At 46.0% G+C, this 57671-nt stretch carries 50 protein-coding genes (2 of these 50 cut by a window edge); 22 read left to right on the plus strand and 28 right to left on the minus strand.

From position 1 onward, the window contains the following. From ACO0KY_RS12140 to ACO0KY_RS12205, 14 genes are all read right to left on the minus strand, one after another. Window positions 1-29, minus strand: the 5' end (the start) of a protein-coding gene (locus tag ACO0KY_RS12140) for a disulfide bond formation protein B (RefSeq protein WP_423046357.1). The gene continues 472 nt to the left of window position 1, outside the view; 29 of the gene's 501 nt are visible here — the first part of the coding sequence; its start codon is at window positions 27-29; the stop codon falls past the left edge of the window. A gap of 110 nt (window positions 30-139) precedes the next feature. Continuing rightward, entirely contained in the window at window positions 140-1219 is a 1080-nt protein-coding gene (gene prfA, locus ACO0KY_RS12145; RefSeq protein WP_422998909.1) for a peptide chain release factor 1, read from the minus strand. Window positions 1220-1309: 90 nt separating this feature from the next. After that, window positions 1310-2596, minus strand: coding sequence for a glutamyl-tRNA reductase (hemA, locus tag ACO0KY_RS12150; RefSeq protein WP_423046359.1), 1287 nt, complete (start codon window positions 2594-2596; stop codon window positions 1310-1312). 89 nt (window positions 2597-2685) lie between these two features. Beyond that, on the minus strand, window positions 2686-5079 hold the full coding sequence (locus ACO0KY_RS12155; RefSeq protein WP_423046361.1) for a CHASE2 domain-containing protein: 2394 nt from the start codon (window positions 5077-5079) through the stop codon (window positions 2686-2688). 10 nt (window positions 5080-5089) lie between these two features. Then, window positions 5090-6793 carry a FecR domain-containing protein gene (locus tag ACO0KY_RS12160; RefSeq protein WP_423046363.1) on the minus strand — a complete coding sequence of 568 codons (1704 nt, stop codon included), beginning with the start codon at window positions 6791-6793 and terminating at the stop codon, window positions 5090-5092. A 57-nt stretch (window positions 6794-6850) separates the two neighbouring features. Continuing rightward, window positions 6851-7543 carry a response regulator transcription factor gene (locus ACO0KY_RS12165; protein WP_186913090.1) on the minus strand — a complete coding sequence of 231 codons (693 nt, stop codon included), beginning with the start codon at window positions 7541-7543 and terminating at the stop codon, window positions 6851-6853. Between the two features lie 302 nt (window positions 7544-7845). After that, complete coding sequence (gene minE, locus ACO0KY_RS12170) at window positions 7846-8109, minus strand: cell division topological specificity factor MinE (protein ID WP_186913091.1); 264 nt, start codon at window positions 8107-8109, stop codon at window positions 7846-7848. A gap of 1 nt (window position 8110) precedes the next feature. Next, on the minus strand, window positions 8111-8926 hold the full coding sequence (minD, locus tag ACO0KY_RS12175) for a septum site-determining protein MinD (protein ID WP_186913092.1): 816 nt from the start codon (window positions 8924-8926) through the stop codon (window positions 8111-8113). A 65-nt stretch (window positions 8927-8991) separates the two neighbouring features. Beyond that, window positions 8992-9747 carry a septum site-determining protein MinC gene (minC, locus tag ACO0KY_RS12180; protein WP_423046367.1) on the minus strand — a complete coding sequence of 252 codons (756 nt, stop codon included), beginning with the start codon at window positions 9745-9747 and terminating at the stop codon, window positions 8992-8994. A 278-nt stretch (window positions 9748-10025) separates the two neighbouring features. Beyond that, on the minus strand, window positions 10026-11420 hold the full coding sequence (locus tag ACO0KY_RS12185) for an LLM class flavin-dependent oxidoreductase (protein ID WP_423046369.1): 1395 nt from the start codon (window positions 11418-11420) through the stop codon (window positions 10026-10028). A gap of 3 nt (window positions 11421-11423) precedes the next feature. Further along, window positions 11424-12251 (minus strand): MetQ/NlpA family ABC transporter substrate-binding protein, encoded by an 828-nt coding sequence (locus ACO0KY_RS12190; RefSeq protein WP_186913095.1) that lies wholly within the window; start codon window positions 12249-12251, stop codon window positions 11424-11426. A 28-nt stretch (window positions 12252-12279) separates the two neighbouring features. Continuing rightward, window positions 12280-12942 (minus strand): methionine ABC transporter permease, encoded by a 663-nt coding sequence (locus ACO0KY_RS12195; RefSeq protein WP_186913096.1) that lies wholly within the window; start codon window positions 12940-12942, stop codon window positions 12280-12282. Then, a complete protein-coding gene (locus ACO0KY_RS12200) occupies window positions 12935-13732 on the minus strand; it encodes a methionine ABC transporter ATP-binding protein (protein ID WP_423046372.1) in 798 nt (265 codons plus the stop codon). Before ACO0KY_RS12200 ends, ACO0KY_RS12195 begins: the two co-directional genes overlap by 8 nt. A gap of 15 nt (window positions 13733-13747) precedes the next feature. Beyond that, a complete protein-coding gene (locus ACO0KY_RS12205; protein WP_423046374.1) occupies window positions 13748-14971 on the minus strand; it encodes an acyl-CoA dehydrogenase family protein in 1224 nt (407 codons plus the stop codon). A gap of 223 nt (window positions 14972-15194) precedes the next feature. Between ACO0KY_RS12205 and ACO0KY_RS12210 the strand changes: the two genes are divergently transcribed. The 5 genes from ACO0KY_RS12210 to ACO0KY_RS12230 all read left to right on the plus strand — a co-directional run bounded on the left by ACO0KY_RS12210 (window position 15195) and on the right by ACO0KY_RS12230 (window position 22049). Then, window positions 15195-16466, plus strand: a complete 1272-nt coding sequence (locus ACO0KY_RS12210; RefSeq protein ID WP_423046376.1) for an O-acetylhomoserine aminocarboxypropyltransferase/cysteine synthase family protein — start codon at window positions 15195-15197, stop codon at window positions 16464-16466. A 413-nt stretch (window positions 16467-16879) separates the two neighbouring features. Then, entirely contained in the window at window positions 16880-18715 is a 1836-nt protein-coding gene (locus tag ACO0KY_RS12215) for an AMP-dependent synthetase/ligase (protein WP_423046378.1), read from the plus strand. Window positions 18716-19083: 368 nt separating this feature from the next. Beyond that, window positions 19084-20094: a glycosyl hydrolase gene (locus tag ACO0KY_RS12220; RefSeq protein WP_423046380.1), complete on the plus strand. Its 1011-nt coding sequence runs from the start codon at window positions 19084-19086 to the stop codon at window positions 20092-20094. A gap of 126 nt (window positions 20095-20220) precedes the next feature. Beyond that, on the plus strand, window positions 20221-20586 hold the full coding sequence (locus ACO0KY_RS12225) for a hypothetical protein (RefSeq protein ID WP_186913101.1): 366 nt from the start codon (window positions 20221-20223) through the stop codon (window positions 20584-20586). A 65-nt stretch (window positions 20587-20651) separates the two neighbouring features. Next, window positions 20652-22049 carry an MFS transporter gene (locus tag ACO0KY_RS12230; protein ID WP_423046382.1) on the plus strand — a complete coding sequence of 466 codons (1398 nt, stop codon included), beginning with the start codon at window positions 20652-20654 and terminating at the stop codon, window positions 22047-22049. A 91-nt stretch (window positions 22050-22140) separates the two neighbouring features. Here ACO0KY_RS12230 and ACO0KY_RS12235 read toward each other — a convergent pair whose 3' ends face one another. Beyond that, entirely contained in the window at window positions 22141-22986 is an 846-nt protein-coding gene (locus ACO0KY_RS12235) for an undecaprenyl-diphosphate phosphatase (protein WP_423046384.1), read from the minus strand. A 704-nt stretch (window positions 22987-23690) separates the two neighbouring features. Between ACO0KY_RS12235 and ACO0KY_RS12240 the strand changes: the two genes are divergently transcribed. Next, entirely contained in the window at window positions 23691-26153 is a 2463-nt protein-coding gene (locus ACO0KY_RS12240; RefSeq protein WP_423046386.1) for a TonB-dependent receptor, read from the plus strand. 64 nt (window positions 26154-26217) lie between these two features. On the opposite strand, the gene ACO0KY_RS12245 is transcribed toward ACO0KY_RS12240, so the two are convergent. After that, a complete protein-coding gene (locus ACO0KY_RS12245; RefSeq protein ID WP_423046388.1) occupies window positions 26218-27564 on the minus strand; it encodes a nitrate/sulfonate/bicarbonate ABC transporter ATP-binding protein in 1347 nt (448 codons plus the stop codon). 2 nt (window positions 27565-27566) lie between these two features. Next, window positions 27567-29303 (minus strand): ABC transporter permease, encoded by a 1737-nt coding sequence (locus tag ACO0KY_RS12250; RefSeq protein WP_423046390.1) that lies wholly within the window; start codon window positions 29301-29303, stop codon window positions 27567-27569. A 369-nt stretch (window positions 29304-29672) separates the two neighbouring features. On the opposite strand from ACO0KY_RS12250, the gene ACO0KY_RS12255 reads away from it, so the two are divergent. The 6 genes from ACO0KY_RS12255 to ACO0KY_RS12280 all read left to right on the plus strand — a co-directional run bounded on the left by ACO0KY_RS12255 (window position 29673) and on the right by ACO0KY_RS12280 (window position 34089). Continuing rightward, entirely contained in the window at window positions 29673-30251 is a 579-nt protein-coding gene (locus tag ACO0KY_RS12255) for an RNA polymerase sigma factor (RefSeq protein ID WP_423046392.1), read from the plus strand. Window positions 30252-30261: 10 nt separating this feature from the next. Beyond that, window positions 30262-30585: a hypothetical protein gene (locus ACO0KY_RS12260; protein WP_423046394.1), complete on the plus strand. Its 324-nt coding sequence runs from the start codon at window positions 30262-30264 to the stop codon at window positions 30583-30585. A 2-nt stretch (window positions 30586-30587) separates the two neighbouring features. Further along, window positions 30588-30896: an ATP-binding protein gene (locus ACO0KY_RS12265; protein ID WP_423046396.1), complete on the plus strand. Its 309-nt coding sequence runs from the start codon at window positions 30588-30590 to the stop codon at window positions 30894-30896. A gap of 2 nt (window positions 30897-30898) precedes the next feature. Continuing rightward, window positions 30899-32158, plus strand: coding sequence for an MFS transporter (locus tag ACO0KY_RS12270; RefSeq protein ID WP_423046398.1), 1260 nt, complete (start codon window positions 30899-30901; stop codon window positions 32156-32158). A gap of 53 nt (window positions 32159-32211) precedes the next feature. Continuing rightward, entirely contained in the window at window positions 32212-33528 is a 1317-nt protein-coding gene (locus ACO0KY_RS12275; protein ID WP_423046400.1) for an Nramp family divalent metal transporter, read from the plus strand. Window positions 33529-33642: 114 nt separating this feature from the next. Further along, complete coding sequence (locus ACO0KY_RS12280) at window positions 33643-34089, plus strand: hypothetical protein (RefSeq protein ID WP_222613110.1); 447 nt, start codon at window positions 33643-33645, stop codon at window positions 34087-34089. Between the two features lie 152 nt (window positions 34090-34241). On the opposite strand, the gene ACO0KY_RS12285 is transcribed toward ACO0KY_RS12280, so the two are convergent. From ACO0KY_RS12285 to ACO0KY_RS12305, 5 genes are all read right to left on the minus strand, one after another. Beyond that, a complete protein-coding gene (locus tag ACO0KY_RS12285; RefSeq protein WP_423046402.1) occupies window positions 34242-35045 on the minus strand; it encodes a LytR/AlgR family response regulator transcription factor in 804 nt (267 codons plus the stop codon). Between the two features lie 3 nt (window positions 35046-35048). After that, a complete protein-coding gene (locus tag ACO0KY_RS12290; RefSeq protein WP_423046404.1) occupies window positions 35049-36209 on the minus strand; it encodes a sensor histidine kinase in 1161 nt (386 codons plus the stop codon). Window positions 36210-36348: 139 nt separating this feature from the next. Beyond that, window positions 36349-36789, minus strand: a complete 441-nt coding sequence (locus ACO0KY_RS12295; RefSeq protein WP_423046406.1) for a DoxX family protein — start codon at window positions 36787-36789, stop codon at window positions 36349-36351. Between the two features lie 235 nt (window positions 36790-37024). Continuing rightward, window positions 37025-37408, minus strand: a complete 384-nt coding sequence (locus ACO0KY_RS12300) for a thiol-disulfide oxidoreductase DCC family protein (RefSeq protein WP_423046408.1) — start codon at window positions 37406-37408, stop codon at window positions 37025-37027. Window positions 37409-37599: 191 nt separating this feature from the next. Further along, window positions 37600-40167 carry a TonB-dependent receptor domain-containing protein gene (locus ACO0KY_RS12305; protein WP_423046410.1) on the minus strand — a complete coding sequence of 856 codons (2568 nt, stop codon included), beginning with the start codon at window positions 40165-40167 and terminating at the stop codon, window positions 37600-37602. A gap of 1072 nt (window positions 40168-41239) precedes the next feature. On the opposite strand from ACO0KY_RS12305, the gene ACO0KY_RS12310 reads away from it, so the two are divergent. Together ACO0KY_RS12310 and ACO0KY_RS12315 are read left to right on the plus strand one after the other, a co-directional pair. Then, the gene (locus tag ACO0KY_RS12310; RefSeq protein ID WP_422990766.1) at window positions 41240-41434 is read left to right on the plus strand and encodes a hypothetical protein; all 195 of its coding nucleotides are present in this window, start codon (window positions 41240-41242) and stop codon (window positions 41432-41434) included. A 147-nt stretch (window positions 41435-41581) separates the two neighbouring features. Further along, complete coding sequence (locus ACO0KY_RS12315) at window positions 41582-42340, plus strand: phosphodiester glycosidase family protein (protein ID WP_423046412.1); 759 nt, start codon at window positions 41582-41584, stop codon at window positions 42338-42340. Window positions 42341-42437: 97 nt separating this feature from the next. Here ACO0KY_RS12315 and ACO0KY_RS12320 read toward each other — a convergent pair whose 3' ends face one another. Then, entirely contained in the window at window positions 42438-43115 is a 678-nt protein-coding gene (locus tag ACO0KY_RS12320; protein WP_423046414.1) for a hypothetical protein, read from the minus strand. Further along, complete coding sequence (locus ACO0KY_RS12325) at window positions 43115-45268, minus strand: alkaline phosphatase family protein (protein ID WP_423046416.1); 2154 nt, start codon at window positions 45266-45268, stop codon at window positions 43115-43117. Before ACO0KY_RS12325 ends, ACO0KY_RS12320 begins: the two co-directional genes overlap by 1 nt. 368 nt (window positions 45269-45636) lie before the next feature. Here ACO0KY_RS12325 and ACO0KY_RS12330 point away from each other — a divergent pair, with 368 nt between their 5' ends. After that, complete coding sequence (locus tag ACO0KY_RS12330; RefSeq protein WP_423046418.1) at window positions 45637-46956, plus strand: M48 family metalloprotease; 1320 nt, start codon at window positions 45637-45639, stop codon at window positions 46954-46956. Window positions 46957-47038: 82 nt separating this feature from the next. Here ACO0KY_RS12330 and ACO0KY_RS12335 read toward each other — a convergent pair whose 3' ends face one another. Both ACO0KY_RS12335 and ACO0KY_RS12340 read right to left on the minus strand, forming a co-directional pair. Further along, window positions 47039-47884 (minus strand): DMT family transporter, encoded by an 846-nt coding sequence (locus tag ACO0KY_RS12335; RefSeq protein ID WP_423046420.1) that lies wholly within the window; start codon window positions 47882-47884, stop codon window positions 47039-47041. Between the two features lie 32 nt (window positions 47885-47916). Beyond that, window positions 47917-48642, minus strand: coding sequence for a GntR family transcriptional regulator (locus ACO0KY_RS12340; protein ID WP_423046422.1), 726 nt, complete (start codon window positions 48640-48642; stop codon window positions 47917-47919). A gap of 168 nt (window positions 48643-48810) precedes the next feature. Between ACO0KY_RS12340 and ACO0KY_RS12345 the strand changes: the two genes are divergently transcribed. The 3 genes from ACO0KY_RS12345 to ACO0KY_RS12355 all read left to right on the plus strand — a co-directional run bounded on the left by ACO0KY_RS12345 (window position 48811) and on the right by ACO0KY_RS12355 (window position 51694). Continuing rightward, window positions 48811-50031, plus strand: a complete 1221-nt coding sequence (locus ACO0KY_RS12345) for an MFS transporter (protein WP_423046424.1) — start codon at window positions 48811-48813, stop codon at window positions 50029-50031. 143 nt (window positions 50032-50174) lie between these two features. Then, window positions 50175-51056: an amidohydrolase family protein gene (locus ACO0KY_RS12350; RefSeq protein WP_423046426.1), complete on the plus strand. Its 882-nt coding sequence runs from the start codon at window positions 50175-50177 to the stop codon at window positions 51054-51056. A 413-nt stretch (window positions 51057-51469) separates the two neighbouring features. Continuing rightward, window positions 51470-51694, plus strand: coding sequence for a hypothetical protein (locus tag ACO0KY_RS12355; protein ID WP_423046459.1), 225 nt, complete (start codon window positions 51470-51472; stop codon window positions 51692-51694). A 552-nt stretch (window positions 51695-52246) separates the two neighbouring features. Here ACO0KY_RS12355 and ACO0KY_RS12360 read toward each other — a convergent pair. Beyond that, window positions 52247-53110 carry a hypothetical protein gene (locus ACO0KY_RS12360; RefSeq protein ID WP_423046428.1) on the minus strand — a complete coding sequence of 288 codons (864 nt, stop codon included), beginning with the start codon at window positions 53108-53110 and terminating at the stop codon, window positions 52247-52249. A gap of 562 nt (window positions 53111-53672) precedes the next feature. Here ACO0KY_RS12360 and ACO0KY_RS12365 point away from each other — a divergent pair. The 4 genes from ACO0KY_RS12365 to ACO0KY_RS12380 all read left to right on the plus strand — a co-directional run bounded on the left by ACO0KY_RS12365 (window position 53673) and on the right by ACO0KY_RS12380 (window position 56706). Next, a complete protein-coding gene (locus tag ACO0KY_RS12365; RefSeq protein ID WP_423046430.1) occupies window positions 53673-54068 on the plus strand; it encodes a hypothetical protein in 396 nt (131 codons plus the stop codon). Window positions 54069-54164: 96 nt separating this feature from the next. Continuing rightward, window positions 54165-54455 (plus strand): hypothetical protein, encoded by a 291-nt coding sequence (locus ACO0KY_RS12370; protein ID WP_423046432.1) that lies wholly within the window; start codon window positions 54165-54167, stop codon window positions 54453-54455. 226 nt (window positions 54456-54681) lie between these two features. Next, window positions 54682-55008, plus strand: coding sequence for a hypothetical protein (locus ACO0KY_RS12375; protein ID WP_423046434.1), 327 nt, complete (start codon window positions 54682-54684; stop codon window positions 55006-55008). Between the two features lie 138 nt (window positions 55009-55146). After that, complete coding sequence (locus ACO0KY_RS12380) at window positions 55147-56706, plus strand: primase-helicase family protein (protein ID WP_423046436.1); 1560 nt, start codon at window positions 55147-55149, stop codon at window positions 56704-56706. 421 nt (window positions 56707-57127) lie between these two features. Here ACO0KY_RS12380 and ACO0KY_RS12385 read toward each other — a convergent pair whose 3' ends face one another. Continuing rightward, a protein-coding gene (locus ACO0KY_RS12385; protein ID WP_423046438.1) for a hypothetical protein crosses the window boundary here: on the minus strand, window positions 57128-57671 show its 3' portion. It continues 1040 nt past the right edge of the window; 544 of the gene's 1584 nt are visible here — the last part of the coding sequence; its start codon lies beyond the right edge, outside the window — the gene reads right to left on this strand; its stop codon occupies window positions 57128-57130.

Raw genomic sequence — 57671 nt, forward strand, 5'->3', positions numbered from 1 at the left:
CCAAGTAATACGGGTTTCGAAGAACGCATGAATTTCATCCGGAAAATGAGAGCGGTTGCCAGCTTACACGGTTTTAATCGCTGATGCGCAAAAGCTGTGTCGACAAACTGGCGTAAATCATAATTACTACTTGGACGACTTAATCGTCGCCAAGTTCCGCCAATAATTCGGCTTGATGTTCGGCGATCAGCGCATTGCTGAGTTCGGTCAGATCGCCATCCATAATAAAGTCGAGTTTATATAAAGTCAGATTGATACGGTGATCGGTCATCCGGCCTTGGGGGTAGTTGTAAGTACGTATACGTTCACTACGGTCGCCAGAGCCGATCAAACTCTTACGGGTCGCTGCTTCTTTGGCTTGTTTTTCGCGTAACTGACCGTCCATGATGCGGGTTGCTAACACGCGCATTGCCTGGGCTTTATTCTGATGCTGGCTACGACCATCTTGGCACTCGACCACGATTCCGGTCGGGATGTGGGTCAGACGCACCGCAGAATCCGTTTTATTGATATGTTGACCACCCGCTCCACTGGCGCGGAAAGTATCAATACGCAAATCTGCATTGTTGATCACCACGTCGGCCAGTTCATCGGCTTCTGGCATCACCGCCACGGTACATGCTGAAGTATGAATACGACCTTGCGTTTCTGTTGCTGGCACGCGTTGTACGCGGTGACCACCGGATTCAAATTTGAGCTTGGAATAGGCACCCAACCCGGCGATGCGAACGATCACCTCTTTGTAACCGCCTAACTCTGATGCTGATTCGGACATCATTTCGACCTGCCAGCGATTCCGTTCAGCAAAACGGGTGTACATACGCAATAAATCCCCAGCGAATAATGCTGCTTCGTCACCGCCAGTACCGGCACGAATTTCCAGCAAAATATTGCGTTCGTCGTTGGGATCTTTCGGCAATAACATTTTTTGCAAATCCGCTTCCAGATTTTGCATATTGGCTTTTGCTGTTTCGATTTCGTCCTGAGCAAAGGCTTTCATTTCAGGATCATTCAACATTTCTTGCGCTTCATCGATATCGGCTTGCGCTTGCTGGAAATTTTTATACAGCGCTACTAAAGGATCTAATTCCGCATGCTCACGGTTGAGTTTGCGGTAATTGTCCATGTCGTTGGTGGCCCCTTCTTGCATCAGCAAATGACCGACTTCGTCGAGGCGTTCAGCTAGTTGATCTAGCTTGGAAAGCATTGATGGTTTCATACTTGAATTGAGTGAGAGTGGAGGAGGGCATGTGCCCAAAAACATGCGCACCGTATGCGCAATCGCAAAGCGCAGTAAAGACCGGCGTCGCTAACGCTTAGTGCGGAATAATTGTGGGAGTAAGCTAGCCAGACGCGCACGTTCGTCGCCGCTGGCCTGATGCAAGGCCTGTTGTGGGCCATGCAAGAATTTTGCAGTAATACCTTTAGATAAGGCTTCCAATACGGCATTGATATCGTCGCCGCGTGCCAGCATTTTGCGGGCGCGGTCGAGTTCCATCATTCGGACTTGTTCACTGCTTTCGTGCAAGTCCTGAATCACAGGAACGATGGCGCGGCCATCAATCCAGTGCATAAATGATTGCACGCGGGTTTCAATAATCGCTTCGGCTTGTGCAACTGCTGCCTGACGATTTTCTATACCAGACTGAACTACGGTGCCAAGATCATCGACGGTGTACAAAAACACGTCATCAAGCTTGGCCACTTCTGGCTCGATATCGCGTGGTACCGCCAGATCGACCATAAACACAGGGCGGTGTTTGCGCGCTTTGACTACGCGCTCTACCAGGCCTAAACCAATGATAGGCAGGGAGGACGCGGTACATGAAACGATAATGTCAAACTGTGCCAATTGCAGTGGTAAATCGGCCAGTCGTATCGCTTTGGCATTAAAACGATGAGCGAGTGCTTCACCACGCTCCAATGTCCGGTTGGCGATGGTGATTGACTTAGGATTTTGTGCGGCAAAATGCGTTGCACAAAGTTCTATCATTTCACCCGCACCGATAAACAAAACATGCTGGTCAGCAATTTTGTCAAAAATACGTTGTGAAAGTCGCACTGCAGCGGCTGCCATAGAAACGCTATGTGCACCGATTTCTGTGGTACTGCGTACCTCTTTGGCAACGGCAAACGTGCGTTGGAACATTTGATGCAGATATGTGCCAAGACCACCAGCCGCTTCAGCCTGTCTTACGGCATCTTTCATCTGACCGAGAATTTGCGGTTCACCCAATACCATCGAATCCAGACCGGACGCGACGCGGAACGCATGTCTTACGGCATTGTCTTGTGGCAGTGTGTACAGATGTGGCCGTAAATCGGCGTAAGGCAGATGATGATAATCAGCCAGAAAGTGTGCAGTGGCGTCGATAGGGTTCGCTGCCGGACACGCTGCATACAATTCTGTGCGATTACACGTAGACAAAATGGCAGCTTCCGTCACACTATTGCGCTGTGCCGTTGCAGCATTGTTACCAAACCATGCACGCGCAGCCGCCACCGCATGAGCGATTTGCTCAGGCGAGAAGGCGACTTTTTCCCGCAATGAGAGCGGAGCAGTCGTGTGGTTGAGTCCAACAGCAGTTAGTTGCATGCCAAAGTGTGCGTGGGGTTAAGTCGTCATTATAGCGCGTAGCGGACAATATTTTTTGTGTCCGCCACTTTGATCTCTCTTGATCTATCTCAAACTAAGCTAGCGGGGAAACGCAGGTTGAACGTCGATCCCTCATTCGGAGCGCTGGTAAAGTCGATTTTGGCGTGGTGACGGTCCAAAACCGCTTTCACAAACACCATGCCAAGGCCAACGCCGTCGTTCTTAGGCTGCTCGTTGGTTTTAAAGCGTTGAAAGCGTTGAAACAGCTTATTTTGCTCGGCACGTGGAATCCCATAACCTTGATCGATGATGCTGCAAACGATTTCAGCATCGGCTAAATGTTGCTCCAAGGATAGCCTGCAAGTAATTGTGGTATCGCGTGGGCTGTATTTGATTGCGTTTGACAACAAATTGGTCAAAACTCGTGTGACCAGAGAGCGGTCAATCCGCGCCGGAAATTCAGCGTCAGGAATATCGGTTTTGATACGGATATTTTTGCTTTTTGCTAAAGACCACATTTCTTCTGTGGCATCCATTAGCACGTTTTGGAAATCAACCTCATCAAAGCGATAGTCTTGTGATTCGGCACGTGCTAACTGGACAAAATTATCAGCCAGACCCAAAGTAATGCGTGACGCCTTTTCGATTCGTGCCATGAACTCGTCGGTTGGTAATGCGGTTGCTGTTTCTTTTTGCATTTCCAATAATGCAAGAATCGACGCTTGTGGTGCCCGCATGTCGTGAGAAATGAAATGCAAGGTCTCATCACGGCTACGTTCCGCAGCGCGGATCGCGGTGATGTTGATGATGCTGACGATCCAACCTACAAGGACTTTATCCGCGTTGTAACACGGCGCGCTTTTGATTAAAACGTCTTGCAATTTGGGGTCGCGAACTTCTATCCCCAGTTTCATGTTTGCTGTATGTTTCAGGTCGAGAATGTCCCACCAGCTAAAGCTCGTTTGATCATTCGCTTGCGGGGGCGACATCTGAGCAAATAAATACGGCAATAAGGCGTCATTCACTTTAGGCATGCCGAGACCGGCAAAGTAAGCGCGGGCCGCCTGATTGGAGAGCAACACATTGCCATCGGTGGTCGTGACTAGCGTCGCATCTGGCAAACTGGCCAGGCTGTCACTAATAAATTGGCGCAGATCGCGTACCCGGTTTGCCGCCATGCGCATGGCATTGATACTGTTTTCTAAGGTGTCGGTAAGAGCGGCATCCTGTTTTTGTTCATCGTCGACAAATTCTGGCAGTAAGTGCGGTTCTTTTTCCAGCAAGCTAAATTCTTCACCCAGATATTGGATGGCGGCTTCGAGTCTGCGCCAGCTCCAGATCGGGTAGGCAATGAGCAAAGATACCAATGCTGACGAGGATGGCAACCATACTCCGAGATAACGCATAAATAAAAGGCTACCGGTAATCGCAAGCAAAAACAGCACACCTGTGGTGATCAGTGCTTTTCTTGGTGAAAGCATTTGATACGCCATCAAGGCCAGGCTCAGTATGGCCACATTGTAAAAGGCGACTTGCCATAGCGGTGCAAAGTGAATGCTACGTTCATCGAGCAAACTGGCAAGAATATTCGCATTGATTTCTACGCCGGGAATGCTGCCTTCAGTATCGGAAACTGGAGTGGGAAAAGAATCCGCCATTCCCACCGCGGTAGTGCCAACCAGAACATATTTTCCTTTGAAATAATCAGCAGGGACTTCGCCGCGTAAGACCGAGACATAAGGGATCGTTCGAAAATGCCCTTTGTCGCCATAAAACGGAATGTGCATCTGATAATCACGTTGCCAGATACCGGGCTGGGGAGTGTTATGCAACCCTGCTGGACGACGTTCACCTGGGAGATATTTCTCCGTCCCCGCGGCAGAGTTTTGCCCAACGTCTTTGAGCGCCAGAGCAAAATGTGGCCACCATTCTCCCTTGATTCCTTCGCGCAAAAAGACACTACGGAGTACACCATCTGGATCTAGTTCGATACTAATATGACCAATTTGTCGCGCAGAAGCCGCCAACAAAGGTAATGGCAAAGTCGCTGTTAAACCTTTGCCAGCACTTGCGGAAACCACCGGCAAAACGACGCGGTTACTTTGCGCTATGGCGTTCGCCAATGCCTGATCACCACTTGGGCTACCATCGGTATTATTGCCCTCTTCTTCCGGTAGCACCATGTCAAGCCCGATAGCCAGAGGTTGGGCAGCATTGATTTTGTTGAGCAGTTCAGCATGGCGTTGTCTCGGCCACGGCCATTTGCCCAATTCGCTAAGGCTAAAGTCATCGATCGCAACAATCAGGATGTCATCACGCGCTTCATGCGAATTAATCTGCATAAAATGGTCATACAGCACCATATCGAACCGACTCAGAACATTGGAGAAACTCAGTGCGGCCGTTAATGCCAGTAATAAGCAACTAAGTATCAGCCACTCGCGAAAAGCAATATGTTTAACCTGAATCGTTGCGTTCGCCATTATTTACCAATCAAAAGCCAGTACCAAGTGTTCCGTTGCCAGTAGAAATGGCGTTACCTTCGCTATCGACCCAACGTGCTTTGATGGTGATTTTTTGCGTAGAGGAAAACGCTCCTACGTAGCCATCCGGATCGGTCGCTTGAACGCGAATATAGTATTGTCCGGCATCAGGTCGCTGAATTTTCAATTCAGCAGCACTGGTGTCACGTGCCAGGTATATGGTTTTGAACTCAGGATCTTTAGCAATCTGAATCAGAAATTTTTGGCCTGGTTCTGCTGCCCAATTGAAGGAAATCTCTTTTCCTTCTGAATCTGCAAATGCGGCACCAGTTTGTGCAGGTAAGCGGGCAAATGCTTGCGGGTCGCTGAAGGGACCCTGATCAGATTTACCATCTTTTTGAATCACGACCGTGGCAATACGCCAGAAATAATTGCCTGCTTTGATGGCATCGCTGCTGAACTGCACGTCTTTCAGATTACTCTGATCAAGTACGATATCTTTGAACTGGTCATCTTTGGCGACTTGCAAGTGATAAGACTCAGCGTTACTGGCTTCAGTCCAGACAAAGTCAGTTTTATCGTTGCGGATTTTGTTTTTTGGCTGTACGGTAAATGGTGGTTCCGGACGCGCTTTGAGGGTAAAAGCTTTTGTCAGCGGAATACCTTCCAACCCATATTGATCAATCGCAGCTATTCGAACAAAGTAAGCGCCATCTGCAACGCCATCGAACTTAAAGCGTGTGTCTTTGAATGTGTTCTCAGTCAATACGTCCAGTGCTTGCGCATCTCTGGAGATTTGTACATGGTAGCCAGTCGCTGCTTCCGATTTATCAATCAGAAATTGGATAGTAGGACGAACTTGCATTAAGTATTGCTCGCTAAGTTTTGGCGCAGGCAATAAATCGACTGCTTTACCCACATTGCTGGCGCTGATGATATTGCCTTTACCCGCTGGCAAAATAATACCAGTTGATTTTTTCAATGAAGGGTTGTTGACGGCAACTCCGCCTTCCAGCACTTCATTCGCAGTTCCTGCCGTAGTCACACCAACGCGGAAATGGGTTCCGCGCACACCTGCCACTGCCAATGGCGAGCGAACTTCAAAGCGGCCTTTGTTGGATGTCAGACTCGATACATGTGATTCAACTTTGCCTTCAAGTAATGAAATTTCAGTTCTTGGGCTTGCTGTATATTTGGTCTTACGTAATTTGGCGAAGCTGATCTGGCTATTCGATGGAATTGAAACACGTGAATTGTCCGGGAATGACAACGTGATAAAACCATTCTTACCGGTGAAAATTTGCGCACCTTCCTTCACCACCGTACCAATCGCTAATGGTGTATCGGCCCCGTTGACGGGTTTGTAGGTCGGGTTGCCAGCAAATGCCAGCACCTTTGCTTCACTCTCTTCTTCCGGTAGTAGCTCTAAGGGAATCAATATTGCTGTGCCGATGGGGATGGCGCGGTCATCTGCGATGTGATTGCGCTTACCGAGTATTGTCCAGTTAAGTGCTTTATCGGTGAATCGCTTAGCAATACTGGATAAAGTGTCGCCTTGCTGCGCGAAATACGTCATATCGGGTGGTGTGGCAAGCACACTGCCAGGTTCGCTACGCGGCGTCTGCGCAAAACTTAGTGGGGAAAATGAGAGACAAATTGCTGCCAGTAAGCTGGTCTGACATTGTCGCAGGAGTGTTGTTCTCGAAATGCTCATGCGCGAAAATCCTAAAGTTGAAATGCAATCCGGGTCAGATTTACTGACCCGGATAATTTATTCTGGAGTGACTTGTTCTAGTCGGTAGCCATAGCTATAAACAGGAGCGAGACGATAACCATTTTCTGGTCTCAATTCCAGTTTGCTACGTACCCTTGAGATGTGGGTGTCCATGGTTCTGGATGGGATATCGACATCACGCGACCAAACCGCTTCCAGAATGTAAGCACGTGACAGTGGGCGGCCAAGATTGCGGAACAGCAATAAGGCGAGGTCGAATTCTTTCTGTGTCATTTCCACCGGCACATCATTGATACTGACGCGACCCGCGCGGGTTTCAAACTTATAGACACCAAATTGCAGGTGTTCAGATGCAGTTTGTGTTGGATATGCTCGGCGTAACAAAGCTTGTACGCGCGCCACCAGTTCACTACGGCGAATAGGCTTGATCATGTAGTCGTCGGCACCAGCAGCCAGACCGGCGACGATGTCGTCTTCTCCGGAGCGGCTGGTCATAAACAACACCGGCAGTGTCGGAGAGAGTTTTTCTCTGACCCAATGCAAAATTTCTGTGCCGTTCAGGTCAGGAACCTGCCAGTCCAGAATCAGCATGTCATAGCTTTCGCGGCGTAATTGGTGCAGCATTTCTTTGCCACTCAAGAAAGGATGGCAGGTATGACCTGCTGCATTCAGAATGGTACAGACCAATTCCAGCAGGTTGTTGTCGTCGTCTAGTACAGCGATTCTCATGGGTAGCTACCGTTAATGTCCGGCAATTAAAATATCATGCTTATCATTATATCGAAAGCAAGTGAAAAATTTGAAAATTGTGAAAATATGTGACCGATAAAATGTGTCTTAGCAACGATCAGTAGTGTTTCTATGATTCGCAAAAATGTAGTTGGTGGCTAGTACTTACTTGATTGCAGGTACCACAACATCAATAAAACTGCACAAAAACTTGGAATATTTAATTTTCAAAAATGAGGACAATATGCAACAAATTTGCCGCCAAATCATCACTTTTCAATTGATCTGACGGCATATTTCTTTTAACTTCGCATTTCCAGGTCTGGCAAAACCACGTTGACATCCAGTACTTCGAGGTTACCTTGTTTATCTAGGGAAACTTTAATGTCTTCCGCATTGACCTTGGTGTACTTGGAGATGACAGCGATCAATTCTTCACGCAATGCCGGTAAAAAATCGTAACCATCACGGCCTGTGCGTTCGCGTGCAATGATGATTTGCAAGCGTTCTTTCGCCATATTGGCGGTTTTAGGTTTACTGTTAAATAAAAAAGAAAGCAGAGCCATTTTATTTACCTCCGAAAATGCGCTGCAGCAATCCCGGTTTTTCATAGTTAATGAAACGCAATGGGGTATCCTGGCCTAAGAAGCGTGACACCACGTCTTCGTAAGCATCGGAAACATCGCTACCCTTCATATGAATTGCAGGATTACCTTGGTTGGAAGCGTGCAATACTGCTTCTGATTCAGGAATAACACCAATTAATGGGATACGCAAGATTTCTTGCACGTCGGTATGCGATAACATTTCGCCCGCTTCTACGCGTTTGGGAGAGTAACGGGTGATTAATAAGTGTTCTTTAACAGGCTCGCCACCAGCTTGTGCACGTTTGGATTTGGCCTGGATAATGCCAAGGATACGGTCAGAATCGCGCACCGATGATACTTCTGGGTTGGTGACAACGATGGCTTCGTCGGCGAACGTGAGCGCCATGACTGCACCACGCTCGATACCTGCCGGAGAGTCACAGACGATGTATTCAAAATCCATCTTGATCAGATCATTGAGAACTTTTTCTACGCCTTCTTCAGTCAACGCGTCTTTATCGCGGGTTTGTGAGGCAGGCAGGATGAATAAGTTGTCGCAATGCTTGTCTTTGATTAGTGCCTGATTCAATGTCGCTTCGCCACTGATGACATTGACCAGGTCATAGACTACGCGGCGTTCGCAACCCATGATCAGATCAAGGTTACGCAGACCAACGTCAAAATCCAATACGGCAGTCTTGTGTCCACGCATAGCGAGGCCAGAAGCGAAGCTTGCACTGGAAGTCGTTTTTCCAACTCCGCCCTTGCCGGATGTTACAACGATGATTCTTGCCACAAAAAACTCCTTTTTCTATCCGAAATAACTGCAATTATTTGCTTCATTTGCTTGTTTAAAGGGCGTCAGCCGACTAATTTTACTGATGATACTTCAATACTATCCCCATTGAGCTTCACTTGTACTGGATGATTTGCTTGCAATGGTGGAAAACCGTTTTCAAATGTTCTGTAAATTCCTGCGATGGATACCAATTCGGGTTCCATGGTCAGGGCAAAAATACGTGCTTCGGTGTTGCCAGTGGCGCCCGCCAGCGCGCGACCGCGCAAAGGTGCATAAATGTGTATGCTGCCATCGGCAATGACTTCAGCGCCATTATTTACGGAGGCGGTGATAATCAGATCTGCACCACGCGCATAAATGCGTTGTCCGGCGCGTACTGGCGTATCAATCACCATCGCTGGGTTATTGCGAACAATGATCTGCGGTTCGACAGGCGCCGTTGCTGGTACTTGCACAACGACGGGCGCAGGTGCCGCGACTTGTTCGGTTTCTAATCTTGGTTTGCTAACGACATCGATGCTCAGACCATGTGACCGTATGGTGTCGTAATCTTCTTCGCGTGCATTGCGGACCGCTACTGGATTTAAGCCATGGGCTTTAAATAAAGGAATTAAGGCATTCCAATCGACCTCAGCATCGGCGATCGCTTCGACATCAATCACGGCAAACTCATCGTCAAAAAAATCTGGTGAGCCCGCAGTCATTTCTTGCAGTGCTGCCTCGAGTACGGAGGTGGACGCATCGTGCAACAAAATTGCGACAGCGACAACGGTGGAAATCTTTATTTCTATAGGCTTGCGCGTCAGACTGTTTTGCATAGGTCCAAAGGAAAAGAGGAAAAACTGTCACCTGCACATACTGCATCTCCGTGGATTTTATTGCCATGGAGAAGCAAAATGCTCGTACGAACTTGTAAGTTCGCCCTAAAAGGAGCCATCCTACCAATTGATGAGCAGGATTGCAAAAATATGCCTGTTTTGTTGGAAACAGCACAGCAAATTCACCTTTATGCGCTCTTATAATGAAATAAATATTTCTTTTTTATTAATTTAACAGATTCTTGCGTCGATAGGTGCACACATTTTCGTTATTTCTTTTATGCCGCAAGTTCCGTTTGCACTGTAGCGGCGGTGATTTTCGTTTGTCGGCCGATGTGATTGAGGGGGAGGTGGTTACCGCGCCCAAACAATTGATGGCGCAGAGTACCATCGGTGTAATGGGTTTTATAGCGGTGTCTGCGCTGCAATTCGGGAACGATTAATTTCACCACGTCGCTGATGGTTTCATGTGACAGCGCAAAAGCCAGATTGAAGCCATCGATACCAGTTTCATCAACCCAGGCTTCCAGTTGATCGGCAATTTCTTGTGGATTTCCAACCAAAACCGGGCCACGCCCACCAAGGCCGATAAATTGTGCGGCTTCACGTACGGTCCAGACTTTGTCAGGATCTGCCGTGCTAAACGAGGCCAGTGCTGAACGTCCGGCATCCGAATCAATGTAATCGATGGTTGCATCGAGCGGGAATTGTGAGAAATCAACGCCAGTCCAACCTGATAACAAGGTCAGGGATGCTTCGATATCGATGTATTGCAGATAATCCTGATATTTTTCGTGGGCGGCCGCTGATGTTTCGGCCGTAATAATTAAGGCTTGCGCATAAATTAAAATCTGCTCCGCTTGGCGACCTGCAGCGAGAACGGCAGCACGGGTTTCGTCTACATAGCGCTTGACCACTTTTTTACTCGGACCGCTGACAAAGCTGCATTCAGCATGTCTGGCTGCAAAAGCAGTGCCGCGTTTTGAGGTGCCCGCCTGAAACAGCAAAGGCGTGCGCTGAGGTGAAGGTTCGCATAAATGAATACCAGGTACGTTAAAAAAGCGACCTTGATGGCGGATAGGATGGACATGCGCGGGATCGGTGTAGACACCATTTTTCTTGTCATGCCGAACCGCCTGATCGTCCCAACTTTGCTCCCAGAGTTTATAGACTACATCCAGATATTCATCGGCAAGATCGTAACGTTCATCATGACTCAATTGCTGATGCAATCCCAGATTCCGTGCGGCGCTATCCAGATAGCCCGTGACGATATTCCAGCCTACGCGCCCTTTGGTCAGGTGATCGAGGGTAGACATGCGACGCGCAAATGGATACGGATGTTCATAACTGAGCGCGCACGTCACGCCAAAACCCAGATGCCGTGTGACATTCGCCATCAATGGTACGAGTGCGAGCGGATCATTCAAGGGTAGTTGTATGCCATGTTTTAAAGCAGCATCAATATTGCCTTGATAAACATCATAGACACCTAAGACGTCAGCCAGAAATATCGCATCAAACAAGCCGTATTCCAGCAAACGCGCTAATTCGGTCCAATGTTGAGCACTGGTATATTGATGGCTGTTATCGCGTGGATGTCGCCACAAACCCGGAGACTGATGCCCCGGTGTATTCATTTGAAATGCATTAAAACGGATGAGTTTGCTCATGATTTATTTTTTTGTCGCTTCTAGTGCTTGCTGATAATCTGGTTTCGCAAAGCCAGAAAAATATTGATTAGTGACAGCTAAAAATTCACGCGAACGATATGCGGCTTCGAGATCTTTTACCCACGGTTTGTCTTTATCCGCAGTACGTATCGCAACCAGATTTTGATAGCGTGTCGAGATTTTTTCTTGTGCTAAGGCTTCGGTAAGCTTAAGGCCAGAAGCGAGCGCATAATTGCCGTTCACGAATGAATAATCTGTGTCTTCGAGTGAACGCGGTAATTGCGCAGCCTCCAATGGGATCAATTTGATTTTTTTGAGATTCACAGCGACATCGTTTTCTGAAGCACGCACCGGATCGACCTTGGCTTTGAGCTTAAGCCAACCTAACTGCTCCAGCAATACCAGGGCACGTGCCTGATTGGTTGGATCATTTGGAAGGGCAACCGTCGTGCCTTCTTTAACCTCGGTTAAAGACCGATGCTTTTTACTGTAAATCGCAATTGGTGCGGTGGGCACTTTGATTAATTCGCTTAAGGCTAATTTATTGTCGGTAGAAAACTTCGTCAGATACACTATATGCTGAAACGCATTTGCATCCAGCGATCCTTCTGCCAAGGCAAAGTTAGGTTGAATGTAGTCATTGAATTCAATCACTTTAACTTTGTAGCCTTGTTTTTCCAAAATCGGTTTGATGCCGAGTTTGACCTGATCTGCATACGGACCCGCGCTGGTGCCGATGACTAATTCTTTCGCATCTTTTGCAATGGCGGATGTAGATACCAAGCTCAATACACTGGTAGTGATTGACGCGATTAGAAGACGTTTTAACATACAACTCCTTTGAAATAATGACCGTTAATTAACGTTTATCGAGTTTGTGTGCAAGATGATTGCCAGAGTATTGAATCACTTGCACTAAGGTGATTAAGATGGCGACCGTGACAACCATCACATCTGTTTGAAAGCGGTAGTAACCGTAACGTATCGCCAGATCACCAATCCCACCACCACCGACGACGCCCGCAATGGCAGAGTAGGAAAGAAAGCTGATCGCTAATACTGTGAGCGCTAACACCAGACCTGCTCGCGCCTCGACCAGCAATACCCGCCACACAATCTGCCATTCAGAAGCACCCATCGCATGCGCCGCTTCAATCACGCCACGCGGGACTTCTTTGCAACTTTTTTCTACCAGGCGCGCGAAGTAAGGAATAGCAGCAATCGACAATGGCACCGATGCCGCCACTGGTCCTATCGATGTCCCAATAAGCCATCGCGTAAATGGTACTAATGCCACCAAAAGAATAATGAATGGAAAGGAGCGTATGGTATTGACCAGCCAACTCAAGACAATAGAAATAGGACGGTGCTGTAATGATTGACCTTCATCGACCAGAAACAACAAAATGCCTAAGGGGCCACCGAGCACGATGGCAGTGGATAAACCGATTGCCATCATGGTCAGTGTTTGCCCTATCGCTATTCCTAGTTCCGGCAGAATCGCGATGATATTGTCAAACATGAGCGGCATCCTTGTGGTGAGTGTTGCTGTGCTCCTCGTGCCAATGGCAAGACAATTCACGTCCTAAAGCTGTGACACGTAATTGACTCGTGTCAGCAATGGCAAAAGATTCAGCAATTTCGCCATCGGCGATCACGGCGACGTGTTTGCACAAACTACTGAGTACAGATAATTCATGGCTGACAATCACAATAGTGACTCCTAAACGTTGGTTGATATCGTGTAAGGTATTGAGTACTTCGCGGGTGGTTTCGGCATCCAATGCCGAGGTTGGTTCATCGCAGAGCAAGACCTGCGGACGAGAGGCCAGCGCACGTGCAATCGCGACGCGTTGCTTTTGCCCGCCAGATAATTGTGCGGGGTAGCTGAAGGTTTTATTCTCTAATCCCACAATTGCCAGACATTGCTTCACGCGCTCAGCTATTTCTTGCTTACTCAAGGCGCCATGAATTTTTAACGGGAATGCGACGTTATCGAACACATTGGCGTTTTGCAGTAAATTAAACTGCTGGAAAATCATACCAATCTGCTGGCGAGCTGAACGCAAGGATTTTTTGTTCAATTGCGTTAATTCTTGTCCGGCGACGACGATGCTGCCGCTATCTGGCTGCTCCAGCAGATTGATCAGTCGAAGCAGGCTGGATTTGCCAGCACCGCTTTTTCCGATCAATCCAAAAATATCTCCTTGAGCAATTTCCAGGCTGACACTGTTGACGGCATGAAAAGTGCTGCCATCGTGAACAGGAAAAGATTTGCTAACCGCTGACAGTCGGATCACGGGTTGCGACATGGACATTCCTTTTTTTTATGAGTACGGTGTCGGCTCAGGCACTGTGCCGTCCAATAAATAGCGCCCCAGGTCACGCAATTTGTAATCGATAGGATCATGCAGCGTGTGTACCCGGACGTTACGCCAGAAGCGGTCAAATCCAAATTTTTCTGAAGTCGAACGTGCACCAGTGATGTCGAACAATTGTGTGCTCACTTCTATTCCTGCACGATGCGCGAGGCATTTGGCTTCAGCGACAGAAATCGCCAGATTCCCCCGGTCTTCAGCAGTAATCAAAGCGCCTTTTTCGAAGACTTGTTGGAGTACCCGTCCAGCTTGATCAGCAAGGGCGATTGCCGGTTTGAGCAGCAACCAAAGTTCTGCATAGCGACGTTGAATAAATAGATCATCCGAGGAACGTTCTACGCCAGAAGAAAACCACGGTTTGGCTTGCTCTTTTGTGTATGTGCGTGCTGCTTCAAACGCACCAAGACCGATGCCGAGATACAGATTGGTCATGATCAGTTGAGCGATTTGCGAACGCACTGTGGCTTGCGCAGTTGGCTTTTTAGCGGGTGCTTGCAAGACCAGATCGTCGGGTAAAAATACCTGATTGAAATGCACATTGCCGCTATCCGTTTGCTTTTGACCAAAGGCATCCCAATCGGACTGAATTTGTATTCCTGGTTGTTTGCTTGGTATGACGGCAATCAGCGGACTTTGCGTCACTTCATCCCATGCGGAAATAGTGAGCCAGTCAGAACCAACCGAACCCGAAGAAAAGCTTTTCACGCCATTTAAAACATAACCATCTTCCAATCGCGCTGCAACCGTGCGTTTGTCTAAGGGATTGAGGGCATTGCCCCAGAATAGTTGTTTTTCTACCGTGGCGGTCAGCAAGCGTCTTTGCTGCTGCGCGTTGCCATACAATGACAAACCTGCGACCTGCAAATGATGAAAGCCAAATACATGGGCGAGTGAACTATCGACTTGCGCCAGAATACGCACAACGTGATTGATGGTTTCCCAACTCGCGCCCTGACCGCCGAACTCTTCAGGCACTGACAATGTCAGCAAACCTGAACTGCGTATCCATTCCCTTTCCGTTGCAGCGTGGCCGCCTGCATGATCTCGCTCTACCGCTGTTTGCGCCAGTCGTTGTGCTAAGGCACGTGCAATCACCAATATGTCATCGTGCGCCTGATGTTGATCTGAAAGGGGGTGGCCGATGCTTTCAATTTTTTGTAAAGAAGGAGACATGAAATACCTGATATGGATGCTTGAATACATTCCAGTATTGCACTCAGGTCATGATTTCGTACACGAAGATATTTCACGCAGCTTATGCGTAAAACTCCTATGTCAAAAAATGACGTTAGATAGTTGAAAATCTTCCTTGTCTCTAGTGACTTTGCTTTTTATGATCGATCTGACTTATTTAGCAATGTATTTCAAAATAAATCTTATCTAAGGAAAAATATCAATGAAACTGGAGACAATTGCGGTACATGGTGGCTATACACCGGATCCGACGACCCGCGCTGTTGCAGTACCTATCTATCAAACGGTGGCGTATGCGTTTGATAGCACGCAGCATGGTGCAGATTTGTTTGATTTAAAAGTACAGGGCAATATTTATTCACGCATCATGAATCCGACCAATGATGTGCTTGAAAAACGCGTTGCCGAATTAGAGGGCGGGATCGCCGCGTTAGCGCTGGCCTCCGGGCAGGCCGCGATTACCTATGCGATACAAACGATTGCCGAAGCCGGTGATAATATTGTTTCCGCGTCGACCTTGTACGGTGGTACCTATAATTTATTTGCGCATACGTTTCCGCAGTTTGGCATTACGACGCGATTTGCGGACTATCGCGATCCGGATTCATTCGCCAAATTGATCGATGAAAAAACTAAAGCCATCTATGTCGAATCGATAGGCAATCCTTTAGGAAATATTACTGATATCGAAGCGATTGCTAAGATCGCGCATCAGCACGGCGTGCCGCTGATTGTCGATAACACCGTACCTTCGCCTTACTTGTTGCGTCCTATTGAATTCGGTGCCGACATCGTGGTGCACTCATTGACCAAGTATTTGGGCGGACATGGTAATTCTATCGGCGGGATTATTGTTGATTCTGGCAAGTTCCCGTGGGCGGAACATAAGCAAAGATTCAAACGATTAAATGAACCCGATGTCTCTTACCACGGAGTGGTGTATACCGAGGCATTAGGCGCCGCTGCTTACATTGGACGGGCACGTGTCGTTCCACTGCGTAATACTGGTGCGGCCTTGTCCCCGTTCAATGCATTTTTGATTCTACAAGGCATAGAAACGCTGGCATTGCGACTCGACAGAATAACCGATAATACCCGTAAGATTGCTGAATACCTGAGCCGTCATCCTAAAGTTAAATGGGTCAATTATGCTGGCTTGCCTGATCATAAAGATCATGCTTTGGCATTGAAATATCTCGGTGGAAAACCATCGGGTATTCTGACTTTTGGATTGGCTGGCGGGCGTGAATCTGGTGCTCGCTTTCAGGATGCGCTAAAACTATTTACGCGCCTGGTCAATATTGGCGACGCCAAGTCACTTGCCTGCCACCCGGCGACCACCACACATAGACAACTCAATCCCGAAGAGTTGCTCAAGGCAGGTGTGACAGAAGATACAGTGCGCTTGTCGGTTGGCATTGAGCATATCGATGATTTACTGGCGGATCTGGAACAGGCAATACAAGCGTCCTGATCTTCTTGTATCCCTTCCTGTTCGTCTACCGGGGTGATCAGGAAGGGAGTTTTCTACTTGTAAGAAATACCCCGTTTTCAGCTTCCTCCCCATCATCAGGCTTGCCGCCCGTTTTGTTATAAATCAAAAAATCACACTTTTGCATTGCTTGTCAATGATGTGGATCATTGTCGCATGCTTGTTGCCCCATATAATTCGCGTGATTTTCTATGGTTTCACACAGCGATGCCGCAGGCATTTTTCATATTGCATTGCAATTTTTGCCCGACGTTGCATAACTGTTTGATTGACAGCATGATAGTGCGGTGTATGAGTCTTAGTAGTATCATCTTATATAATAATTAATTAAGAGACTCCTTGCCGCCAGATACCGTGCCGCTTATCCACGACTTACCACTTACCCACATACGCTCATGTCGACCACCAACTTATCCGCGCAGGTAAATGAATTGAACTCTTTGCAAACGCTGGCGGAGTTATTTAGCTGGCGTGTAGCTCAGACGCCTGATGTAGAAGCATATCGCCAGTTTGACGAAGGCAGCCAACAATGGATGAGTTATACCTGGCAGCAAACTCATAAAAAAGTACAGCAATTTGCGCAAGCCTTAGCAACGCTGCAACCTGAGCGTGGGGCACGAGTCGCAATTCTGCTGCCGAATGGATTGCATGCGGTGTGTATGGATCAGGCGGCAATGCAATTGGCATGTGTTCCGGTTCCTATGCATGCGTTGGATAATCCCGCCAGTATCGGCTACATCGTCGGTGATAGCGATGCCACGTTGTTGATTGCGGCGACGGATCAACAATGGAAAGATATTTCTGAAACAGGCATCGCTATGCCTGCTTTGCGTCAGGTGGTGGTGTTAGAAAAAACCATTCAAGACGCGCAATTTACTAGTCCGGTTCCTATGCTTATGTTGCAAGATTGGCTGGAAAAAGGCGCTCAGACTACACTGCCAGCACAAGCTCCAACTCAGGATGATCTGGCAGCTTTGGTCTATACCTCCGGCACAACAGGCAAGCCTAAAGGCGTTATGCTGACCCACCTGAATGTACTGTCAAATGTAAAAGCCGTGGTACAACGTGTGGCTCCGGTCACCAGTGATGTGTTTTTGTCATTCCTACCTTTGTCACATACGTTTGAAAGAACCGCCGGTTACTACTTGCCAGTGGCTGCCGGTGCTTGCGTTGCCTTTTCTCGCTCGACGAAGCAATTGCCTGAAGATTTGACCATCGTCAAACCAACGATATTGATTTCAGTACCGCGTATTTATGAACGTGTGTATAGCGTGATTCAAACTAAGTTGGCGACGTCTAAATTTGCAGCGACCTTATTCAATGCGGCCATTGCCGTTGGCTGGCGTCGTTTTTTACGTGCACAAAAAAATCTGTCGGATGGCGTATTCAACGCCACTGTGGATGACATCGCCTGGAGCATTCTTGACCCGCTGGTTGCAACTAAATTAAAGCAGCAATTTGGTGGACGTTTGCGCGTTGCAGTGAGTGGTGGCGCTGCTTTATCGACGGTGATTTCACGTTGCTTCCTGGGCTTGGGTATTCCTATCGTACAAGGTTACGGTATGACCGAAACCTCGCCAGTTGTTGCATTTAACTCGCCGGATGATAATGATCCTAACACGGTAGGACGTACGATGGCTGGCGTTGAGGTCCGTATTGGCGAGAACAAAGAATTGCAAGTCCGTGGCCCCAACGTGATGCGTGGCTATTGGAAACGTGACGAAGACACCGCCAAAGCTTTCGTTGATGGCTGGTTGCGTACCGGTGACCAGGCTTCTGTTACTGATGGTCGTGTACGTATCCTCGGACGTGTCAAAGAAATTATCGTGACTTCTACCGGTGAAAAAATCGCGCCAGTCGATCTTGAATTGGCAATTCTCACTGATTCGTCGTTTGAACAAGCCTATGCGTTCGGTGAAAACTCACCGTTTATCGGCTGTGCTGTCGTGTTGAGTCAGCGTTATTGGCAAGAATTGAGTACGTCCTTAGGATTGGATCCTCACGATCCTAAGAGCCTCAAAGATGCAGCGGCTGTCGATGTCGTCGTAAAACGGGTGCGTGAATTGACAAATAGTTTGCCGTTTTATGCCCAGCCTAAGGCAGCGATTTTGTCCCTGGAACCATGGACGATAGAAAATACCCTGATTACGCCAACGCTGAAATTGAAACGCAATAATCTGGCCAACCACTTTGCGGATGATATCGTACGTCTCTATGCACCACGTCATTGATGTTCATTGTTGAGCGTAACGGTTGATAAATGAAACAGGCATGCAAATTGATTTGATGCCTGTTTTTTTTCGTACTGATATTACTGGTATTAGATAAGCTTAGATTTTCTTTCTTTTCTCTTTTTTTTTCTTCCGATTAATGTCAGTAATAGCGGAAATTTATTTTTGTTAAGCGAAAAATTATTTGTTTGCGTGATTTATCTTATTTTTTTCAATCTGATTAAAATCGTCTGAATTACCTCGAATTTTCTTCAAAAAATTCCTGAATCAGCATTTTTTAATTGACGTCAGCTGCTTCTTCCAATCTCATATCTCTACAAATCAAAAATCCTCAGTCTATGCCAAGGATTTACAAGGAGATATACGTAATGAAAATTGCCTCAAAGAGAATCACCGCATTCATGTTAGCAACTGGTATGCTCACCGCCTGTTCCAGTATCGATGGGGTTGGTCACAATTCTGCATCATCCAGACAGATATTTAGCCCCTACAAATATGTCAGAAATAACATGGCCTCGAATCAAAACCAACTGATCATCGGGGTAACGGGCAAGAGCACGCCACTGTTAGATGTGATCCCTAAGCAATTAAAAACAATTACTTTGGCATTTGCAACTGGTGAATGCGGCGAAGAAAATTGGGATGGATTGTCAGGCGCAGTCTTTGCTGAGGCCAATATGCCATTGTTAGCGAGAAAAGAAATCAACTACATCATTTCGACCGGAGGCCAGGCGGGCTCTTTTACTTGCAGTAGTGATGCTGGATTTAAAAAATTTATTGAGCGCTATCATAGTGCGCAGCTGTCAGGCTTTGATTTTGATATTGAAGCCAGTCAAACAGAGGAACAAATCAATCAACTGATGGAGAGAATTAAGCAGGCACAAAAAATTTATCCAAATTTGCGGTTCTCTTTTACTTTGCCAACCTTAGCTATCGTCGATAAGCCTGCTCTTGGCACGATTGGTTTGACCGTCATGCAAGCGATTAAAAATGCAGAGTTAGACGATTACTACATCAATCTGATGGTCATGGATTACGGCGTTTCATCCACTGATGCTTGTGTGCTGGGTGCCGATGCACGATGCGATATGGGGGTATCGGCAATACAAGCGGCGATGAATCTCAATCGCTATTTTGGCGTCCCATTCGATCACATCGAATTGACTCCAATGATAGGAGGGAATGATACGGAAGATGAAGTATTCACTTTAAGCGATGTCGCAACCATCAAGTTGTTTGCGAAAAAAAATCGTTTGGCAGGCTTACATTTTTGGTCATTGGATCGCGATACGGATTGTGCACCGGGACCAGCGTCTCCTGATTGCAATACCTATGGGCAAGCAGGTCTTCTTGGTTTTACCAAAGCATTTCTTTATTGATGTAGAGAGTGAGAATGTCAAATTAATTGAAACGGCGAACTCCCTTTGTTTCCGATGTTTTTGAGGCTCTGTTTCAATCAAGTCTATAATTCGATATTGATTAAGAGATTCATAGCAAAGATAACGATGACTAAAATTGAAGCAATGCAAAGAATTAATGGTCGCCTTGGCGCGGTGACCTTGTACGACAATAATACCTTTTGGTCGGCCTGCGGGCGCTACGGCGGTGATGAAGGTTGGTGGTTGAAAATACCGTTGGCAAGCTTTAAGAGCGATATTCACATCATTTTGAACCGTGAAAGCAGCAAGGTTTTTTTGCATTTGAAAATCAGGGCACGTGAAATACTGAGCCCGGCAATGAAGTTTCGCTGTACTGAACAAATGGCGGAAATGTTTATTCCTGCTGCCAATATGCGAAGACTCGGTGATATTTTGCCGGGTGGAAGCAAACATGGTTTGAGTAAAAATATCGTTGCTGAATATCGCTTTTAATTTACCTCTATGCGGTCAGTTAATGAAAACAGTATTTAAAATCTTCTTCCATTCCTGAGCAAATAATGCCGACGCGAGCAAGCGCAGATGAAAGACTGAGTGTCGTAGATCGTGATGGTTTGCCTACACGGGAGCGCAATTTTGCAATGTTGTCACTTGCAATTGGCGTTGGCATGGCCTCATTAGATACGGCGATTGCGAACACTGCTTTACCCGGAATCGCTAGTCAGTTGCATACAACACCAGCAGCGTCGGTCTGGATTATCAATGTGTATCAATTGGCGATGGTGGCAACACTGTTACCATTTGCTGCGCTGGGAGAAATCATAGGATACCGGCGCGTCTCAATTGCTGGTCTGGCTTTGTTTACTCTGGCGTCTTTAGCTTGCGCTTGTTCGTGGTCATTGTCATCGCTGGTCGTTGCCCGTTTGTTTCAAGGGGTAGGAGCGAGCGCGATTATGGGTGTAAACGTGGCGATGGTCAGATCCATTTTTCCAGCCAGTTTGCAGGGGCGGGGTTTCGGTTTGAATTCACTGGTGGTCGCTGTGGCATTTGCAATCGGACCCACCACAGCTTCATTAATTTTATCGGCATGGAGCTGGCCATGGTTGTTTGCCATTAATGTCCCGCTTGGGGTGTTTGCAGTTTTTCTGGGGAAAAAGGTTTTGCCGATTACCCATCGTTCCACGCACAGAATTGATAGTTTGACCGCGTTATACAACGTCGGTGCGTTCAGCATGTTGGTTTTGTTATTTGGCGACGCAGCGCATCTCACTGATGTAAAGACACTGTTGTTAGAATTGGTCGTGACAGTCATCTTTTTTGTCTTACTGCTGCGCCGCCAGACGGGACATCAGGCACCGATGTTACCCGTAGATTTGTTTCGTCATCCTGTTTTCTTTCTATCAGTTATTACTTCAATTTGCACTTTCGCGACCCAGAGTCTGGCCTTCGTTTCTTTACCATTTTATTTTGAAACTGTACTTGGTCGTTCACCTGTTGAAACAGGATTTTTAATGACACCATGGGCGGTTTTGGTGGCGGTAATGGCACCCATTGCGGGTCGTTTGAGTGATCATTATTCTCCCGGTGTCCTGGGTGGTATTGGACTAGTGATTTTATCTTTCGGGATGTGGTCTTTGCTTGGCATACCAGCGCATCCAGCAGTAATCGATATTGTCTGGAGAATGGCAATTTGCGGTATTGGATTTGGTTTTTTTCAGACACCAAATCTTAAAGCAATGATGGGAGCCGCACCTCTGGCACGGGCGGGCAGTGCTAGTGGCGTGGTTGGTACTTCACGTCTGATCGGGCAAGCATCAGGTGCAGCCTTGGTAGCACTGTGCTTTAGCTTATTTGCAGATAAAGCAACACATTATGCTTTAGGCATGGGCGCGGTATTCGCCGCTGTCGCCAGCGTCGCGAGCTTTTCGCGTTTGTTTGTGGGGAAGAACAGAGTTTGAGGCACTGAGCTCTATCAGATAACGCTCAGTGTATGTCCGTATGGATGTCTTGATTTGTGGTGACACTTTCGTATCACCACAAAAGGATATCTTAGCCGACCCAGAGAACGACTAACGCGGCGAATAAGCAATACGCGCCGAAGAAGTGCCAACGGCCTTGTTCCAACCAGCGTGACAACCAACGCAACGCAACCAGACCGGTCAGAAAACTTAATACCATGCCTAACAAGCCAGGTACCAAAGCATGTAATAACACAGCAATGTCGCTGCCTGCAGAAGCGGCTTCTACCTGGTACAGACGATACGCTTCTTTAACGATCACAGCTGGCGTCAATACCACGGCCAGCGCAAAGCTGAATTGTTCTGCGCGACGACGATTGACGCCTAATGCCAGACCAGTAGAAATGGTTGCGCCAGAGCGCGAAAAGCCGCGGAAAGGCAAACATAAACCTTGTACTGCACCAATGATCAAAGCACTCCGTGTATTGACTTCATTGTCGCCGCGGTCTTTCATACGTGATGAAACGATGATCAACACACCAGCCGACGCCAGAGCCGTTGCCATCAGTTTGGCATTGCCAAATAAATGTTCTATTTCAAACGTGCTTGGATTGGCGACGAAAAAATGCTTGATGATGTGCATTAATCCGAATCCAACGACACCTGTGGCGATCGTCGCAATCACCAGATTGGCACCGTTAGTGCGAAATTGTTGTGCTGAAGCGAAATATGTTTCGCGCCAGGATTTCCAGAAATAAGCAATCACGGCGAACATCGTGCCAGTGTGCAACATTACCAAAATCATCGTCATTTGAGGTGACGTTGGGTCAAGGCCCATTAATTTTTCAGCCACGATGACGTGCGCTGAACTGGAGACGGGCAAAAGTTCAGCGATGCCCTGAACCATAGCAAGAATGAGGATGTAGAAAAATTCCATGCAGCTCTTTCGGGAAAAAGCGCAAGCATCGCCTATTCTGATGCGTTTGTCATCCCATGCTTGCCCAAATGATTGATTTTTTTACCTGTTTTTTTTGAGGTTTCGGTAGTAACGTGAATGGAAGTTGTCTTGAATGCATTTATTCATGTTTTTATTATTAAATTTTTGCTTGTTTTTTCGCGGATATTTACCGAACTGATCCCGATTATGTGGACTTTGTACAACGCTATCCGTGCTTGGTTTCCTACTTTTTTCTATCTTGCTGAGTAAAAAACATTGTCCTTTTACGCTTCTTTCTGAGAGTGAAAATCGACTTCTGAATTGCCTTATATTGAGGTGATTGGACGCGAGCATCTGATAAAACAATCAATAGGTTTTAACGATTTACTTTGTTTTTGCTTCTTGCGATTATATGTAGTGCCTTTTTGCAGGTGGTGCCAGCGAGATAGGCCTTCAATACGATTCTGAAGGATGTGTGTTTTTGGTGCATAGCAACAGGCATCAAACTTGCTTGCTCGTGAGTGAGACACACTGGCATATCGATTGAAATTCGGCGCGATTCAAAATTTAAATTGGTAAAAGCCAGTTTACACTTTTTTATTGTCAGGATTTTCGACTTGCCTGGCCTTAATTGGGGGAGAACTGATGCGTGATTTATCTGTGTCAGGTGTAAATAAGAAATGCAACATACACAAAGGATCAACATGAATCTCAGAAGAACAAAATTAAATCTTTCACTGGCGTCACTGTATTCCAACTATCAGGGAGCACGGCAAAATACAGGTACGGTTGTTTGCGCGTTGGCAACCAGCTCTTTGATGCTGGCCAATCCTGCCTGGGCACAACAGGCTGCTGAAACGACTACACCCGCGGCATCAACAGCACCGGTGGCGAAGTCTGGTGCTTTAACTGACCAGATTCAGTCCATTAATATTACCGCGACTAAACGTAAAGAAGATGCCAGCAAGGTGCCTTTGAGTGTCTCTGTTATTGGCGGCGATGAATTAAATGCGCAACATATTACTGACTTTGTCGATGCAACACGCTCGATACCAAATATCTCTTTCTCTGGTGGCGGTGGCGGTGGAAATGCCGGTAACGGTCCTGGACTATCTAACGTGGAAATGCGCGGTATTAGCTCTGCGGCAGGTTCCGCAACCGTCGGTATCTACCTTGATGATGTGTCGATGACTTCAGGTAATTTGTACAGTATGGGTAGTGCAGAGCCGAAATTTTTCGATTTGGATCACATTGAGGTACTGCGTGGGCCGCAAGGAACGCTGTACGGTGCGAGTTCCATGGGGGGAACGATTAAATTTATTTCGAACCAGCCAAATACCAAGATCAATTCTACTGACATCTATACAGAAGTTTCTTCGACTAAAGGTGGTGGCACTAATTACCTCGGCAATGTCGTATTTAACAAGGTATTGAAAACTGACGAGCTGGCATTGCGCGTCGGCATTCAGACTGCACATAATAGTGGTTTTATCAATCAGGTTGATCCAAATACGACGGCGACGATTGCCAATGGCATCAATACCGAAGATGATGCTGTCGTCAGAATGGCGTTAAAATGGAATGTGACTAAAGCATTGACTATCACTCCATCCATTTTCTATCAGCGAGTGAAGACAGGTGACATTGATGTCGCTTATACGAAGACGCTCAGCGGCGTGCCACTGCCTGACAATACGACAAGTAAAACAGTACGTGAACCAGGTAAAGACGTCTTGACCGTTCCGTCGTTGACCTTGAATTATGACACTGGCTTTGGCGATCTGACTTCGGTTACGAGTTACTTTAAGCGTAATTTTGACCGTACCCAGGATGGTACGACAGTCAATAGCTCTTATCTTGGCAGCCAGATCAATAGCAATTATCCAAATTTGGCAAGTGTCGTTGGTGGTTTGCCTTCGACCATTTTTTTGAATAATCAAGTGACGCAATTCTCACAAGAAGTGCGACTGCTCTCTAAGCCTTACGATCCTAACGTTTCTCCATACACTTGGTTGGTTGGTGCTTATGCGTCGAATCAACATACAACCTTGTTTGATAACGAGCCTGTGATCGGTATTAATGCCGCATTTAAAACTGCTGGCGTGAGCATTACTGATCCGAATGTGATTGCCAATCCGGTCAGCGGCGGTTTTCCGAATGATAATTCGTATTACACCGGACGTTTCTACCATGATACGCAGCAAGCAGTATTTGGCGAAGGTAATTACTATTTCAGCCCCGAACTTCACGCAACGTTGGGTGCACGTTATTTGAAAGCCAGCCAGACCTTCACTCGTGATGCGCTCGGTTATTTTGCCAACGATACGACGAATGATGGTGTTGCCCATTCTACGTCTTCTTCCAGCGGCAACAAGCTGACACCTAAGCTCTCTTTGACCTGGGAAGTGGATAAGAGCAATACTTTGTACGCGTCGGCCACCGAAGGCTTCCGTGTTGGTGGATCCAATTTCCCATTGCCACTGGGTTACTGTGGACTGACAGCGGCGAATCCAGTTAGTTATGGTCCGGATAGTTTGTGGAGTTACGAAGTCGGTAACAAATCGCGCTTCCTGAATAACACGCTGTCGGTCAATGCTGACTTGTTCTACATTAACTGGAAAAATCTGCAACAGGCGATTAACATCCCCGCCTGCGGCTACGCCTACAACACCAATGTGGGCAATGCGACAAGTTCTGGTGCAGAAATTGAAATCAAATTCAAACCAACTAAGAGCATCGTTCTGGATCTGGCTGCTGGTTATACCGATGCCACCTTGTCCGATAGTGCTGGTGCGAATGCGGGTGTGGTCGGTGCGGTAAAAGGTGCGAGAGTACCGGGCGTGCCTAAGTACAATATGGCATTGACGGCACAGTACAATTTCTTCGTCAATGACGATGTATATGGTTTTGCCCGTGCAGCGGGTCATTGGACAGGTTCAAGCTACGGCGCACTTGATCCTGCTAATCCTGATTATCAACGTCCATCCTATTCAACCTATGATGCAAGCATTGGTTTGAGTCGTGATATCTGGGAAGTGACTTTGTACGTTAAAAATCTGACTAACAATCAAAACGTGATTCAGCGTCCGCAAGTTCAAGGGACTGCGAATGAAGTGTATCGTATTAACCCAAGAACGATAGGCATGAGTTTGTCAGCCAAGTTCTGATTCTGGTAGCGAAAAAAAAGCCCCGCGTTGTTAAACAAACGCGGGGCTTTTTTATGCAAGCGAATTATGATCTGATCGCATCAATAGAAAATCTCAACGTCTTCGCATCATATTCAAACAATTCTGCATAGCGCCCCCAGTCTGTGACTGTACGTAAGGTGCGATTCGCCTCCGCAGAATTGAGATGGTCTTCCAGTTCGGACATAAAACGGAGACGAGGTGCCTGATGTTCTTCTCTGTCGTCCAGTACATGCCGTATATGTGCCGCCAGCGGGACGTAATGCAGCAGGTGTTCACGAAACATACGTTTGCGCTCTTCCATGCCGGCTTGGGAAAAAATTTTCCCAGACGCGGTCAGGCGTATTGTTCCTTCTTTTAGTTCAGCAAATTCAAGCAAATGCAGTGCCTCTGCAATCGGTAATAACATATCTACACCAAGTACAAAAGGTCGGGACAATTTTGCCAGATCAGCTTCACCGTTAAAATAATTTGATCCCAAGGTTTCTACCAAACCGCAAATACGAATACTTGAAGCACCAGGCAGAATTTGCGTAAAGCTGCCGCTTAGTTGGTGTTGTGCATCGCTCGATGCTATCGCGCGTGAAGTCAGTATCGAATAGACTTGATCAACAATTGCATGAAAATCCGGCGCGAGTCGGTTACGTGGATGCGCTAAAGATACTTCAATCTCGGCGGCAATGCGCCCTGGATTGGAGGCGAGTATCAAAATGCGATCACACATTAGTACCGCTTCTTCTATATTGTGCGTCACCATTAAAATCGACTTCATTGGCAATTGATGACCATGCCAGAGATCAAGCAAATCGCTGCGCAGAATTTCAGAAGTCAACACATCTAATGCGGAAAAAGGTTCGTCCATGAGCAAGATGGTTGGCTGTACGACCAAGGCTCGTGCAAATCCCACTCGTTGTCGCATGCCGCCAGAGAGTTCGCGCGGATACGCAGATTCAAAACCATCCAGACCAATTACATCAATCGCAGCCAATGCCCGTTGACGCGTTACATCGGCTGCTAAGCCCAGCGCATCAAGACCAGCTTCAACATTTTCTAATACCGTAAGCCACGGGAACAAAGCAAAGGTCTGAAACACCACGGCGATCCCTTCTGCGGGGCCATTGAGCGGTTTGCCGTTGTACAGAACATCGCCTTTGCTGGCTTGTATCAAACCAGCGGCGATGCGCAATAAGGTCGATTTGCCGGAACCAGAGCGCCCTAACAAACCCAAAATTTCACCAGAACGTGCTGTGACATTGATGTCTTCTAACACCGGCAAATTCCCACCTTCGGGTTTAGAGAAAGTTTTGCCTACATGTCGTAAATCGATAATCGCTTCTTTGTTGACATCGTCAACATTCGTCTTCATCACGCTTGATGTCATTATGTTTTTCATTCTCAATCCAGTTTAGTGCGGCGTTCTGCAAATGCGTACAGAGGACGCCAAAGCAAACGGTTCATTGCAATAACAAACAACGACATCAAGGTGATGCCTAAGGCGATGTGTGGGTAATCGGCAGTTTCGGTCATGTTCGCGATATAGGCACCAAGGCCTGATCCATTTAATCTGGTCGGACCCCAATTGACGACTTCCGAGACAATACTGGCATTCCACGCGCCGCCTGAGGCCGTAATTGCACCCGTGACGTAGTAAGGCAAAATTCCGGGCAACATCACATCACGCCACCACCGCCAACCTTTAATCCGGAAGCTACGTGCGGACTCTAACAAATCATTCGGAAAGGTCGATACGCCGGCGATCACATTAAACAGGATGTACCATTGCGTTCCAAGTATCATCAATGGCGATAACCATATTCGTGGATTGGCGTCGTAATGCAGGATTAAAAAGACAGCGATCGGGAACATCAGATTCGCTGGAAACGCCGCCAGAAATTGTGCAAACGGCTGCACGATCTGTGCCCAGCGTGGCCTTAATCCGACCGCGACACCAATCGGTACCCAGATCAGGCTGGCAATGATCATAAGGATTATGACCCGAGTTAAAGTCAATAAACCCGCCTGAAATACAACGAGAAGATCGTTCATTGATACTTCATTTTTAAAATAATGCAGTAATAGCCATAAGCCGTAAGCCAAACCCAGTAGCACCGAAGTAAGCCAAAGACGGTCGACAATGTGACGCGAACCCGTGGGTCGTGTCAGAGCAGGAATGTTATCTATCCAGGATAAACGTGCGCGTCCCACACGTTGCAGAGCATGGGTGAAATGCGCAGCGAGAGGACGTAAAAAACGTGTACTTCGGATCAGTGAAATCAACCAACTTTTAGCATTAACCTGTGCGGAGGTTTGCTCAAAGCGGAATTTTTCCGCCCATGCCACTAAGGGTCGAAACAGCAATTGATCGTACATCAGAATCGTGATGCTCATCGCCACAATCGCCCAGCCTATCGCTTGCAGATCGCGATGCGCTATCGCTGTCGCTACGTAGGAACCTATGCCCGGTAACGTGACTTGTAGTGTACCCACAGTAATTGCTTCTGAGGCGACAACAAAGAACCAACCGCCTGACATCGACATCATCATATTCCAGATCAAACCCGGCATCGCAAACGGTACTTCCAGCCGCCAGAAACGCTGCCAGCCAGAGAAGCGAAAACTACGACTTGCTTCATCTAGATCATTCGGGATCATGCGCAAGGACTCATAAAAGCTGAAAGTCATATTCCATGCCTGGCTAGTAAAAATAGCAAAGATTGCCGCCAGCTCAGGCCCCATCACATTGCCTGGAAATAGCGCAATAAAAAACACCGTAGTAAATGACAAATAACCTAAAACTGGCACCGATTGCAACACGTCTAAGATAGGAATAAGCACCATCTCAGCACGACGGCTCTTAGCGGCTAAGGTCGCATAGACGAACGTAAATAATAAGGAAGCCAGCAAAGCTGCTAACATCCGCATAATGGTGCGCAATGCATAATTAGGTAAAGCAGAGATCGATAATGAAATCTCAGGCTGATGCGCAACGGCAAACGGTTGCAACATCTGCCGTGCACCTGAACCGAGTAAGATCACCACCGTCAAAACCAAAAGGATAGCGAATAAGTCACGCCATCCGGGCACACGCTGATTCCAGCCATCTCTCACTATCAAGGTGAGGTTTTGATGCATACGATACCTCGATGAATTTGCACGACAATTCGGTATGTTGAAAAACGGAAATCTGATGCTGATACGGCTTGTTGAGATTAAGTTGACGCAATGATCTCTCACTTCGGTGTCCGCACTTACTCGTCTGTGTAAATATAAACACATAAAGTTAGTGGGAACTGTGCCATACCAAACGTACAGCAAAGGGTAAGAGCGAAACGAGCTTAGGCGTAGATTGTGGCAAGTTGATGACAAGGAGATGACTCTTTGATATTGAGCAAATTGCTGACATGTCGTCGACAAGTCCATAGCCAGTCCTGAAACTTCACGAAATTAAAAAATATTCTGTTTTGCATACAATATTTTCAAATCTCAAACGTCTTCATAGGTATGACATCACGAAATAAGCCAGACAACACACATCAACAGCACAGTGCCATCACTGAAGCAGTCGTTCGTTTCCGCAAGAAACTAGCGGGCTTCATTGTGCGCCGTGTTGGTGATACTAGTGAGGCTGAAGATATTTTGCAGGATGTTTTTTATGAATTAGTTGAGGCATATCAGTTTCCGGACACCGTAGAGCAGGTCAGTGCCTGGTTATATCAGGTCGCGCGTTTTCGGATTATTGATCGGTTTCGCAAGAAAAAAGAACTATCCCTGCCAGAGTCAAGTGATGATCTGGGTGAAGAAGATGAGTATAGCCTCGATGGATTGTTGCCATCGCCGGATGAGGGGCCAGAAGCAGCCTTCGCCCGGACGATGATGCTACAAGAATTGCAGCTTGCCATCGATGAATTGCCAGACAAGCAGCGCGAAGTTTTTATTGCACACGAATTGGACGGCCAGAGTTTTAAAGATATGGCTTTGCAAACCGGCATTGCAATAAATACCTTGTTGGCGCGCAAACGCTATGCAGTGCTGGCGCTACGTAGCCGTTTGCAAGAAATTTATGATGCATTGGAAAATTAAGGAGAACGACATGAAATACGCATGGATGAGATGGATGAAAGGTTTAATGTTAGTCCTATTCGCAGCACTCGCTGCGGTGGTGATGTGGTTGTGGAACTGGGTCATGCCTGCCTTGTTTCAAGGAGTGCAGATAATTGATTACTGGCATGCACTCGGTTTGTTAGTGTTATGTCGGATACTGTTTGGCGGCTTTCGCGGGCACGGCGGAGGACACGGTGGCTGGCATGGCCATAGACACTGGCAAAAATGGCAAAAGCTCAACGACATGACGCCCGAAGAGCGGGAGCAATTTTTTCAACATCGTCGCCGTCCATTTGGTCAGCGTGAGCAATAAAAATGCGTTTAAACCCTAAGTCAAGGCGCAAGTCTGATTACAAGCAATCGCCCGGCGTTCTGATGCCTATCGTGAATGTAAAACGTTGCGAAGGCAAAGGTGATTGTCTGACGGTATGCCCAGAAAACGTGTTTGAAATTCGCACAATTGATGCAGCAGATTTTGATGACCTGAATTTGCTACAGAAATTCAAGCTCCGTGTGCACGGCATGCAAGTCGCGTATACTCCCAACGCTGATGCTTGTCGTGCATGCGGTCTTTGCGTGACAGCTTGCCCGGAAAAGGCCATTACTCTTGGACGTAAAAACTAAAAATGACGACGACAGATCCCAGTTCTTCCAAACCAGTATTCTCAACCTACCAAAAGATGGTCGTTGCTATGCTGGCATTTTTACAGTTTGCTGTGATTCTCGATTTCATGTTGATGTCGCCTTTGGGCGCGGCCATCATGCCTTCAATGGCAATTTCTGCTCAACAGTTTGGGCTGGTGGTGTCAGCCTACGCATTTAGCGCCGGACTCTCTGGCTTACTCACTGCGGGCTTTGCTGATCGCTACGACAGAAAAAAACTGCTCTTATTTTTTTACACTGGTTTCATACTTGGTACCGTCTGGTGCGGGCTGGCGCAGAGCTATGAAACGCTGTTGCTGGCGCGTATTGTGACGGGCTTGTTTGGTGGCGTGATTGGTTCTATCGTATTGGCGATTGCGACCGATTTATTTGCACCGGAAATGCGCGGCCGCGTGATGGGCATGATACAAACCGCGTTTGCAGCCAGCCAGGTATTGGGTATCCCCTTTGGTTTGTATTTATCCAATCGTTGGGATTGGCATGTGCCATTTTTTGCGATGGCCTTGTTAGGTTTGATTGGTGGATTGTTAGTGCTGTGGAAATTGAAACCAGTCGATGCACATCTGGCGATTCCGCAAGAGCATAGCGCCTTTAAACATTTGTTCCATACCGTGACTGAACCACGCTATTTATTGGCGTTTGCAGCGGTGTCGTTATTGACCACTGGTGGTTTTATGTTGATGCCTTTTAGCAGCACTTTTGTGGTCAATAATCTGAATATTAGCATCCATCAGTTGCCGACTTTGTATATGATCACTGGTCTATGCACGATCTTTTTTGGACCAATGATAGGTAAGATCTCCGATGCAGTGGGTAAATTCAAGGTCTTCATTTTTGGCACCTTGATGTCAATGCTGATGGTCGTGATTTATACGCACATGGAATCAGTATCATTTCCACTGTTGGTGCTTGTGAATGTACTGCTGTTTGTCGGTATTTTCTCGCGCATGATTCCCTTTCAGGCGATGATGGCTTCAGTGCCCACACCAGTGCAGCGCGGTTCATTCAGTGCCATTAGTGCATCGATTCAACAATTGTCGGGTGGTATTGCCTCGGTTGTTGCAGGCCACATCGTTAGTTTTGATGCTGCAGGAAAGCTTCAGCATTATGATCGCTTGGGTTATATCGTGATCGGCACGTCGATCATTGCCTTTTGCATCCTGTGGCGCTTGCAGCACGTCAATGGCCGCGCTGCGTTGTTAAGTGGCACCCGTCCCGTTTGAGAAAAAAATAGCGAAGAGGAACCATTACGCAAGCTAACGTAAAAGGATGATCAGTGTTTAAGTTGCCCACCGTGGCCACGGCGCCATTCTGCCCATCAGAAGTGACGGGCACAGTCACAGTTATATCGACCGATCCTGCGTGGAAAAAGGTACTGCGCTTTGCTGGACCTGGTTTATTAATCTCGATTGGCTATATGGATCCCGGCAATTGGGCAACCGCGATTTCTGCCGGATCTTCGTTTGGCTATGCGCTGCTATTTGTCGTTGTTTTATCCAGTTTGGCGGCGATGTTGTTACAGAGTATCAGCCTTAGATTAGGTATTGTCACTGGTAAAGATCTGGCGAAACTCTGTAGCGAGCAGTACCCGCGACCAACCGCGCTCGTTATGTGGGCGTTTGCAGAACTATCCATTATTGCCTGTGATGTCGCTGAAGTCCTTGGATGCGCACTGGCGTTTAAGTTGATCTTAGGCGTTTCTTTGCCAGTGGCAATCGGTATTACTGCTCTTGATACCATTTTAGTTTTGGGATTAAAGGGCGCTGGGTTTCGCAAAGTAGAAGCCATCATTTTGGCGCTAATCGCCACCATCAGCATTTGCCTGTTAGCAGAACTCATTCTATTGCGTCCGTGCTGGGAATGTGTCGCGCAAGGCATTCTTCCTTCCATGAGTGCGCTGAAGAATACCGACGGTTTGTATCTTGCTATCGGCATCCTCGGCGCCACTGTCATGCCTCACAACTTGTACCTGCATTCTTCTGTTGTACAAACCAGAAAAATTGGCAACAGCGAAGCCAGTCGCCGTGAAGCAATCCGCTTTGCCAATATTGATTCGATCATTTCTTTGTTTTTTGCCTTACTGATTAATGCCGCCATTCTGATCCTGGCGGCTGCGGCTTTTCATGGGAAATCGGTGGTAATGGAATTAGATGATGCCTACCATTTGCTTGATCCTGTGACGGGGAGTGCGTTTGCGGGATTGATTTTTGGTATTGGTTTATTGGCTTCTGGTCAGAGTTCAACCTTTACCGGAACCATTGCCGGTCAGGTGATACTCGATGGTTTTCTGAAAATGAAAATCCCATGCTGGCAGCGACGTATTGTGACGCGCGGTCTGGCCTTAATTCCAGCACTGATCGGCGTCACGATCTGGGGCGAGCACTCCGTTGGGCGGTTGTTGATTCTGAGTCAGGTAGTGTTGAGCTTACAGTTGCCATTTGTGATGTATCCCATGATTAAAATGGCGGCTAGTGAGCGCCTGATGGGCAGATTTAAAAGCTCAGTTATTGTCCAACTGGCGGCGTGGATACTCTTTGCGATGATTTCTGCAGCAAATATCTGGTTGGTATTGCATACATTTGACGTCATTTAAGTATCGTTTCATGAAGTTCTAAAAGTTGTGAAAAAATTATTTCAAAACGTATCAACTTTCATTGGTGATAAGTTAATATGTGCTCTCATTTTTCCAACCTCAAGGAGTTTCGACGTGAAATTAATTCGCCTTATCAGTATATGTATGGCTGCCACCTGTATGGTTTTATCCGGCTGTGCATCTGTCAATGACGTGCTCGTCGCAAAGGAAAGCGGTAAAGAGGGGCTGACCCATGAATATGCGATTACTCAAGATCAGGCGTGGGACATTGCAAGAACTGTATTCCGTTGGGAAGGTGCCGACGGTATTGAAGAACATCGCACTGAAGGTTATATGCTGACTTCTTCTGGTGTGAGTTTAGCTTCTTCTGGTTCCGTGATGGGTGCCTGGGTAGAAAACGGTGCAGATGGAAAAGTAAAGGTCACTGTCGTAACCAAACGTCGCGTTAAAACTGACCTCTTTATCCCGCTGTCAGAAGAAGGGTTCCATCGTCGCTTTACACAAGCAGTGGCGATTGTGAAATCAGGTCAAAAATTACCTTTAACATCACCTGCGTCGTAATAGTAAATTTTTTTTGAAGTAGCGACCTCTTTTCTGTCGATGCGGGAAAGAGGTTTTTTCATCCAATTTTTCAAAAAAAAGCACTAAAAAATTTCCAATTGTTCGACAAATAAGACCTGTTTTTTCTTGCGCAATTTATTTAATCGCAGAAGCTAAAAGAATTCTCTCGTCTTCTCAACATAGCGCTCGCTAACCGGAATCTGGGCGCCACAAATTAATTTAATTGAATACGAACCATCTCCCACTACTGCTATACTTTTCAATTGATCGATGCGGACTATAAAGCTACGATGTACACGAATAAATACCTGTGGGTCGAGGTGTTTTTCTAAGATACTTAAGGCGATGCGATGAAGGACGATACGTTGATTTAAATGTAGTTCCACATAATTTCCAGCACTGGCAATCCAATCGATGTCGTCGACAGAAATCGACTCCATTAATCCGACGGAACGTGCCACTATTTTTTTTAAATAACAGTTGGAATTATTATCTGTAAGTGTTGGAACTTGTTCTCTATCGAAGTAATCGCGCAGTGCATTTGCATAGCCACGTTTGTCGTTGAGCATTTCAGATGCCCGTTGAAGGGTTTGCGTAAAACGACGTGGATTAATTGGTTTAAGCAGATAATCCAAAGCGTGTACTTCAAAAGCTTCGATCGCGTGAGTGTTGTAGGCGGTCACGAAAATAATGAGGGGCGGTTGTTCGGAATTGCTTAAACTACGTGCAAACTCAATACCATTTTCTTTTGGCATTTGTATATCGAGAAAAATGATATCGACTTTCTGAGTATCTAAGAATGAACGCGCTGTCGCTACATCAAAAAACTCACCAACTATCGTCCAGTTTTTTTTTGCTGACAAAAAATATCGCAACATAATACGGCCGGATTCCTCATCATCGACAATGATTGCACGATTGATTTCCCTCTCAGTCAATGTAGCATTCGTATTCATTTTTTAACGATTCAAGAAGCGAGGTAAGCGTAGGTTGACCTCGAAACGCTTGTTGATGCGCTGCGTTTCTATACTGGCTTGCCCACTATATAGCAGATCTAAGCGCGCGCTGATATTGCGTAAGCCGAGTCCAGCACCTTGATTAATTCTGGTAGCACCGTCCAGATCGTGCAAGGGGTTGCTGATGTAAATACCAATATGAGTTTCCGTATGGCTAAATTCAATCAATATATCACTGGCTCCCTGGTGGCAATCCAGATCATGGCGCAACGCGTTTTCCAGCAAGAGTTGCAGTAGCAATGGAGGGCATTCTGCATTGTTAATCACATCGTCAATACCAGTGATAGTCAATTGCAAACGTGATCCATAACGTAATTTCTGCAAGCCAATATAGTCTTGTAAAAAGGCAAGTTCATCAGAAAATCGTACGCTATCTTTTTCTGCTGCATCAAGAGCATAACGTAATAATTCGCTTAAGCCTTGAATGCCGTTCAATGCTTTTTCTTTACTATCTGTTAAAACCAATGCACTGATGGCATTAAGTGCATTAAACATAAAATGAGGTTCAAGTTGTGCTCGTAAAGCAGACAATTTTTGCTGTTCCAATTCCAAACGCAGATGCAAATTTGCGATACGTTCTTGTTCCCAAATTTTTTCTCGTAATTGTGTTCTTTGCCGATTCTTGACGATCACAACCGCAAAAAAAACCGCAGTCACCGACGATAATCGTAATAATGAAGAATAGTCATCCAATGCGGTGATGTGGGTTTGAATTGTTTCCCAGGTTATCTGTTGATTGCCATCGCTCAAAAATAGTTTGAGCACAAAAAACAAATTTAACGGCAAGAAAGAGAGCAATAAAAGCCCGTAGCTTAAGATGATCCTTTTGCCGTTGCAAATCCAATCCGGAAAGCGCGAAAAAACTGCATAGAGAATGAAACTCAGGATACACAATGCGATTGCACTGCGGCCCCAATCTTTGAAAATTTCCCAATAGTCAGGCAAGAATCCCGAACGCAAATCGTCGTTGTAAGACGTCAATGCACCAATGGCGGTAAAGACCAGCCATGCCGCAATATTCAGCGCAAGAATTTGAGCCAGTTTTTGCCAGTAAGACCAATTCGCTAATTGTGAACTGGTTACTATTTTCTGTTCGGATTTCATTTTAGGAATAGTATAGCAGCGGTGCCAAATAGCAAGTCAGTGCATCATTTAACAAAGATACATATCCCAAGATCCGTTGCGGCACCGCTACCTCGGGTGCCGCATTTATCCAACGAGAGCGAAACTTGCTTTCTAGGTTTTACGCATTTCGCCAAAAATTCAGTCGACTTTCTCCGATACGGGCTGGTATATATTGCGACCACACACAAATCAACGAACCCACTAGCAAGACAGCATATTCGCAGCCATCGCTGCCACTACCAGATGAAAACCATCCATGAGGTGCATGGTAAAAAATGGTCGACATCGTATAGATGAAAGTAAAGAACAAGCCGAGCGGAAAGATGAAGCGTCCCCATGCAAACAGGGGGGCGCCAAATGCTTCTACGATGGTAATAAGCCAACCTAAAGCGAGCCCTGCCGGGAAGCCCATGTCTGTGATGGCACCGCCTAGGTCTGCTGGCCCTGAGAACGCCGGAACGGCAAAAAACAGGCGTGCCCAACCGTGGATCGTGATGAGTGCAGCAATAAGAACACGTAAAAATATCATCATCTTTTGATTACTGTGATTACTTAACATAGAGTCTCCTAAAGGTTAAAAATTGCAGGAGAAATTATGGAATTAAATGTAAAAGATGTGGTGCAAGATGTGACGAAACTCCGATATTCTGGGAGGAATTTTGGCGTCTCGGTTTGGAGTGGTTTCTATGGCGGTAGATTTAATTTCTTGTAGGACGGTTGCAACCCGCGCTGCCGTTGGATTGATTAGGGGTTGGCGGATTCTCCCTGCATTACCTGAGCTTGTGTATGTTGCTCTAGGCTTTACGCCAGAGCGGTCGAACACGTAAGAAAAAATTATAAAGCAGATCTAAAATAGAGAGCGCAAAGCGATTGGAAAGTAGCGGCGTTATCCACGACAAGGCGGGCAAATGCTTCCACATCTCAACAAACGCTGCTGCCCCATGAACTAAATTACCGCTTGCGTCTCTGACGTGCAATCGCGCTAACGCGGCTGGTCTATCGAGAGTTGTGCCTAGTTCTTGTTCATTACAGACACTGGCATCTATCCATTTAATTTTCTCGCCACCTTTTAATTTTTGATAAGTCGCAATTTCTTTGGAACAGATGGGGCATGCCCCGTCAAAATACACGGTGCAGCTATTTCGAGGTGTGCTTGCTGAAGAGTCAGAAGTGGTCATGATGATACCTATCGAGGTAATGCAATAACATGATATGCCGCCGATTTTCTGTGCAAATCGACGTTATCAATCGCCATTATGCCACTAATGTAGATTATATTTTTTTGGCCAGATATTGTGCTGTCTGGCATTCCAAATTGATGAAGAACAACACAATTTGGAATGCCAGAGGGACAAAATTTATTAAACTTTTAGAACTTATATGTTGCACCGACTTGTGCGCTACGACCAATGTACTGATACAGGGAGGGATCGTAGTAACCACGATAAGTGTTCATCCATACGGCGTCAAATGGTGGTGCACGATTCAGTAAATTATTGACGTTTGCATACAGTCTCCAGTTTTTAATGCCGGAATAGCTGGCTGCTAAATTAAACAAGCTATAAGACGGCGCATCGGAGCTGGCAGTGTTAATCACTTGCTTATATCCGCCGGTGAATTGCCAGCTCAGAGAAGTAGTCCAATTATTTTTAGTCAGACTAAGGCTGGTATTGCCTTTCCAGCGTGGCAACGCACCACCAAACACGGTGTTATTGGCGCCGTTATTGCCAGCAAAATCAGGGACGATGCTATCAGGAATTTTGAAATGCCAGACGTAGGCCCAGTCGCTGTTTAAAGTGAAGGTGCCGATGCTACTTGGCACGGCTTGTTTCAGAGTCGCTTCGAAGCCATCTGTATTTAAAAATGAAATGTTTGAGTAGGGCAGTTTGTATAATGGCTGTCCCGGATTGGCTGTAACAATGGCTTCAATATTTGGTTGGCTGATGACATTGCTGACATAGACTTTATACCAATCTAATCCAATGTCCGTCGTTTTGGTTGGCGAAAATTGAAAACCAAGATTGTAGTTTTTTGTCTTCTCCGCCTGCAGATTAGGATTACCAGTAAAATATTCATTCACGTTTTGATTGCCTACGACTTGATACGTAACGCTTTCTTTTTGATCGAGTTCAATCAAGGTTGGTGCACGGAAACCGGCATTGTACGAGCCATACATCGTGAATGATTTTGTTGGTTGATAGCGCAGCGCAATGCGTGGTGAAAACACGCCACCAAAATCATTGTAGTGATCATAACGGCCAGCCTGACTCATGGACAAATTGCTTAAGAGTGGCACGTCGACTTGATAGTAGAGTGCCGCGGCATTTCTTTGACCTTCAACGCGCTGCGTAATTGGATTAACAAAGTCAAACGAACCCGCACCGATGAATTCACTCTGATGTTGGAATTGCACACCAAAACCCAGGCCAACATCACCAGCCGGGACTTTAAACACATTCCCTGAAGAGATTGTCGCATCCAAGGTATCCAGCTTAGACAGTGCACGATAATTGGACATGCCAAACAAACCCGGCAGTGCATTGAATGTCGTTGGGTTAAACGTAGTGGGTGTGACGTCATTCATATAATTTTGTACTACCGACGCATTGATTTGATTGCTGTAGGCGTTTGATACTTTACTTTGTGAATGACCGTAAGAAGTTGCCCAATCCCAGTCACCATATTTTTCAGTCGCAAAAGAGCCCTTGATGCCGGATGAAAGTCTATAGAAGTCAGAGGTGGTGTGAAGTACCTGAGAATCAGGGAAGTAGTAACTCAATGGATTGCCACCAAGCGTAGGCGCAAACGGTGTATATCCGGTGCCTGGCACGAAGTACAGCGATGGCACTAACGCATTCGCGCCGAAGCCAGCCTGACCCGCGGCGAGAGACGTGGTATTGTGGCTATCCATCAGATCAATGAACGCTTGGCTATAGTCGCCGATACGGAAATCCGCATGCACCTTGGCGCTACTACGAGTTACCTGCGCTGCCAGTGATTGTGCGCTGGCACCATTTTGTGAACAAACTGTGCCTTCACTTTTTGTCTGTAAATTGTTTGCGCCAGAGGTTACCTGCGCGTCAGAACCGCAAACAGGCAGTGCTTGTGGGCCATTTGGCGTCATCACAAATGAACTTGGCTGCGAAAATAGACCGCCTTTCTTGCCAGAGTAATCCTGCGTTTTGGTTATGTCTCTTTGCGCCATGGAAATACCACTTTGATTCAGATAGCTCAATGCAGTCGTTATGTTATAACGATCTGTATCAAGATTGCCGAAGCCATTCAAAACACTCAAACTTTTGGTGTATTGACCGCCCAATTGCGTACCACCCACGTTACCGTCAACTTCAGTTCCGTGATAATTTTTCTTGGTAATGATATTGACGACACCAGCGATAGCATCTGATCCGTATTGTGATACCGCACCCGCTTTAACGATTTCAATATGATCAATGATGTTCAATGGCAGAGTGTTGAGATCGGTAAAGGTGTCTGTACCACCTGATGCGAATGCATATGGCGTTGCACGCTGACCGTCAATCAATACCAGCGTGTATTTGACGCTCAAACCACGTAAGGCAATACCTGTTGCGCCCGGCGATTGATTGAGCACTGTGCTCTCGTTGTAACTACTGCCCGAGTTGGCGCTGATATCACGCAAAAAATCAGCGACGGTTGACGCGCCACTTTCCTGAATATCAGCCGCGGTGACACGTTGCACCTGGTTATATTCGGTTCGGTCTGAAGCACGTATCAGCGATCCAGTCACTTCAACACGTTGCATCGGTGTCTTATCGGTCGCGTCGGTTGTGCCAGCGTACACACCGAATGATAATGTCAAGGCGGTACCGCCAGCAACATGAGAGAGTAGAGTCGAAGTACGAGGTAGTGTGTGTGGTAGAGTGCTAGCGACTAGCGTTGAAATAAGTTTTTTCATACGAATTTTCTTTGTAAATATTTTTAATTTGCGATGTTCGTCATTGACGAAAGAAATCACTTCAGGGCAATGAGAACGTGTTTCGTTGATATTGTGTGGACGGAAAATCCGATGGAAAAAAATGATATGCCTTGAAAATGCGCGGAAGTGGTGAGTACGTAAAACGACATGGCATCAAGACTCAAAACATAGAGGCGTGACGATGCCTTGCTCAATACTTTTGCAATCACAGGACGTGTTTAGCCAGAACGTGAGCGTGCATCAGCACGACTCGCGAACAAAGGCGAAGCGCGACCTTGATCAGGACGCAAAGTCGAAAAAAGCGACGAGCGTGCCGATCAATAAATTAATCAATTTTTTAGGATAGGGAATGAAACTGGCGATACGCCAGAATGCTACAGCTCGCAATAAGCAAGCTGCAGGAGAGAAGTCTACCTGGAGCTTGCGATCACTACGGGGCTGATTACCCATCCACCGGATAAAGGTGTGTATCTACAACTATAACTGTCCAAGATCGGACCTCCTATGTGACATAATGCGGCGGATTCTAATTGCCTTAGTTTTGATGTGTCAAGTAAATAAAGTGTAAACGTGGGGGAACATTTTTTTCTCGAAAATCAGTAAATAGCTGGCGCAGAAAATCAGAACAAAAAATTAATCTTATTGCTTGACTTACTTTGGAAATAAAAACTAAAATTCGCCATCGAAAAAACATGGAGCTTTGATCTTGGACAGTTGTAGTTGTCGCTTGCTGAAATTGGGAAACATCCCAGCCAATATCGTTTAAGCTCTGTAGTCATCTCTGCTGTAGCGACGATTTCGCTGTAGTGTCACTGACCATCACGGTCATTTCCAAACTTGTTTGCCACACGATGCGTATGCGCTAGTGTTGACCTTTGCTCCTTGCGAGTTCTTCGTCAGCCAGCTTGTCGCCTGTTCGGGAATAAGACTACGTCTATCTACCTGAGTCCCGCAGCATGCATTTACTTTGAAGCGGATTAAAAACGAAGAGTGTTCGATAACACATCGACCTTTTCATTTGTGGGCATTCTTTTTGCAAGCGAGTACTAAAATGAAAAAAATAGAAATCTTAAGCCTGGCCGCCAATGGCCGACACGCAGAAAAATCCAGCAACTGGAATTTTGGATGGTCTAGCCGGCAAGTGGATGCGGCAATAAAAAGTCGACGTTTATCAGTTGATCACAGCGCCAGAAACAGTGGCAATGAATCAGGTAGCTTTCTGAGTAAAATTCCATCCGGACGATAGGCCAGCTCTGTCAAAATTATGCGTGCTCAACGACGTATATTGGAACTGAATATAGTCTATCGGAAAAACCTTGTGCAAGCTTGCTCGGAGAGTTAGCATCAGGTAAATGATTTCATTATTTTCAGTTACCGTAGCTACAAATTTTTTATGCTAAACATATCGATATTGTCGCGCTTTACCCGCTTGCTTTTGCTTGGCTGCTTATCGTTACCTATAGCTAGCAAGGCCGCGAGTATCATTGATTATCCGTTTCAGGAAAATTCAATTGCCGTTTGTAAAGTCGATTTGCATAAAGATCAATTGCAGATGTTCTGGCGCGATGAACGAAAAAATGTTTTTGGCAAATTCGGTGTATTGCAGCAGTGGCTCAATCAACGCGGTAAATCCTTGGTATGTGCAACGAATGCAGGGATTTATGAAGAAAACCTTCGCCCTCTGGGTTTATATATCGAGAATGGCATTGAATTGCGTCGCCTTAATGTACGCAAAAACGCGTACGGAAACTTCTATTTGCAACCGAATGGTGTCTTTGTTATTCGTGGAACGCAAGCGCATATTATTAATACCGATCAATTTGCAGCTGAGCGCAGTATGCAGTGGCAAGATGTGACTTTTGCCACGCAATCTGGTCCTCTGTTGATTGAGCATGGACGTATCAATCCTATGTTCTCCGCAGGCTCGGATAATCGCTTAGTCCGTAATGCGATATGTACGCTTTCAATCAATGAAAGTGCACTGGTCTTCTCGCGTGGCATGATCAGTTTTTTTGACTTCGCTCATTTTCTGAAAGATAAATTGAACTGTACTGACGCACTTTATCTGGATGGCAGTGTTTCTCGTTTTTACCCTGGGTTAGCTTCAGACATCGGGCCACAATTTGGTGCGATGATTGGGGTCGTTAAATAAGTGAATCACGATCGATAGTAAATAGTCTTTTGTCGAAAAAAATGCCGCTGAATTCATTCGCGGCATTTTTTTCTTTCATCGACAACAACTCAGGAAATTAATCCTTCTCAATATCCTGATTCGCATCATTACGAATATATCCTTCATCGTGAATCGTAAAGGTACCAGGTGCAATCAATTTTTCATCGACTGCACTGACCCGCCATGCAACTTGACCCTCAGATGTGACGATCAGCAACGGTAAGCGGTAACGAGTACTCCAACAGATATGGGTTGCCCGATCCGATTGAATCAAATCGTACCACTGACATGGACTCAATGTTTCAGGCGCTTTTGCCGGAGCACTAGCTTTTTCTAAACGGTATTCGCCCTTTGGATGCTTCAAACCGTGTGCCAAATCAAACCAATCCGTAAAATTTCCTATACGGTACAAATTAGTGCGATCAATTCGGGTGTGGATGTGTTTTTTCAGATCCAAAATCGATAAGCTGTACTCAACATCACCAGGTTTGCGATTCGCATAGATTTCTATCGTGTCGTCAGTACGCCGTTTTAAACGTTGTTGACCATCACGCCAAACTTCTAATTGGTGCTCTTCACCTTTTGCCGTGAATACGGCTTGGTAATGCAGGCGCTTGCTTTCACCTTTGTCGCTAAAAATTTTATTAAAACTAAGAGAATCTGCGTGGGCATTCAGATGAGAAAAGCTCGCGATAGCACCTATCGCGAGCCACAATCTGAATCCCTTCGCTGTGCGAGGGATAAAAAATTTCATTATTGGCGAATCGCTTTTGCGTAATCAAAATAACGGTAAGTCTTACCATCAACGGTCAGATCTTTAACACCGAGGTTAATGTTGTAACTACCAGTCAACGAAGAATCCGCAGTTGCTCCAGTTGGATCGGTTGGCAATTCAAAACGCAGACCTGTCGCTGGGCTTGTTGGAGAAACAGTGCTGACAACAACACTTGGCGCTGATTTGCTGGCTGGCGTCACCAAGGCTTCATTCAGGATACGACCATCCGCTTGTGGCATCGACAAACCTAATAAGTAGGCAACAGTCGGTGCAACGTCAACGTTACCAGAAGGTCCGGCAATGGTCGCGTTGCTGAATGAAGGACCCGATGCAATCAAGGTATTGTGGACATCAGTGATGCCGAAGCTACCATGCATACCATGTTGACCGGCGCTAAAGCTTTCAAATTCGATGCCTGGCATACCTTGGATGGATACCGTGCTATCCCAGTTAAAGCTGACCACAACGTCTGGCTGACCATTGTTCTGGCGATTTGCATTTTCCAGATTGACTTGCGCCATTGTTAATGTGCCTGGGATCGAACCATAACGGCTATCCACAAAGATCGCACCGTATTCTTCACGTTGTTGCAGGAACTTGACCAGATTTTTTACTGTAGTTGCGTCGTGACCAGGAACATAGAAATAATCCGAACCACCGTTGGCGGCTACAACGATACCATTTGCAGGCAGTGAACCTGGTGCTGGAACTGCAAATGCTGCAACAGGCTTGGCCAGGCTTGCGCTAATTGCCTGGTATTTCGTGTTAGCCGCACCGCACAGTGATCCAGTTGTATCCAATTGAACTGCTAAAGTTGGTGTACCTGCTGCGTTCAAACCGTACATAGGAGAAACAGCACACTTAGTGCCATCGTAAGCATTGAAGCCGCGATAGGTCAGCAAATCTGCAGAGCGCACGTCACCAGAGAATGAATAGCCACCGCTCGCAGCAACACCGCCGATACTTGCAGTATTGGTGCCACTGGTAGAGCCATTGACCAACGGACCATTCGGCAAGGTTGTGGAAGCATTGATAGTACGCAATGGGTAAAGATTCAATGGACCAGAAACACTGGAGTGGCCATGATCCGACACCACGATAATATTAGTTGTGCTGTCCATACCATTGCTGCGCAAGGCAGAGATCAGCTCACCCAGGCGCGCATCTTGTGAACGTAGACCTGCTTTGGCATTGGCAGTGCCTGGTCCATAACCGTGCTCGACATTATCTGGAGTACGGAACCAGATCAGTGACAGCATTGGTTTTTTGGTTGGCAGAATATAAGAAGTAAATACGGACATCATGTATTTATTTGCTGCATCTTCCGGTGCACCTTGGGTCGCATCACTAGGATCACGCGACGCAATGGCTTGCACGCCATTTGGATCAAATGCGGTGGTGTTGAAGGTGACATAACCAGCACGTGCAGTTGGATTACCGTTCGTCGCTGACAAGGTCACTGCATCAGTACCAGAATAGCCACGTACAGTATTTGTTGGCAGTGCGTATCCCGCTGTCTGAAGTTCTGTTACCAGGCTACGTGGCGAGACTGTATTCTCGTCCAGAAAGTAGCCACCTTTACCCAAATCCTGAATATACGCCGCGCCACTCTTACCGATGGTCGCAGTCACCAGGCCACCCGCTTGCGCCGTTGCAAACAAGCTCTTTACGAGCAACAACTGACCGCTGTAGTAATTGTTCAAGGTATTGAGTACTTGATAGTCTTCAGTAAAGACTGGATCAACGTAATCTTGTGCGCTACCACCAGCACCATTACCGACAGGAATGGTGTTGCCGGTGCCTTGTGGTGGTGTCCAGAATGTATTGCCATAAAAACCGCTGGTTTTAGGAAACGAGCCTGTGGCAAATGATGAGCCATTCATCATCGTGAAGGTTGGATACGTCGAATGGTTATCGGTAAAGTTGGCTCCGGATTGACGCAAGCCATACAAATTGGGTGTATCGGTGGCGTTAACAGAATCTGGGCGCAAACCGTCCCATACCATAATGATCGTGCGTGTTGCAGTGATCGCTGGTGTTACTGGTGTTACTGGTGTGGCTGCGGGTGTAGTAGAGGAACTGCCACAACCGCCTAGCATCAAGCTGGCAGTCAGTGTAGCAATCATAGACATTGCATATTTCATGGAAATGAACTCCGTACGTATAAGGAACAGTGGTATGACAGGTGGGGTGCTAAATCAGGCAGGCTGATGTTATTGGAATAAAGTTACACGGTAGTGACAAGGGATATCTGAGCGAGGTTCGCTGTTTAATTTATTCGCTTAGTTATCGCTTTAGCGCTTTAATTATATTAATAAAATATTGCCAATTTGAAATTATTAAATTATCCTCTTCCCACATTGGCTGACTGCTTAACTAGTCGCTCCAGCTAATGAATCTTCCTGCGATTTTTTTGAAAAAGTTATTCAGGAAGACCCTGCGTACGTGATTCAAGTTCTTATGGCTTTACAAAAACGAATAATGTTAAGAGGAGACTGAATTGAGTAAAAAGATTTTATGGATCGTGATAGCCTTGGCTGTACTTTTCTCGATAGTGATCGCGGCGATGGCACCAACGTCTCAAGGCGATGCGTCGCGTGCCACGGCACAAATCGCTGTAGTGGATGATGCATGGAGAGCTGCATTACCGCGTGATCCGGTGGCGGCAACAGAGGCCTACATGTCACGTATTTCGCCAGCAGCAAAAGCACGTTCAGATGCGTATTTTGAAGGTGGATATTGGCTACAATTGCTTGATCTCATCGTTGGTCTGGCTGCTGCACTTCTTTTGTTGCGAACCAGAGCACTGGCAAGTACGCGTGATTGGATTGCAAAAAAAGTACGCCCAATGTGGCTGATCGATACCTTTACAGCGATGGTTTATAGCGTTTTGGTTTCGCTCATTACATTTCCGGTGGCGGCTTATGAAGGCTACTATCGCGAACATCTATACGGCCTGTCCAACCTGAGTGCGATTGATTGGTTTGTTGAAAATATCATGATGCTCAGTATTTCAACGGTAGCGATGGGGATAGCGGTTGGACTTCTTTATATTGCTCTGCGTCGCACGAGCCGCAATTGGTGGATTTGGGGCGCTGGTATCGGCGTTGTGTTGATCGGTGTCATGATGTTGTTGGCGCCAACTTATATTGATCCTTTATTTAATACCTATAAGCCGATTACAGAAGAACGCATCAAAACACCGGTGATGGCAATGATGCGCGCCAATGGTGTGCCGATTGATAATCTGTATCAGTTTGACGCCTCTAAACAAAGCAATCGCGTCAGTGCCAACGTGTCCGGAATTTTTGGTTCCGCCGCAGTACGGATGAATGACAACCTGCTTAACCGCAGCACTGTGAGCGAAATCAAGGCGGTATTAGGGCACGAGCTTGGTCATTACACGATGAACCATATCTACAAAGCCTGGATGGAAGTCGCCATCGTACTGGTGATCGGATTTGCTTTCGTTAAATGGTCATTGGATTGGTCTATCGCTAAATGGGGAGTCGAGTTTGGTATCAAAGATCATGCCGATATTGCTGGCTTCCCTTTATTTGTCGCTTTGTTTTCAGTATTCATGTTTATTGCCACACCGATTAACAATACGTTGATACGTACGCAAGAAACCGAAGCTGATATGTTTGGTTTAAACGCCTCGACGGAACCTCTTGGTTTTGCAGAAGCTATGCTGAAGTTAACTGAATATCGCAAATCTGATCCCGGTCATGTCGAAGAATTTATTTTCTTCGATCATCCAAGCCCAAAAAAGCGTATCTACGCTGCAATGCGCTGGAGAGCGGAACAATTAAAACCTTGAGGACGATCATTGAAGTGATTTGTTGAAAAAATAGACCAGACTGCCATCCGGTCTATTTTTTTGAATAGCTTGCTTAGACTTATTACTTTGTCGCTCGTCGTCCCCATTCTGCGGCAGCAATGATCATCGCTGCTGATACGACGATATTGAAACTAAACGGCTGCCCCGTGGTCATCACCACAACGATAGTTGATAACAAGGGCGTCAGAAAAGCGAAGACCCCAATGCGACGTGGATCACCAGTTTTCATCGCCGCATCCCACAGAAAAAACGCACCGCCCAATGGCCCCAGACCCAGCACTGCGATTCTGAATAAATCGCCAGACGATAGCGTTGTCGCAGGTTCAAACAAAAAGTGACATGCCAAAGACAGCATGCCGGAGATGGCAGCAAAGCTTCCTACCGCCGCTGTCTCAAAATGCGCGACGCGCCGTGTACCCAATGAATACGTTGCCCAGATCAGCGCAGAGCCAAAGGCGAATAGATAGCCGATATGAAATCCACCGCTTAATCCCGCATTGCTACTGCGTCCGATAATAGCAACGGCCGCACCGCTAAAACCTAACAACGCTGCACCGATATGTGCGCGACGCAATCGGGTTTCCGGCAATATTAATGGCGCAAGCACGACTATGCCAAGCGGCCACAGATAATTGATTAAATTCGCTTCCACCGCGGGTGCTGTGCGCAAAGCGATGAAGAATAGCAAGTGAAAACCAAATAGACCGTAGACACCTAATAGCATGGTCAACGGAGGTACTTTCCATCCTGAAAGACGAAAACCAGAAAGCGGAACAGCAATCAAACTACCGATAATCAATGCAATACCGGTCAGTAAAAACGGCGGTACGTGCGATAGCGTGAGCCCAAGAGCCGCGAGGATAGACCACAAGCCGATAGCGGAGAGGGCCAGGAGATCTGATTTCATCTGGTTTTTGTTTTACTTTGCTTTATTTCGCATTAGCGAATTTCTACTTGATAACGGAAGCGATCAGCAGGCCCACGTGAACGCCGCCATTCTAATGGCTGTCTATCGTAACCAAGCGCTAGCCTGTCGATCACAATGACTGGTTGATCTTTTTGGATACCGAGTTGCTTTGCAACCTCAGCATCGGCGGTTTCTACCGTCAATGTTTCTTGCGCTGAGGCGACAGTGTGTCCGCATTTTTCTTCATACAACGGGTACAGCAGATCACCAAAATCAGACAACTCCAAATGCATCAGTGCGCCAAATTGTGCGTAAGGCAGCCAGATTTCTTCCAGCAAAACGGCTTGACCATCCACCAGGCGCAAGCGATCCAGTCGGATCGTTTTCGCGCGCTTAGTCAGACCTAATGCAGATGCGACTGACTCTGGTGGTGTCAACAACGCGCGTTGAAGAATGCGTCCCTCGGGCACTTTATTCTTTGTTCCTTCCGTCTGGTGCCGAAAAAAACGAAACAGCGACGAATTAAAATTCGGCCTGCGCACAAAGGTACCGCGTCCTTGTGAGCGTTCAAGCAAGCCATCTGCGACCAGCGTATCAACTGCCTTGCGAACGGTGCCAATCGCCACCTTGTAAGTTTTGGTGAGCTCGGCCTCAGTCGGAATGGCGGAATCAGGTTGCCATTCACGATTCATGATTTTTTCTATCATGTCATCGCGTAAGCGGTGGTAGAGCGGGAGGCGGTCGTCAGATTGATTCATATCTACATATAGAGGATTACTTGTTTGCACTGTAACCCGAAGCCCCGTTGTTCGTCCAGAGCTAAACTTTGGTTGACATAGTCGGTATATAGGTTTAACTTTCATATAAACATATATATGACTGTATGTTTATAAGAATAATTCAAGACTGGTTTCCGGAGACAAAACATGTTTAAGTGGTATCGACAAGTATCATCGCTAGAGAGAAAAACCTTTTGGGCGTGCTTTAGTGGTTGGGGACTGGATGCACTGGATGTGCAGATGTTTACGCTCGCCATTCCCACCATCATCGCCGTCTTTGGCATAGACAAGACGCAAGCAGGCCTCATTAGTGGTGTTACGTTGGTGGCGTCGTCATTGGGTGGTTGGGTCGCGGGCACGCTGTCAGACCGCATTGGTCGCGTGCGTACACTACAAATCACGATACTCTGGTTTTCTGTCTTCACCTTTCTGTGCGGTTTTGCGCAGTCTTTTCCGCAGTTGATTTTTCTTAAGGCGCTGCAAGGATTTGGCTTTGGCGGCGAATGGGCGGCTGGCGCAGTCTTGATGGCCGAAACCATCCGCAGTGAGCATCGTGGCAAAGTCATGGCAACGGTACAAAGTGCCTGGGCCGTAGGATGGGGCGCCTCGGTGATTTTTTACACCATACTGTTTTATTTCCTGCCACCAGAAACTGCTTTGCGCGTAATGTTCATGGTGGGTTTGTTGCCAGCGCTATTAGTGGTCTATGTGCGACGCTCTATTCCCGAGCCAGAAAAACGCCCAGCCCCGCAAGCATCCGGTGAAAAAATTCCCCTCGTCGGTATCTTCGCCCCCGAAGTATTAAAGACCACCATCCTTGGCGCATTGTTGGGCATGGGCGCACATGGCGGCTATTACGCGCTGATGACCTGGTTGCCGACCTATTTAAAAACCGAACGCCATCTTTCGGTGTTAAGTACCGGCGGCTATCTTGCCGTGATCATCGTCGCATTCTGGTTTGGTTGCATGGCGAGCGCGACCTTGATTGACCGCATAGGCCGCCGCCGTAACGTCGCCTTGTTTGCGATTTGCTGCACGATTACCGTGTGCATGTATTTGTTGCTTCCTCTGAGTGATACCGAAATGCTGTTCCTTGGATTCCCACTCGGTTTTTTTGCGGCAGGTATTCCAGCCAGTCTGGGGGCGCTGTTCAACGAATTGTACCCGGCACATATACGCGGCACCGGCGTTGGTTTTTGCTATAACTTTGGACGCATCGCGTCGGCGGGTTTCCCGGTATTGGTTGGCTATATGAGCAAATCCATGCCATTAGGACAGGCAATTGGTATTGATGCCGGTATTGCCTATGGCATCGTGGTGTTGACGATTATGTTCTTGCCAGAGACGACTGGCCGCAGTCTCAATTAAATAGCGTCGATAAATATCGTAACTAAGCATTGTAAGTAAGCATCGTAACTAAACATCTTAAAGGTTAATTTGCTGCACTGTGATCGTGTGGCAGATGACACCGTAGGGAGCAGTAGACCGTGTTGACCAGAAGAGAATTTACTATGTCAATGATCGCCACCGGAGCCAGCGCCGGCCTTGCTTCGCTCGCCGCATGCACATCAATCAAACCAACTATATCGTCGATGGCTGTCGATTGCCACGCGCATGTCTTCTTGCGTAATCTGCCTATGCCCGATCCGCGCCGCGCTCCATCTGGTTACGATGCTTCGTCAGAAGATTTTTTGCGCATCCTGGACGCAAATGGCATGACGCATGGCGTCCTGGTGCAACCGAGTTTTCTGGGAACGGACAATAGTTATCTGGTCGCCGCATTGCGTAAATATCCAAATCGCTTTCGCGGTATTGCCGTGGTTGATCCGACCGTCACCGGCAAGCAACTCGATCAATTGCAAGACGTAGGCGTGGTCGGCATCCGACTCAATCAAATCGGCTTACCCGCTCCTGATTTTGCTTCACCTGCATGGGCAGCGTTGCTTAAAGAACTGTGGTACCGAAACTGGCAAGTCGAAGTACATCAATTGGCACAATCATTAAAGCCGATTGTCGATCCTTTGTTATCTAGCGGTGTCAACGTCGTCATAGACCACTTCGGTCGGCCTGATCCCAAGCTGGGCATCAATGATCCCGGTTTTCAATATCTGTTGACCCTTGGCGCAACCCACCGCGTGTGGATCAAACTCTCAGGTGCATACAGAAACGGCGCCGATGGCCGCGGCCAACAAATCGCCCTCGATGCGTTGCCATTGCTGCGCGAAAGCTACGGCCTCCAACAACTCATCTGGGGCAGCGACTGGCCGCATACCTTGTTTGAAAAAACCGCATTTTATGCCGATCAGCGTGCTTTGCTTAATCAATGGTTGCCTGATGCGAACGACAGGCATACGGTGTTGGCGGATGTGCCACGCAAGTTATTTCGGTTTTAGATTTAGTTTCGCTGCAGGGAGTCGTAGCGTTAGCGATCAACGTTACGACTTAAGCTGCTAATCACGCGCCCCGCCGTTGACGACACATCACTGCGATCAAATTGGCGAATGCCATCTTGCATATTTCGCAACTGAGACAGTTTGTCCCGATGTATGGAAATTGTTTTGAAGTAGTATGTCCAAGTACGTACAACGACGCCATCCCTATATGGCAGTCGTTGACGTTTTCTTTCCTCAGATCTGCAACCGGTAAGTTATTCCACCGGATGCTATTCTGCTCTCATCGATCAATGTCATGACAGATGCAGCAGATTGTCTGACGGATCGTTAAAAAAGCACATTGCTGAAGCAGCGTTTTGAGTTGGTGCTCCGCAAGATAAATCGTGTTAATGAATCGCCTGGAAAGTAGTCACATCATGAATTGGGTCCCGATAGTCTTCGTAACATTCAAGCTTCTCGTGCTCGGCACGGGCATGTTCTTCGCCATCAAATGGCATTACGATCAAGAAAAGGAAAAGCGCGTCGCGCTGCGCAAAAGCGGCAAAGTAGTCATCGTCTTTGCGATAGCACTAATGTGCCTGGGACTCTTCACCTACGTTCTTGCAAGTACGCTTGGGTTGGATTTGACGTTTCCATGAGCAAAGAGAAAGATCGGCATCGGCACAGGATTCGATGTTGAATCTTCGATCACCTTGGAGGGGAGGGTGCACATTCACATGACAAAGATGGATGCGAGCGTATTCCTGTGAAAATGACTAGCAAAATAAAAAAGGGTCAGAACCTTACGGCTCTAACCCTTTAAATACTTGGTGGCCCGGGGCGGACTGGCTACCAAAACGCCTAAGTCATTGATTTGTATAGGTGTTATTCGCAAAATCGCTACCAAAAGGTGTTCCACTTATTTGGAACACTTAATGCCACATTTTGACGCCATTCTTTCTTTCACGCCAGTGCTATAAAACCAGCACAGTCTGGAACGTTAGGCTCAGCTTCAATTCCGAAAAAATATTGATGAAGTCAGTCAATGCTTAATGCTAAATTCACATATAAAAAATCTTGGGTTTGGTGTTCCAAATCAAATTATTTCGCCTGTCGGAAAGTTTTCAAAGAAAGAAGCCAAACAGCCCGGCCAACCTGGACAGCACGGACAGGTCAGACAACATAATTTCATTAGGTTGGGGTAACTACAATTAATCGCTAGGTTGGAGTTTTTGATATGTCCATTTATCGGTATTCATAAATTCTGAAATTGAAGTGCCAAATGAAAGCTGTTCTCTAGCTGCTTTGGCAATGACCCCTTTCATTAAATAATGGCAGTGCGGCACTAGCTCATTTTTTTTACGACTAAGTACATAAAGAGCGATAGTCGTGATGACTTGCCCCGCACCTAAAGTAATCACACTACTATCTTTAATAATTGAATGTCCAGTAGCAGTCACCAAATCAGGGGAAAATTTTGAGTTCCAGTCTTTGCCAAATAAATTTTCCCAATGCTCTTCCTTGCCAATGAGCATTTTCGGTAAATCATCAACAGACAGGACGTCCTTGGAGGTTAACGCCAAAACATTAAACTCTTCGTGCAATTCCTTGCTTCTATCCGTACTAATCAGATCCCATAACTTCTGAAGGTCAATATCACGCGGAAAGCGAAGCGAAAAAATCACCATGACCCGTTCATGAAATGACCAAGTCTCATCTGGCAACTTACAAGTGACGCGGAAAATTTCGTCATCAATCACCTGCAGACAGACATCAGCATTTTCATTCAATATTTCCCACAATGGAAATCCATCTGGTCCCGAATGAAAGACTTCCGCAGTACCAGGTAGTTTTGAGTCAATTTTGTTGATGAATTCCAGCTTTGGTTCAATCTCACCATTTTTGTAGCGCGACCAAGTGCTATAGACAGTGACAAGTTGTTGAAACTCAAAAAAATTTATCAGGCTAGGAATACCATTTTGTTTTGAGGCCGCCAACACTGATTCAAACCAGATTTTTATTCTGAGTCCCATAACGCCATCAATTTCGTCGTTTACTTTCTTGCTGGTTTTCATTCTGAAGCTCGATCAGTCCATGTGTTTTGAGAATACAAGATGCTGCCAGTCTTGCGTAAAAAACACAAGAGTGAGAGCAGGCGAACTTCGGCTCGATGCAGCTAAATCCCCAGTCAGTTTTCACAATATTACTCGCTCGATAAACTAAGCACTTTATAACTTTGTACGTTTTTGAGCTTAACGTGCAAAGAACGGGACTGCTCATTTGCAAGCACTATATGCGATGAACATTTGACCGTGTAGTGCAAAAACAATTCAAGAAAATTGCGAGTTATGAGCTAAAGCGTGCGAATAAATTTACTTGCTTTAAACCTATGATGATAAACATCAATAGTTAATTAAGGAGATAAAAATGAAACAGAGAGAAATTTGCGCGTCATGAGCTAAAGCGTGCAAACAAATTTACTTGCTTTAAACCTACGATGATAAACATCAACACTTTATTAAGGAGATAAAAATGAAACAGAGAGAAATTTGCGAGTTATGAGCTAATGCGTGCAAACAAATTTACTTGCTTTAAACCTATGATGATAAACATCAACACTTAATTAAGGAGATAAAAATGAAACAGAAAAAAAATAGTAATACCGAACAAGGAAGGTATTTTCAAGAATTGGATAGTCTTTCAGCCAACGAAATGATGGAAGAAGATTGGGATGAATATCTTGATGCCGATACACATGAAGAATATACCGAGCGAGATTATCAGATCGGCTATTGGGATATGGGTGAATATGGTGAGCAAATTGTCAGGGCTACTTGTGAAGAGTTAGCCGAAGACGGTTTTCTTTGCGAATATCAACCAAAGCGAAAATGCCAACCCTACATTGCCCGTTGCGAAACACTTGCTGATGTAGCAGAACGCATTGCGTCAGGCGACAAAAGCTTACCTAGCGATGGACAGACATGGCGATTTGAAGATGCGGGGAATATGTATTACGAAGCAATGTGTCATTGATGTGTGAACGAATTTGGCGATGGTAATTTATATCGCTTAATACTGAAGTTGGTAGCAAAAAGGAGCAGTAAAAAAATTTAAACGAAAGGAAATCTTATGCGAGTAATTAAAGATGCAATTCAAAAAAAACAGGTTCTACTAATTTTATATAAGGGCTTACCACGAATGATTGAAGCCTATATTTGCGGTAAGAACTCAACAGGTCAAGAGTTTGTTCGTGGCTATCAAATCGGTGGCACAAGTTGTACCGATGATATTGGATGGAAAATATTGGATATGAAAAAAATCCAAGCGGCGATTGAAATACCTGAACACCACTTCGCCAAACCAAGGCAAGGTTATGTCAAAAATGACCCAGTCATTACCACCGTTTATGCACAGGTGTAAAACAGCATAAGCAGTTAATAGCCCAAGACAATAAGAAAAAGTAATGGGCTATTTAGTAGTGAATGTTAGAAGTAGCAGTGAATAGTAGAAGTAAAAATACAGCGACCATGTCCCCCATAGATAGAGCGATTTTGCTGGAAGTAGCGGCAACCCAACATCTCATAACTATATGAGATCAGAAGTAAAAAAACAAAAATGCAATCTACTATTTAAAAAGGAAAAAATCATGGATAACCACCAAAAAAAACAATTAATTCGTTCTGCAATCTCAGGCATTGAAACCATCATTGATGTTTCAAACCTAGCCGGAATCCCATTAACTAAAACACTCAATGCAGAAAGCCTTAAATTGTGGGCTGATGTGATTGCAGCTTTGCACGAAGAAATGAGTGGCGAAGAAATGGGAATCATGTTTGCATTAATTCTTGATGTTGCCAACAGGGGCAACACCATCAGTGAAGTAAAAAATATTCGCATGATAGATATCGGCAACCAATTTGCAATGCAGGTTGAATTAAACACGAAACCTGAAGATGCAACGACCATTCATTAATGCAACCAATTTATAGCGACTACCGTAGTGCAAATTAACCCCATTAAATGTGGTTATTGGTGGCACAAACGGCTCCATTTTGCAGGTGCAAAGTGTGAATCCACCGTCAAATGGAATTTAACTGTGAAGGAAAATAAAATGAATAATACAGAAAATACCGAAGTAGATTTTTTTGACCCATTTGGTGATGCTCCATTATCAAACGGCGCGAGTCCTATTAAGAAATCTGAACCTAAAAGTGAAGTTGTAGGTGCTAGTGGTTACAGCAGTATGGAAAGCGAGTTTGCTCTACTTCGGGACTTACAAGAATTCCGTAAAAAATATGCAATTATCAATCGTAGTGGCAAAACATTTATCTGCTGGGAAGACAAAAATTTGCAAACTCTTGAGTTTCAAAATATTGTAGATTTCCATTATTTTCACGCTCACCTTTACCACTTTATTCCACAAGAAAAAGCAAAATCCGGTAAGGTTCGCGAAGATAAACGAGTACAAGTGACTCAAGCATTTCTTGAGGATAAATTATCTACTCGTTATGAAGGTATCGTTTTTGATCCCTCAGAAACTTGTGGCAAACAATACTGGAACTTGTGGCGTGGATTCAAAGTTCAACCTAAGCAAGGTGATATTTCATTGTTCATGGACTTGATTGCTGCCTTGTGTAATGACGACCAAACTTGCATGACCTACTTATTGAACTACTTGGCACACATGGTGCAAAAACCAGCCGAGTTGCCAGAGGTAGCGATTGTCATGCGCGGCACCCAAGGGATCGGCAAAGGTTCGCTCATGAAAACTATTGGCGGATTTACCGATAACTACAAGCAATTATCCACTTCCAACAGTTTAACGGGTCAATTTAATGGACACTTACTCAATGCCTTCATTATTTTTGCAGACGAAGCGGTGTGGGGTGGTGACAAATCTGCCGAAGGACGATTAAAAGCCATGATCACTGAGGGTACGAATTCGATTAATGACAAAGGAAGACAAGAGATTCAAGTCAAAAACTTTTCTCGTATTTTTGTCGCTTCCAATGAAGAATGGTGTGTGCCTGTTGGGGAAGAAGACCGCCGTTTTTTTGTTGTTGACGGCAGTCCTCGTTATAAAGGAAAAACCAAGCCAGGTGAATTTTTTTCTCAATATAATGAGTGGATTAAAAACGGAGGTCGTGAAGCAGTTTTTCATGCACTTAAAACTCGTGATATTTCTAGCTTTGCACCACGAGATTTTCCTAACACCAAAGCACGAATGAATTTAATGATTCGTAGCTTGCCATTGCCAGAGCGATTTATTTATGAAGTCTTGAATGGTTCGGCCTTGGTAGAGAATAAAACGATTGTGAAGGCTCCTGATGGCAGCCAAAGCCGTTGTTATCGTAATGCCTTCTATGCCGATTGCTTAGAGTGGTGCAAGAGCCTTGGATTTCGTTTTATGCCTAGTGCCGACGAAATGGGTAAAGCCATGAGCAAGGTATTTGCCTTTGAACAGGACAATCCTAACTGGCGATCTAACTGGAAGAGTAAAACACAGGGTTATTTTTATCAGTTACCAAGCCGAACTGAATGTATGAAGCGATTCGCTTACAACCTTTGTAAGGCTGAACCAGCAATGGTGTTCTTTGACTATGAAGACGAGAGTGAATTGAAATCTAGCGATGGCAATTCAAATGTTGTGAATTTTCAGAAGCAAGCATAATCTGTTTCACCTGCATTGTACGAAGAGCCGCGAGGCTCTTTTTTTATTTGTGGACTATTCATGTGCGATCATTCAAAAGCGTAGAACCGTACAAGTTAATGCCAGTAACACTATTATTGTGAAACCTATGCTGGTATTAGCTTTCAGGCGAGTAGAACCGGGAGGATTAATATCCACGGGGTTTTGCATTCAAAAAACAGGTTCTGCGCGAATGACTGAAGTTCAGTACAGGTAAAAAGCGCTATACCCTTTCTGCTCTTTCTTCTTTATATAAATAATTTAGAGTAGAACCGCAGAACCTATGGAAAGAGCTAAGCGTGTCAACGCTTTCATGGTTCTATGCGATTTTTTTGAAGTGTAGAACTGCGTAGAACTGACCAACCAACTGTTCGTATTCGTTAATTTTTTCGATCCGTAAATATTACAATGAATGATAATTAGCCTTCTGCATTATTGCGAATACGAAATCCAATTTTTCATCTGTTGGTTCGTCTTTCCTTAGCCAACGAATCTCAATTCCTAGGTATTGTGCCCACCGAATTCCTTTATTGAATTCCAAACGCTTGTTATTTTTTGCAGCCACCTCCACAAACTGGTTTACCAATTTGTACTGATTTTTACCAGCGCAATATTTCGCGCTATTGAAAGCTTCTTTAAAAAATGGAAAGGCAAGTTGGTATTCTTCTCGTCGGTAATGGTATGCACCCTTTATCCAAGGCAGCATCCAAGGCAGAACTAATTCCAAATTACTCTGCTTTAAATTGACTTCATATAGAGCGATATCATCCTGTGACGTATTGTTATTGTTTTTTAAGTCTAGTCCGTTGAGCAATAATTTGGGAAAGTTTTCAGGTATTTCGTTTGAGCTTGGACTATTGAGTTGTGCAGCAATCGATTTTATTGAAAATTTCCCAAAGCGCTGAACAAGATTTTGCACTTCTATTGGATTTTGGAATATTTTGCAT

The sequence above is a fragment of the Undibacterium sp. Dicai25W genome (assembly GCF_049340505.1).
Lineage (GTDB): Bacteria > Pseudomonadota > Gammaproteobacteria > Burkholderiales > Burkholderiaceae_D > Undibacterium > Undibacterium jejuense.

What these genes read in the sequence shown, in the direction of transcription:
- hemA (WP_423046359.1), bottom strand. Translation starts at nt 2,596, where the DNA reads ATGCAACTAACTGCTGTTGGACTCAACCACACGACTGCTCCGCTCTCA.
- ACO0KY_RS12200 (WP_423046372.1), bottom strand. Translation starts at nt 13,732, where the DNA reads ATGTCGCAACCCGTGATCCGACTGTCAGCGGTTAGCAAATCTTTTCCT.
- ACO0KY_RS12370 (WP_423046432.1), top strand. Translation starts at nt 54,165, where the DNA reads ATGCGAGTAATTAAAGATGCAATTCAAAAAAAACAGGTTCTACTAATT.
- ACO0KY_RS12340 (WP_423046422.1), bottom strand. Translation starts at nt 48,642, where the DNA reads ATGAATCAATCTGACGACCGCCTCCCGCTCTACCACCGCTTACGCGAT.
- ACO0KY_RS12290 (WP_423046404.1), bottom strand. Translation starts at nt 36,209, where the DNA reads ATGAAATCCGAACAGAAAATAGTAACCAGTTCACAATTAGCGAATTGG.
- ACO0KY_RS12185 (WP_423046369.1), bottom strand. Translation starts at nt 11,420, where the DNA reads ATGAGCAAACTCATCCGTTTTAATGCATTTCAAATGAATACACCGGGG.
- ACO0KY_RS12225 (WP_186913101.1), top strand. Translation starts at nt 20,221, where the DNA reads ATGACTAAAATTGAAGCAATGCAAAGAATTAATGGTCGCCTTGGCGCG.
- ACO0KY_RS12260 (WP_423046394.1), top strand. Translation starts at nt 30,262, where the DNA reads ATGAAATACGCATGGATGAGATGGATGAAAGGTTTAATGTTAGTCCTA.
- ACO0KY_RS12220 (WP_423046380.1), top strand. Translation starts at nt 19,084, where the DNA reads ATGAAAATTGCCTCAAAGAGAATCACCGCATTCATGTTAGCAACTGGT.
- prfA (WP_422998909.1), bottom strand. Translation starts at nt 1,219, where the DNA reads ATGAAACCATCAATGCTTTCCAAGCTAGATCAACTAGCTGAACGCCTC.
- ACO0KY_RS12345 (WP_423046424.1), top strand. Translation starts at nt 48,811, where the DNA reads ATGTTTAAGTGGTATCGACAAGTATCATCGCTAGAGAGAAAAACCTTT.
- ACO0KY_RS12245 (WP_423046388.1), bottom strand. Translation starts at nt 27,564, where the DNA reads ATGAAAAACATAATGACATCAAGCGTGATGAAGACGAATGTTGACGAT.
- ACO0KY_RS12315 (WP_423046412.1), top strand. Translation starts at nt 41,582, where the DNA reads ATGCTAAACATATCGATATTGTCGCGCTTTACCCGCTTGCTTTTGCTT.
- ACO0KY_RS12285 (WP_423046402.1), bottom strand. Translation starts at nt 35,045, where the DNA reads ATGAATACGAATGCTACATTGACTGAGAGGGAAATCAATCGTGCAATC.
- ACO0KY_RS12335 (WP_423046420.1), bottom strand. Translation starts at nt 47,884, where the DNA reads ATGAAATCAGATCTCCTGGCCCTCTCCGCTATCGGCTTGTGGTCTATC.
- ACO0KY_RS12375 (WP_423046434.1), top strand. Translation starts at nt 54,682, where the DNA reads ATGGATAACCACCAAAAAAAACAATTAATTCGTTCTGCAATCTCAGGC.
- ACO0KY_RS12380 (WP_423046436.1), top strand. Translation starts at nt 55,147, where the DNA reads ATGAATAATACAGAAAATACCGAAGTAGATTTTTTTGACCCATTTGGT.
- ACO0KY_RS12300 (WP_423046408.1), bottom strand. Translation starts at nt 37,408, where the DNA reads ATGACCACTTCTGACTCTTCAGCAAGCACACCTCGAAATAGCTGCACC.
- ACO0KY_RS12255 (WP_423046392.1), top strand. Translation starts at nt 29,673, where the DNA reads ATGACATCACGAAATAAGCCAGACAACACACATCAACAGCACAGTGCC.
- ACO0KY_RS12365 (WP_423046430.1), top strand. Translation starts at nt 53,673, where the DNA reads ATGAAACAGAAAAAAAATAGTAATACCGAACAAGGAAGGTATTTTCAA.
- ACO0KY_RS12270 (WP_423046398.1), top strand. Translation starts at nt 30,899, where the DNA reads ATGACGACGACAGATCCCAGTTCTTCCAAACCAGTATTCTCAACCTAC.
- ACO0KY_RS12240 (WP_423046386.1), top strand. Translation starts at nt 23,691, where the DNA reads ATGAATCTCAGAAGAACAAAATTAAATCTTTCACTGGCGTCACTGTAT.
- minE (WP_186913091.1), bottom strand. Translation starts at nt 8,109, where the DNA reads ATGGCTCTGCTTTCTTTTTTATTTAACAGTAAACCTAAAACCGCCAAT.
- ACO0KY_RS12215 (WP_423046378.1), top strand. Translation starts at nt 16,880, where the DNA reads ATGTCGACCACCAACTTATCCGCGCAGGTAAATGAATTGAACTCTTTG.
- ACO0KY_RS12325 (WP_423046416.1), bottom strand. Translation starts at nt 45,268, where the DNA reads ATGTCTATGATTGCTACACTGACTGCCAGCTTGATGCTAGGCGGTTGT.
- ACO0KY_RS12190 (WP_186913095.1), bottom strand. Translation starts at nt 12,251, where the DNA reads ATGTTAAAACGTCTTCTAATCGCGTCAATCACTACCAGTGTATTGAGC.
- ACO0KY_RS12250 (WP_423046390.1), bottom strand. Translation starts at nt 29,303, where the DNA reads ATGCATCAAAACCTCACCTTGATAGTGAGAGATGGCTGGAATCAGCGT.
- ACO0KY_RS12165 (WP_186913090.1), bottom strand. Translation starts at nt 7,543, where the DNA reads ATGAGAATCGCTGTACTAGACGACGACAACAACCTGCTGGAATTGGTC.
- ACO0KY_RS12265 (WP_423046396.1), top strand. Translation starts at nt 30,588, where the DNA reads ATGCGTTTAAACCCTAAGTCAAGGCGCAAGTCTGATTACAAGCAATCG.
- ACO0KY_RS12310 (WP_422990766.1), top strand. Translation starts at nt 41,240, where the DNA reads ATGAAAAAAATAGAAATCTTAAGCCTGGCCGCCAATGGCCGACACGCA.
- ACO0KY_RS12210 (WP_423046376.1), top strand. Translation starts at nt 15,195, where the DNA reads ATGAAACTGGAGACAATTGCGGTACATGGTGGCTATACACCGGATCCG.
- ACO0KY_RS12195 (WP_186913096.1), bottom strand. Translation starts at nt 12,942, where the DNA reads ATGTTTGACAATATCATCGCGATTCTGCCGGAACTAGGAATAGCGATA.
- ACO0KY_RS12350 (WP_423046426.1), top strand. Translation starts at nt 50,175, where the DNA reads ATGTCAATGATCGCCACCGGAGCCAGCGCCGGCCTTGCTTCGCTCGCC.
- ACO0KY_RS12230 (WP_423046382.1), top strand. Translation starts at nt 20,652, where the DNA reads ATGCCGACGCGAGCAAGCGCAGATGAAAGACTGAGTGTCGTAGATCGT.
- ACO0KY_RS12205 (WP_423046374.1), bottom strand. Translation starts at nt 14,971, where the DNA reads ATGTCTCCTTCTTTACAAAAAATTGAAAGCATCGGCCACCCCCTTTCA.
- ACO0KY_RS12235 (WP_423046384.1), bottom strand. Translation starts at nt 22,986, where the DNA reads ATGGAATTTTTCTACATCCTCATTCTTGCTATGGTTCAGGGCATCGCT.
- ACO0KY_RS12305 (WP_423046410.1), bottom strand. Translation starts at nt 40,167, where the DNA reads ATGAAAAAACTTATTTCAACGCTAGTCGCTAGCACTCTACCACACACA.
- ACO0KY_RS12155 (WP_423046361.1), bottom strand. Translation starts at nt 5,079, where the DNA reads ATGGCGAACGCAACGATTCAGGTTAAACATATTGCTTTTCGCGAGTGG.
- ACO0KY_RS12360 (WP_423046428.1), bottom strand. Translation starts at nt 53,110, where the DNA reads ATGAAAACCAGCAAGAAAGTAAACGACGAAATTGATGGCGTTATGGGA.
- ACO0KY_RS12295 (WP_423046406.1), bottom strand. Translation starts at nt 36,789, where the DNA reads ATGTTAAGTAATCACAGTAATCAAAAGATGATGATATTTTTACGTGTT.
- ACO0KY_RS12320 (WP_423046414.1), bottom strand. Translation starts at nt 43,115, where the DNA reads ATGAAATTTTTTATCCCTCGCACAGCGAAGGGATTCAGATTGTGGCTC.
- minC (WP_423046367.1), bottom strand. Translation starts at nt 9,747, where the DNA reads ATGCAAAACAGTCTGACGCGCAAGCCTATAGAAATAAAGATTTCCACC.
- ACO0KY_RS12160 (WP_423046363.1), bottom strand. Translation starts at nt 6,793, where the DNA reads ATGAGCATTTCGAGAACAACACTCCTGCGACAATGTCAGACCAGCTTA.